The organism is Chitinophaga sp. ARDCPP14, from assembly GCF_051362515.1.
Classification (GTDB): domain Bacteria; phylum Bacteroidota; class Bacteroidia; order Chitinophagales; family Chitinophagaceae; genus Chitinophaga.
Map to the genome: position 1 here is coordinate 57,672 of NZ_JBKIXB010000009.1, position 57,671 is coordinate 115,342.

Here is a 57,671-nt window from a genome sequence, read left to right on the forward strand (position 1 = left end):
GGCGATCCAATTTTACGCAGACCTATGCGCAGCTGGCGGATCATGCCGACCTTGAAAAAGTATCCGCTAAAATAAAAGATGTAAAACTGCACAAAGTGCGCGCAGCAGACGCCGCTTTTAAACCCGAAGTTTTTCTTCATCCCATGAGCAAATGGCATTTGTACGCCGACTGGGATAACGGGAAGAATATAGGTGGCAGGATCCAGTTTGTATGGCTTTTCGGGATCATCGGTGTATTTGTGCTGTTGCTGGCCTGCATCAATTTTATGAACCTGAGCACTGCCCGTTCAGAGAAGCGGGCGAAAGAAGTGGGCATCCGCAAGGCGGTTGGTTCCTTCCGGGGTCAGCTGATCACGCAGTTTTTCAGTGAATCGCTTTTGCTGGCGGCTATCGGTTTTGTGGGCGCGTTGGTGCTGGTGCAGGTCGGACTGCCGGTATTTAACGAGGTAGCCGATAAGAAAGTAAGCATTCCGGTTGGCAGCCCGGTATTCTGGCTGGTTTGTTTCGGTATCACCTTATTCACGGGTTTAATAGCGGGCAGTTACCCGGCGTTATATCTTTCTTCTTTTGAGCCGGTAAAAGTACTGAAAGGTACTTTCCGGGCCGGACGTTATGCCGCTATTCCGCGGAAAGCACTTGTGGTGATGCAGTTTACGGTATCGGTGATCCTGATTATCGGAACGATTGTGGTGTTCAGGCAGATTCATTTCGCTAAGAACCGGCCTACGGCCTACACCCGTGAAGGATTGCTCCTTATCCCGGTGTCTACCGGCGCATTGAAAGACCATTTCGAGGTGATCAGGAATGAGTTGACATCATCAGGCGCCGTTACGGAGATGGCTTATTCTTCCGCGCCTACAACAGACGTGGATGCAATAAACAATGGTTATACCTGGAAAGGGATGGCGCCAGGTGCACAGGGCAATTTTGGCGCAGTAACGGTTACACATGATTTCGGGAAAACGATCAACTGGCAGATCATATCAGGACGTGATTTTTCGAGGGATTTTGCTTCGGATAGCACGGCGATGATCCTGAATGAATCGGCTGTTAAGTTTATGGGGCTGAAAAACCCGGTAGGAGAAATTGTAAAAAAAGATGGCCAGCCTTTTACCGTGATCGGTGTGATAAAGGATATGGTGATGCAGTCGCCATACGAGCCGGTTTTCCGGACTGTTTTCACACTGGACTACAATGCTGCCAATGTGATCAATGCGAGGATAAACCCGGCTAAACAAACCGCTGATGCGCTGGCCCGGATTGAGGGCGTCTTTAAAAAATACAACCCTGGTATTCCTTTCGTTTACAGGTTTGTGGATGATGAGTATGCCGCTAAATTTGATGCGGAACAACGCATTGGTAAACTGTCGAGTTTTTTCGCGGTGCTGGCGGTATTCATCAGTTGCCTGGGGCTTTTTGGCATGGCGTCTTTCATGGCGGAGCAACGGGTAAAGGAAATAGGGGTGCGGAAAGTTATGGGCGCTTCCGTTTTCAACTTATGGCGTTTGATGACAAAGGATTTTATTATGCTGGTTGTTATTGCTTTGGTGATAGCGGTGCCGGTGGCCTGTTATTTTATGAACAACTGGCTGCAGCGTTATGAATACCGTACGGAAATATCGTGGTGGATCATTGTGGCTTCTTCTGCAGGAGCGTTGTTAATCGCCTTGCTGACGGTGAGCTACCAGTCGATAAAGGCGGCATTGATGAACCCTGTTAAATCGCTGAGATCGGAATAGCTAAGCGCTATTTATCTTTCTATAAAAAAAGGAGAAAATGAAGTGGATTCATTTTCTCCTTTTTATGTTAATTTATTTTCCATTCGGGCCTTACAAAGTGGCAGGTATATCCATGCGGATGCTTTTGGAGATAGTCCTGGTGTTCTTCTTCGGCGTTCCAGAATGCTGTTGCCGGAACCACTTCTGTTACAATGGGCCCGGGCCATTTACCGGAGGCATTCAGTTCTGCGATTAAGGCTTTGGCTGTTTCCTGTTGCGCTTCGTTCTGGTAAAAGATAGCGGAGCGATAGGAGGTGCCTATATCATTGCCCTGCCTGTTGCGCGTGGTAGGGTCATGTATCTGGAAGAAAAATTCCAGGAGGGAGCGGTATGATAACACGGCTGAATTAAAGGTAACCTCAATACCTTCCGCATGGGTGCCATGGTTCCGGTAGGTGGCGTTTTGAACATCGCCACCGGTGTATCCTACCACTGTTGAGATCACGCCGGGTAGCTGGCGGATCAGTTCTTCCACGCCCCAGAAACAACCACCGGCAAGAATCGCTTTTTCAATATTCATATGTCTTTCCTCTTTTAATCATGTGAAGTTAAGTTATGCTGCGGAATCCTTGGTGAGAAGCGCCACATTTTTATGGGTAATGGCTTTCCGCTTATTCAGTATACGCTGCCGGAGCCGCAGGAACGGCGCCTCTACCGCCTTATTCAGGATGAATGCTCCTAAAACGGCAATAAGCAGGCATAGCACCAGCATGAGGCTTCCCTTTGGAGCGATGCCTGTTTGTGCCAGCAGGGGCTGCACCAGGTGTATCACTCCTTTGTGCGATAAATACAATGCAAAGGATAGTTTAGCTATTAAGGTAGTAACACGGCTGTTGTACTGGTACAATATACCCGTTGGACTCACCGCTGCTATCACCATCAATCCATATCCTGCCGCCACCAGCGGGTAACCGAATATGGAAGCGTAAAAACTTTCCTGTTCATTGCACAGGAACCAGGCGCCTGTAAGCACCAGCAGGGATAGTAATAAAATAATATTTCCCCGTTTGGTGATCCATGTTTTTGCAGCAGGTTTGAATGCAAACAGCGCAGCAATGGAAACGCCGGCAAGCAGGCCATCAAGGCGGGTATAAGTGGGGTAGTACATGTGCCGGTACCAGATCACCCAGAAATTGTCCTGTTCTGCGTGAGGGGCAATCAGGGCGTACCAGCAGTACAGCCGGATACCGATACCCAATATAAACAACGCCGGCAGCAGGAATCCCGCTTTTCTCCATACCTTGAAACGGAGCAGCGTAACCAGCACCAGCGGGAAAAGCAGGTAAAAGTGTTCTTCCACGCACAGCGACCATACATGAGAGAACGTGCCGTAGTTTTTAATGTCGAAATTGAAGTTCTGCGTAAAGGTCAGGAACTTCCAGAGCGGTGGCAGGGCTTCCCTTTCGTGGAATGCCGGAAAAAGGAAGTAGATGGTGAGTACCACCAGGTAAGCCGGAATGATCCGGAAGAAACGTTTGATAAAGAACTCCGGCAGGGAGATGTTTTTCCCTGACGCCATGTTTACAAAGAGGGGATAGGATATGAGATATCCGCTTAATACGAAGAACAGGTCTACGCCTGTCCAACCGAAGCCCATGATATTATCCAGCCATTGCGGATGTTGGAACATGCGGTAGTGATAGAACAACACCATGAGTATTGCCAGCGACCTTAAATGATCCAGTCCGGAGAGTTTTTTAACCGTTATGTCGGTGTTTGTCATGAAAAATGCCTGTCTGTTGATCCTTGTAAAATACAGTCTTTAAAAGAGATATGCAATGGATGGGGGAGCACATGCCCTGGAATGCCCTATGGCAGGGCTGGGAGTAGGGGAATGCCCGGACGGGAGGTGGACTTGATCAGGTGTTGAGTTGGTGATGACGCTCATGCGGTTAACTTTACCCGGAGCGTACCGTAGTACCTGTTTTACACCGGCCAGGCGGTTTCCTTTGCTGGATTTTTGTTTGTTGACCGGCAGTACGACTGCTATTATATCGGCGGCCATAAACCGGCGGTTTAGTGTAGGGGTGGCGCCGTTAAATATTCTCACCTGGAGCGTAACGAGCAAGATTCCTTTTCCAGGAACGTTGGCTTCCAGTGTGGCGCCATTAAATGGTTCCTCTATATTTGTGAACAGGGAGGAGCTGCGGCTGCCGGTTACCCGATGCGTAACCGGATTGATGCGAACGGCGATAACGCTGATCTCCAGCAGATCGCCGGCGGTTGATGGCGACCAGGTTTGTGCGGGGATCGCCAATGTGCCATCCGTAGACAGCATAGGGAGCCGGGAGAAGAATTTCTCCACGCCGGTGTGGCGGTTGAACCGGAAGCCTTCGAGTTGTTGCAGGCGGTCCTTGCCGCCCTGTATCAGGGCTTTATTGAGGCGGTTTACCAGCGTACCATCGCGGCCAATGCTTAATTGGGGCGTTATAGCCTGCCGGACCAGTTTACCTGTTCTGCTGGCGACGCCGAAATTCCGGGATGACTGCCGTGTAGCGGTGGTTTGTTTTACTTCTTCGGGCATGGAACGGACGAAGTAACTTCCGTTCCTTCGGTAACCGATGAGGTTACCCAATTTCCCTGTAAAAGGGAGTATTCCTGTTTGTTTTGCCATGGGTTAACTTTTTGATTAAAAATACGAAAAATTGTGGAGGTGGGAAGGGGGCCTAAATGCGATCCCCATGAAAATATTCTCCGTTGCCTTCGTATATTGCGGTTGCAAATAAGTGAATACAGGCTATGCAGGCTCCTTACCTAATAGGACAAACAAAACCATTAACCCCGGCTGAATTTCAGCAGATAACCGATACGGTACCATTTCTTTTGCCGGTGAGCTACCGGGATTTTCTTTATACTTACGGACTGGGAGCCATCAATGAACTGCTGATGATCCATCAACCCGATGAAGCGTATATCCGGTCTAATTTCGGGGAGTATATGGATTTATGGGAGCTGCCGGAGAGTGAAGAACCTGCAGTGCTGAATGGACTGACCATTGCGACTACGATTGATGGAGATATCATTGCTTTAATTGACGATAGCCAATATCCTTTTATTATCTTGCCGCGGCATTCAGATAAGATCCTGCGGTTTGCCGCCTTTGAGGAGGTGATTGATTATTACGATCACACGTATCATTTTTCAGGAGATGTATATTTCGACAGTTACTATCACTACGAGCAGGAGAACATTACTTTCGTTAATGGACCGGCCATTGATAAAGCATTGTTTGAAAAGGTTCACCAGGATTTTCTCGCGCATGTGCCATTCGATAAAGTTTATAACGCGGAAAGGCAGCCTAAATATGTTATCCAGGAGATGGGCGGCTGGGTGTATTTTGATAATATCTATCAGAGTTCAGTGCGGATTAAGTACCAGTCGCAATACCGGCCGGCAGCCGGTAAGGTCATACAATTTATCCGGGACCGGATGAAATGATGTTATTTATTTTTCAGCAGCCTGTTGTTGACGATCTTCTCCAGTAATTCTTCTTTCTGGTACTTACTGATAGGTACTTCATGATTGCCCATGTGTAATACGTTTCCTTCAATGGCGCTGATATGATTGATGTTAACGAGATAGGATTTGTGTGGTTGCAGGAACTGCCGCGCAGGTAAACTTTCCTGTACCGATTTCAGGGTTGTATGGGTGATTATTTTTTTGTCTGCGGTATAAATCGCCACATAATTGCCCAAGGCTTCTGCAAATAAAATATCGTTGAATATTACTTTCTCCAGCTTATTATCTGTTTTTATAAAGAAGTAAGGTTGTTCTTTGCTGATGTGCTGGGAGGAAAAATAATCAAATGCTTTATTGGAAGCTTTGAGGAAGCGGTCGAATGAAATTGGTTTTACGAGGTAATCCAGTACATCCAGCTCAAAACCCTGTATGGCATATTGCTCGTATGCGGTAGTGAAAATCACCTTGGGCGGATGGGGATAGCTTTTCAGGAATTCGATGCCGGTGATATAAGGCATTTCAATATCGAGAAACAACAGGTCCACAGGTTGTTGCTTCAGCAGGGTATTGAGCTGTATGGCATCTTCACAAACAGCTATTACCTGCAGGAAAGGCGTTTTCTGGGCATAACGTTGTAATCCTTCTCCGGCGAGCGGTTCATCGTCGGTGATAATGCAGTGTATCGTTAATTGGTCCATTATCGCGTAGTGAGTTTTAGTTCAGCCAAAAAGCTATCTTCTTTAATTTCCGCGGTAAACGTATGTTTACCGGGGTACAACAGTTCCAGTCTTCTTTTCAGGTTATCTAACCCGATGCCTTCTTTTTCCTGGAAGCTAATTTTATCGGGTATTGAATTCTCTACACAAAAAGATATTTCATGATCCTGTTTTTTTAGATCGATGTTGATATGAAAATTACCACCAACATATTTAAAGGCATTTTCCACCAGCGGCAAAAACAGCAGCGGATATACCTGTTCATCGTGCAGGGCTTCATCAAAAAATACGTTGAGCTGCAGCCTGCGTGACGACCTGATCTTCTGCAGGGCAATAAAGTTCCGCAGGTATTGTATTTCATTCATCACGCTTACCGTTTGCTGCTGATCGTACAATTGGTAGCGGAGCAGTTCTGAAAAACGTTCCACTGTTTTTTTAGCTGCCTCCACATCCATATCCATCTGGAAATATATTGTGTTTAGCGCATTAAACAAAAAATGGGGGTGGTATTGTGCCCGCAGGAATTTGAGTTCTGTTTGCAGCTGGTCGTTGGTGATTTTCTCCAGCTGCAGCCGGTTATTGATATATGCCTGTAAAAAGGAGTTGCTTCTGCGTACCCCATAGTAGATGAGGCAATATAACAACGGGATCACATTGATATCGATGAGGTCGAACGATTGCAGGCCGTTGTCAGTGAAGGCGGCCATGGGCGTAAAAATGGCGTTTTGTATAAGTTGATTGATGATAAAGACATATAATAATTCCTTCAGGATGATTTTATAAGAGAAGCCGGCCTGGCTTTTTTGATCGAAATAGCGGAACAGGAGGTTGAAGATCCACACAAAAAGGTAGCCCATCAGCATACTGGATCCTATTTCAATCATGTTAACCAGTAGTGGCCGGTACCAGAATTTCATTTCTGTTATGCTGTCCGTAAGCAGGCGGATGGTAAAGTATACCAGCAGGCCATATAACGGGGGAAAGAAATATTTCCAGAATATTTTCATGATAGCTGATTAATTATGCCACTTCAGGTTGTGCCGGTATTAACTTTGTTTCTTTGGATCTGCGATCTTTCCCTTCCCGTGCCGGTGGTTTCATGCCAAACAGGAAACGCATGATGGCAAAGGGTCTGATAAACAAATGGAAGATGAATATACTGATTAAAAAAGTAACCAGAACGGTAAAAGTGTATTTCAGTCCAACGCCATCAGGTACCTGCACCAGGTAATAAGTAAGTATTACAATAACCGTTTGATGCAGGATATAGAACGGGTATACGGCCTGGTTGGCATATGCCAGGATGGGCAGGGGTTTATTGAGATATTTTTTTGCGTAGCCAACAATCGCCAGTACCCACATCCAGGCAACAATGCCGCTTAAAGCCATATATACGTAGGTAAAGGGAGCATGTTTAGCATTGTCGTTGAAGAGCCAGGGTTCCATTTTATTCCAGCGCAGGTAGTTAATGATCATAAGGCCGGCGAAAGCGATGGCCAGTGAAAACCGGCGGTTCCGTTCCAGGCTGTCCATGAACAGGGGATTGGCAATGCAGATAAATCCTGCCAGTACATAAAACAACCAGTAGAAGAAATAGCCGTAGTCGTGTACCAGATCGCCGGTTTGCGGGAACCAGATGAGCAGAAAGGTGTGCACCAGTGTTCCCGGGATGATGAACAGGTAGATATACCGTTTGCTTCCCATCCAGTTTAATTTTTGAAGTAGATTTTTGCCTTTGCCGGAGATCAGCCATACGAAAACGGGCGCAAAAATGATATCATATACCAGCAGGTAAGCGATAAACCACAGGTGGTGCCAGCTCATGTTGCCGTGCGGATAGGCGCCGGTGGTAAACATACTGGTGTAGAAGTCGAAGAAGTTGCCTTTGAAGCCCTGGGTGAGGCGTTCCATGTATACCTGAGGTGGAACAATAATCAGTATGCCCATCAGCAACGGAATAAACAGCCGCCGGAAACGCAGGCCGATAAAGCTGCCGCCGGAATTACGCTGTAGCATAAGATAGCTTACTGTGCCGGAAACAAAGAACAGCAGGGGCATGCGGAATCGGTGGAGGAAGTCGTTCATTTCAAGCAGCACATTGCTGGTTTCTTTATTTTTTATATGCCATCCCCATTCAGACACATAGGGCATCGCGGAATGGAAGAACAGGACGCCCAGGATAGCGATGATGCGGAGCCAGTCTAAATACGCCAGCCGGGAAGAAGATATTGGTTGCATAGATAATTGTTTAGTGCAAACCTATCTGACCGGCGGTTTTCAGGAAAACATTTTTGACATGTGGACAGTTTCCGGTGTTGAAAAGATCATTTATGTTAAAATACAATAACTTTAAGGCTCGTTCCATCTCTGATATTATGGCTGCTACACCAATCGTCCGTCAATCCTACCGCCTTGAGAAAATCCCCGGGAAAGGTGGATGGACTTTCGCGCGTATCCCCGAAATTACGCCCGATAAAGTGAAAGCGTTCGGATTGGTAAGAGTAAAGGGGTTTATTGACGACCATGAAATAAAAAAATGCCACCTGATGCCTATGGGCAATGGGGTGTTATTTCTTCCTGTAAAAGCAGCTATCAGGAAGAAAATAAAAAAGAAAGAAGGCGATTGGGTGGAAATCACTTTGTTCCGGGATGATGATCCGCTGGAAATACCGGAGGAGCTGAAGGCTTGCCTGGAAGACGAGCCCTCTGCTAACCGTTTCTTTGCATCCCTGTCTGAAAGTGAGCAGAAATTTTATATCGACTGGATTTATTCCGCCAAAAGAACGGAAACGAGAGTAAGCCGTATGACTAAATCGATCATCCGGTTATCGAGAGGACTAAAGTTGTATGAAAGGGAGGAAATGTAAACTCAGTTAAGAAAACGAAATGGTTAAAGTATCTTTGATAACCGTTACGCCTAAAGGATACGGGCCCGTTTTATGAGTATTATCCTGTCGCCAGGTAATTATTTTGGCAAAGAACAACAGGTCAGCGAGAATGCGTCTTTCCGGCTGAACATCACGGCATACCAGCCGGATGTGCAGATCCGTGAGCACTATCATGAAAATGCGTACCTGAGTTTGCTGATCAGCGGCAGTTATGAAGAGAGAAGTAAAAAAACGGAGAGCGGGGTGGTTCCCGGCGAAGTGCTTTTCCGGCCGGCCGGATACAGCCATGCCAACCACTTCCAGGCAGTAGGCGGCAAGTGTTTGAATATAGAATTTAAACCAGGCGGATTGCAGGAACTGGAACTGGATCATTTGCTTCCCCGCACCGCGGCGATCTATAAAACCGGCACATTCGATTACCTGTACCGCTTGTTGTATGCTTTTGTACAGGATCCGGGCAGTTCATTACCGGAAGAACATATTATCAACTGGCTGTGTGAATATACCAATGACAAAATGCCTGAGCGCCTGCCCTGGCTTCCTAAAGCAAAGCAGATCCTGGAAAATGAATTTGATACTCATCATACTATTCAGTCGTTAGCCGCGCGGGTGTTTGTACACCCCGTTTACCTGGCCCGTGCCTTTAAAGAAAGGGAGGGGATTACGCCCGGCGAGTACCAGTTAAAGATGCGGGTGCGAAAAGCGATGACCTTGTTGTTCACCACTACGTTGCCGGTAACAGATATTGCCTTTACCGCCGGTTTTTCCGATGCTTCCCACCTGGTAAAGTGTTTCCGGTTGTTTTACCGTGCTACTCCCCATAAATTCCGGACATTGCTAAAAAGTTAATCCGGTACCATTTTATTTGTGGCGCCGGCCGTTACTTTGTAGAAAAAGAGTATGCGCCGATTGATCGTCTTTTTATATTTGTTAGCGCCGGCATTATTATCAGCACAGCGTAACCTGGATTACCAGTTGCAGGTAAAAGCGGACCTGGTAAAGAAGTCGTTTTTTGTACAGGGCGGATTTAGTTTTAAAACCGACACGGCTGCTGCCGACTCAGTGGATGTTGTCATCAGCCAGGGCGCAGGACCGGTAAGGCTGCAGTTACAGGGTGCTGCCGCCGTAATGGATACCAGCCGCAAGGCTTCCGGGGATATTATTTACCGCTGGCATTTCCGATCGCCGCTGCCGGCAGGAACGGCCCTGCACTTTACCTGTGCGTATGAGCGGGGTGGTGCGCCGGCGTTCCAGTATTATCTCGACAGTACCTTTTGCATGGCTGGCGGCTATGGCGCTGCGTGGTATCCACAGGTTACAGATGGCGCAGGTAATCATACCCGTGGTACCGGCACCATTGCTGTTACCACTTCCGTTAATTTGATGCCTGTAATGGCTGCAAGTAAGGTGACAGTGACCGGGCACACTTATACATTCCACTACGCACAACCGGATATTTTCTCACTTTATATCGGTAATTACACCCGGCAGGAATATAAAGGGCAGTGGTCTTTTTATACTTACAGTTTAAGTAAGGGTGTTGATGGCAACGATCTAAGCCGCAAGTCCGCTGCGGTGCTGGACTACCTGTCTTCACAATTTGGTCCGCTGGACATTCCCAACTTTTCCATTATTGAATACCCCGACTATGTGGCTGAAATCACAGGTATTGGCGGCGCCAGTATTCTAGGTGGTGTGGCCATGCCTACCGGGGCGCTGCGCGAATTTAACTATGCGCTTTTTGGTCACGAGATAGGTCACCAGTGGTGGGGCAATAAAGTGTTATCGGCCGGCAGTAAAGGGGAGGCCATGCTCTCGGAGGGACTGGCACAATATGGTTCTTTGCAGGTGGTGAGTCATTTCGACAGCGCCCATGCGATGGCCTACCGGAGAACCGGTTACCCCGGTTATATCAGCGATCAGTGTGGGTTGGGCTATCTTAAAAACGTAGCTGCCGGTAATGATGAAGCGTTAGTGTCGCTGTCAGGCAACAATGGTCATACTATTGGCGACAGTAAAGGTTTTCTTGCCCTGGAACTATTATCTAACACCGTTGGTAAGGCCGTATTTCATAAAGCGCTGCGCACGATCGGCGATAAATATAATCGAACCGGCGTTACGTGGGACGGCTTCCAGATGGAAGTGGAGAAAGCGCATGGCAGCAGTTTGCAATGGTTTTACCGCCAGTGGTTTGAGCAGTTGGGCGCACCTTCCTGGCAAAGCAGCTGGCAGCAACAGCAAAACAAACTGCAACTCAGCATTACGCAAAAAGACAGTATATATCATCTTCCGCTGGAAGTGCTGATCACGTATAGCAACGGAACCACTTCACTGCAGCAAGTCACTATCCGCGACCGCAGCAATCAGCTGCAACTGCCGGTTAATGGCGAAGTAAAGGAGGTACAGGTAGATCCTTATTTCAAAGTGCTTCACTGGGACGAAGCGCTAACACCGGAGGCGCTTGCCCAGGCAAAAGTGGTGCGGGTGATGAACCTGCGCCGCCAGCAAAAAAATGACGAAGCAATGCGGCTGGCGCAATCCTATATTAAGGAAGGTTTCCCGGATGACCAGTACGGTGTGGAGTTTACACTTTTTTACCACATGGGGCGTATTGCTGCGATGCAAAATAAACCGGCGGAAGCATTGGCCTATTATGAGCGTGCTTTGCAATGCGTATCACGCGCACCGGACCTGCTGGCTTATACTTATTACCGGATCGCTACGCTGGCTGCTCAAGGGAATGACAATGCGCTGATGCAATGGGCGGCCGCTAACGCTGTGAAAGCAGATGCTGCCCGCAACAAATCAGATGGGATGGAAGCAAAGGTGGCGGGGTTGTTGTCATCGGCAGTGGCGAAAACAAAATGATGAGAACCAATCAGATCAGCGTAACAGGATAGGGGGATACTTTATAGGAGGCGGGGGAAACGCCGGTGAAGGATTTAAATTCCCGGATGAAGTGGGATTGATCGAAATACCCGCATTCATAAGCAATGGCTGTGAGGGAAAGTTTGTGTTGCTGCACCAGTTCCAGGCTTTTCTGGAACCGGTGCAGTTTTGTATAAAATTTGGGCGGAACGCCGGTATACTGTAAGAAGAGTTTATGAAGATACCGGGAAGATATAAGATGTTGCCGCGCGATACTTTCAATTTTTGCATCGGCGTCCGGCTGCTTCATCTGGTGGATGATATTGCCCACCATAGCGATGTTCAGCGGTTTCCGGTTTACTTCCTGTAGCCTGTTTAACAGGAATTGTGCCACCAGTTTTATTTGCCGGTCCAGGTTTTCTTCTTCCAGCAGTTTCATATGCAACTGGTGTATGGACTTGCCTAACATATCTGCAGGGTCGTTCACCTGGTCATTCAGCAGCATGATATCTTCCTGCATAAAAAATGCGGCGGTATGGGGGTAAAATCTCACGCCCAGCATTTTATTATAGCTGCCTGCGGCTTTCACGGGAAGGGGACGGGTAATCTGGCCCCAGAGTTCAATTTTAGGGGTGTTTTGAAAGATATTATTGCTGGCTGTTTTCCAGGTGGCTGTTCCCAGATTGAAGATAATTTCCATGTGACCGCCGGGAAATACTACATCGTCGATAGCAGTGTCTGCCTCGGATTCAAAATGGTAGTAACATTTTACATATGGTTTTAACAGTTGTTCCGGAAGGATTTCCCTGTATATCATTTTGGTTGAAAATTGCGGTAACTGCAATTTAAGTAAAATACCGGTTTATAAAAAACGCTGTTGTATCAGTTCCATGAATGCGGGCCGGAATTTGTCGCTTAGCGGAATACGTTTGCCGGCGATGAACAGGTGATTATCCTGGATTTTATCGATCCGGCTGGTGTTTACAATGTAGGAGTTGTGTACCCTGATAAAAGGCGGCGGCAGCTGGCTGGCAATTTCTTTCAGGCGTTTGTAAACCAGTATTTCTTCCCGGAGGGTAACGATCCGCAGATATTCTTTTTCTCCTTCAACGTATAGTAGTTCAGAGAGTTTAATCTGCTGGAGAGTTTTACCGGTTTTTACAAAATAGTAATCGGCGGAAGGCGCCGGGGCGGCGGTTTCCGGCATACGGGGATGCATAAACGCTGATTCTATTTTTTGCCGGGCCGCCAGGAAACGTTTAAGGGTAATGGGTTTCAGGAGATAGTCGACCGTTTGGAAATTATAACTGGCGGCGGCATATTCCGTATAGGCGGTGGTGAACACAATTTTCATTTCCGGCGGCAGCAGTGCGGCCAGTTCCATGCCATCGAGCCGGGGCATGTTTATATCAAGGAAAATCAGGTCTGCCTTGTTGCTTTTGAGGAACGTCAGTGCTTCCAGCGCGTGATAGCATTTGGCGATGAGCTGCCAGTCGGTGGTTTGCTGAATATGCAGTTCCAGCAAATTTACCGCATTGGGTTCATCATCAACAATGATACATTTCAGGCTCATAACGGAATGGATAAAAAGGCGGTGAAATAATTTTCTGACCGGGCGGTTTGCAGGATAAAGCCGGCGCCATACAGCAGGGTAAGGCGTTTCCGGAGGTTGTCGATGCCGGACCCCAGCGGATGATTATGTACCGGCTGTTGCGGTAAGCTGTTGCGGGTGGTAAAGAGTAACCTGTTTTCCTGTTTCACGAGTGAAATATCAATGTGGTTTTGTAAACTGGTTTTATCGATCCCATGTTTGAAAATATTTTCTACAAAAGTCATTAGTAACATCGGTGGAATACTGCATCCGCCGGGTACCTCGCGGGTGAATTGCAGGTCGATATCATGCCGGATGCGGATGCGCTCCAAAGCTATATAATTTTCCAGGAAGTTTATTTCTGTGGAGATGTCTACCTGGTCCTTCGGACTTTCATCTACAAAATACCGCATGATATCCGACAGCCGCTCAATGAGGGCGGCGGTCCGTGGGGCTTCCAGGTAGGCTTCGTAATAGATGTTATTAAGCGTATTAAAAAGAAAATGCGGCTGCACCTGTGATTTCAGGAGGTTGAGTGCTGCTTTCGTGTTCTGTAAAACCAGTGCGGCGGCCTGTGCTTTCAGTTCAAAATAAACGATGGCCATCCGGAATACGAAGCTCAGTAAAAATAACATCGGGATGCCGGTCATATACCGGAGCATTATTTTTACGGTAACGGGTTCGGGATGCGAAGTGAACCAGGTGTTGTAGATCCAGCTGAGAAAGAAGCCCCTGGATAATCCTGCCACCAGTAAAAACAGCAGCACGGCTATAACGTATACCACTATACGGCCTTTTAAATAAAGCCGTGAATAGAGCCAGCTGATATTGCCATAAATGACCAGCGCATAAAAAAGGGTGTTGAACAATGAAAAAATGGCGGCCTGCCAGAAGCCATCTTCCGGCAGCATGGAGAAAAACATCATCAGGAAAACAACCAGCCAAAGCGCCCATTGCACTTTTGCGGCTGCCGGCATACGACTTATCAATTGCATGTCTCAATTTACGAAGCTTTTGCGCTCATTAGCCCCCGTCCTGTTCAGGATTCAATAAATACCGGTAACGGCTCAACGGGCAGGCCCGGAAATTCAACGAGGGCCGGTGATGTGTAAAACCGCCTGGTTATTAAAAATACAGGGGTTGTTATTGAAATCATTTTTTTGACAGACCGGAAACCGGGAATCTTTGAGCATAATTACACGTCCGTATGCCCTCCGGCGGCGGATATTGAAAACTTTAAATTCCCTGATAGATATGCAACCTAAACGTTTCCTGGTCCTTTCGGTACTGTTAGTCACCATTGCCATGCTCCCTGCTTTTGCACAAACCGATACAGTTGATCAGCAACATCACCGGCTGAATACAGCCTTCCTGAAGCCAGGAGTAAAACAATACCTCGTGTACTTCCAGATGCCTTCCCGCAGTAATTGGCTGGACCTGAGCCTGTGGGTGCGGGAGATTGAGAAAACGAGCCACAACAATGAGCCGGTATTCCGGATCACCCAGCACTGGTATGGGAGCGACACTGCCCGGTATCTCGAAAGCATTTCCTATAACAGCGTGGCCGATTTTTCACCATTATATCATGCACAAACCAGGGGCGGGGAGCAGCAGGCTTATCGCTGGACGGTTAATGGGATCAGCGGTGACACTGCCACCATGAACAATAAAGCGGCGGATTTCAAGCTGGCTTTTGACCGTCCCAATTATAACTGGAACCTCGACATTGAAACGTTTGAGATGCTGCCTTTAAAGGCCGGCAAAACCTTTGTTATCCGGTTTTACGATGCGGGGCTGGAACCTCCTGCGTATGTGACATATAAAGTAACCGGCAGTGAAGTGCTGCAGACATTGGATCAGCGGCCGGTGGACTGCTGGAAGTTGTTAACCGAAGGGGATTCGCCACGGGGGCATTACTCGCAAACTTTCTGGATCAGCAAAGCGGGGCATGAATTATTAAAAGAAGAAGATTCCTTTGGCGGCTTTTACCGGTACAAGGTAAAGCTGCCGGGTGCAGCGCCTTACCTGCAGCCACGTTTTGTAAAGTAACCCCTGTGAATAATTTGCGCCCCGGAAGTCCCGGGGCGTTTTACATCTCCCGAAAACAAACAAATAAGGGTAACTGGTGATAATACTGATTGTCGTAACTTGTATGCTTCATTCCGGACGCATGCAATTACCTCATTAAAAATAAACAGTCATGGATATCCAACAGTTTGAAGACAAGGGATTGGCGCAGTACTCTTATGCTATTTACAGTGAAAAGTCGGGGGAAGTGATTGTGATAGATCCGGCGAGGGATGTTGCGCCTTACCTGGCGTATGCAAAGACATTGAATGCAAAGATCACCGGTGTTATTGAAACCCATCCGCATGCGGATTTTGTGAGTGGTCACCTGGAGCTGCACCGCGTTACGGGAGCCACTATTTATTGTTCCAAGTATACCCATGCAGCTTACCCGCATGTAACTTTTGATGATGGTATGCGGATGATGCTGGGGGATATTGTGCTGAAAGCATTGAATACACCCGGTCATTCGCCGGACAGCATCAGTGTGGTGCTGGTGTATAAAGCAGAGCCCAGGGCTGTATTTACGGGCGATACTTTGTTTGTGGGCGATTGCGGGCGTCCGGATCTCCGGGAGAATACCGGCAATGTTATTGTGAGCCGCAATGAACTGGCCAAGCAAATGTATCATTCCCTTCATGAAAAGCTGATGGTGCTGGCGGATGATGTACTGGTATACCCGGGACATGGCGCCGGTACGTTATGTGGTAAGTCGCTCGGTGATGCTGACAGCAGCACGATTGCTGCCGAGAAAGTGAGCAACTGGAGCCTGCAGCCGCTTACGGAAGAAGAATTTGTGGTGGCTTTATTATCGGAGCAGCCTTTTATTCCAAAATACTTTCCCTATGATGTAGCTGTAAACCGGGAAGGAGCGCCGGTTTTGCAGGCTTCGCTGGATAAAGTGGAGGTCATAAAGGGCACACCAGCGTTTGAAGAAAATATTGTTATAATAGACAGCAGGCCACAGTCCGGTTTTAAGCAGGGGCATTTGCCTAATGCAATTAACCTGCAGAACGGTGGAAAATTTGAAACGTGGTTGGGTAGCATGGTGGCGCCGGAGGAGCCGTATTATTTGCTGGCAGAGAATGAAGCGGAGGTGCAGGAGGTGATCCGCAAGGCTGCTAAAATTGGTTACGAGCGTAATATCAGGGCTGCGGCGGTTTATACAAAAGGAGCCGAAATGATGGCGCCCATACCACTGGCGGATTTCCGGGAACATCCGGAGCAGTATACGATTGTGGATATACGCATGCCATCAGAAATAGAAGAGGAACCACTTTTTGAGCATGCGATGCTCATTCCATTGGATGAGCTACGGGAACGGGCATCCGAAATTCCGGCAGATAAGCCGGTGGTAGTGCATTGTGCCGGTGGCTATAGAAGTGCGGCGGGCAGCAGTATTGTAGCGGCCGCATTAAAGACGCAAACGCCGGTATATGATCTGGGAGAAGCAGTGAAAGAATTTATGTCGTAATACACCCGTTATTTGCCCTGTTTACCCCCTGTAACTGTGATATAATGGTGATATATTTATATCTGCATATGCAATGGAGCAGGCCGCTGTGCGGGGTTTCACTGCATTTATTCTTCACCTGAAAAAATCAGTTATTATGTTTGGGAAAACAAAAGCATTCAGCAGTTTTTCGGTTAATGATCTGCAGCAGGCAAAGAATTTTTACCAGGAAACGCTGGGAATAGAAGTAGTATCAGCCGGCAAAGAGCCGGTGATCACACTTAAAATTGCGGGGATACCATCGGTTTGGATCTATGAAAAACCGGATCATACACCTGCTACCTTTACGGTGCTTAACTTCCAGGTGAGTAATGTGGAAGAAGCCGTAGACCAGCTGACCGCAAAGGGTGTAAAGTTCCAGCAATATGAAGGGGAACTTAAAACAGATGAGAAAGGAATATTCCGTGGAGGCGGACCGGTGATAGCCTGGTTTGCTGATCCTGCCGGCAATATACTTTCGGTTGTGGAAGAAGGCTAACCCGGTGTTAACGTAATAGCCAATTGTTTTTCCTACTTTTGCCGCTCAAATAAGGAACATTTATGGCTACTAAGATTACTGTTAACAACAATGGTTCACTGAAGATAGAAGGTGAATTTGAGATCGTGGATAAAGACGGCAACAAATACGACCTGGGCGGCCGGGAAGCGGTAGGGATCTGCCGTTGCGGACGTTCTGCCAATAAGCCGTTTTGTGATGGTTCACACAAGGGACATTTTGAGCACGACGCCGTGGCTTTTGCGCTCCCGCCTAAAAAGTAGGGTCACAATGATAACATTCAGGGGCTCCATGCACGTGTTGCATGGAGCCTTTTTATATCTGATCTGGTCGAAATGAGCAGAATTGCATCTGTTTTCAGAAAATAAATCACCGCATTTTTGTGTTACAAATTGCAGTAACATATGGAAGTAAGATTTTTTCAGGTAGATGCCTTTACCAGGCAGCCTTTTAAAGGCAATCAGGCAGGCGTGTGCCTCCTGGAGCAGATGCCGGACGATGAAGTACTGAAAGCCATCGCCGCTGAGAACAATCTTGCGGAAACGGCCTTTTTATTACGGGCGGAGAATGGCTACCACCTGCGCTGGTTTTCGCCGCTGGTGGAAATGGCGCTTTGCGGGCATGCCACGCTGGCCAGTGCGCATGTATTATGGGAAACCGGGCTGGTAGCTCCGGATGAAACCATTTCCTTTACCACACTGAGCGGCCTGCTCACCGCCAGCCGGCAAAACGGTTGGATTACGCTCGATTTCCCCGCCAGGGACCATGAACCCGCTACGCTGCCGGAAGAGCTGCAGCCATTGTTTAAAGACGAGGTGACGAACGTGGTGTTCAGCGTAGATCGATATTTGGTGGAGCTGAAAACGGGGGCTGCTGTGGCCGGCTTTGTGCCCGACAGGAACCTGCTGGCGCCATACCGACTGGTGGTTACAGGAAAGGGTGATGAAGGATCGCCGTACGATTTTATTTCCCGGTATTTTGCTACGCCGGTGGGCGTTGATGAAGACCCGGTAACAGGTTCCGCACATTGCAGCCTGGCGCCATATTGGGCTGCACGTTTGCATAAAAGTGAATTCTTTGCTTACCAGGCATCGCAGCGGGGAGGTGAACTGAAAGTAGTGCTGCAAGGTAACCGGGTATTGCTGAAAGGAGAAGCGGTAACAGTGATAGACGGGGTGTTCCGTTTTTAGCGGAATAAAGAAACGCCCCAATAGCCCAGGGCCAGCCATAGCAGGCCTTTTATAAGGAAGAAAAGAAAGCCCCAGAAGCCGAGCTTTTTTATCCATTTGAGGATCTTTGCTTTCCTGTTATTTTCCGGTGTCATAGCCCTGCAAAATTAAGATTTTTGTGCAGATAAATGTATCTTGCCCGGGTGAATATATTTTGGCTGGCAATTACGTGTATGCGTCGGCGTAATCACCTAATCCCTGTATATGATTTTCAGAGAAGCAACTACTGCAGATATTCCCGGTTTGCAACGGGTACGTGGCGCTGTAAAGGAAAATGTACTGAATAACCCCGACCTGGTTACTACCTCAGATTACATACAATATCTCACTACCGATGGCAGGGGATGGCTATGTGAATCTGCCGGTGTTATTGTGGGGTTTGCCATTGTGGATACACACCGGCATAATATCTGGGCGCTGTTTGTAGACCCGCGTACAGAGGCAGTGGGAGTGGGCAGGGAGTTGCAGCGCCTGATGCTCGACTGGTACTTTGCGGTGTATCAGACATCGTTGTGGCTGGGAACCTCGCCGGGTACAAGGGCAGAACGGTTTTACACCCGCAGCGGCTGGAAAAATGCAGGGCTGATGAAAAACGGTGAGGTAAGGTTTGAGATGGACCGGGATACCTGGTTGCGCATCGCAGGTGCCGTTTCATGAGCCGGCAACGGCTTTCATGATTGAATAAATGATTTAATACGTACTTTTGCGCTCTTTTAGCAACGATTTTTAAAAGATGCGTGTAGCAGTACCGAACAATAAACTACTGATATCCCTGTTCCTGGGCCTCTGTGGCAGCGCCACTGCGCAGCAGCAGGCCGACTCTGTCCTTATTACCCATCACCTGGATGAGGTGATTGTGCAGGAAAACAGGCTGGCCGCGCCTGTAAAGGCAGTGAACCGTAATATTACCATCATTACCCGCCGGCAGATAGAAACCATGCCGGTGTCGTCTATCACGGAAGTACTGGCTTACGTGCCGGGACTGGATGTGCGGCAGCGCGGTCCGGGCGGTATCCAGGCGGATATTGGCATCGACGGCGGTACCTTTGACCAGACGCTGGTGCTGCTGAACGGGGTGAAAATAACCGATCCGCAAACGGGGCATAACATCATGAACCTGCCGGTGTCTCTCTCCGATGTGGACCATATTGAAGTACTGAGAGGCGCTGCCGCCCGTATTTACGGGATCAACGCACTGAATGGCGCTATCAATATCGTAACCCGCAAAGCCACCCAAAGCGGCGCTACCGTTAGCGGCAGCGGGGGCAGCAGCTTCAAAAAGAACGAAAACAATCACCTTTACGGCGCTTACAGCATTGGCGCTACCGGCGCACTGGTAAAGAATGGTGTGAGCCAGTCGCTTTCCGCCAGCCGCAACCAGGGCAACGGCTACCGCTACAACACAGCCTACAGCAACTACCGTGCGTTTTACCAGGCCGCCTTTAACCGCGATACCCTGCACCAGTACAACGTAATGGCGGGTTTTGTAAATAACGGTTACGGCGCCAACGGCTTTTATGCAGCCCCCGGTGATCTGAATGCAGAAGAAACCGTGAAAACCGTCTTCGCCGCCGTAAGCAATACTTCGCGGATCAATCCCAACTGGGTGATGACGCCCAGGGTGAGCTACCGGTACACCAAAGATGATTACATCTACATAAAACCGGATAAATACCGCAATCTTCATAATACCCACGTATTTGATGCAGAGCTGAATAATACGTTCACTACTGCTGTCGGTACCATTGGCGCCGGTGTGGAAGGACGTTACGAGCATATTAAGAGTTCTAATCTTGGTAACCACGACAGAACCAACCTCGGGCTGTATGGAGAGTATAAGTCGGTAGCCGATCGCCGCTTTAGTTTCACGATAGGCGGTTATCTCAATTACAACACCGTATACGGCTGGCAGTTTTTCCCGGGAGCAGATGTGGGCTTTAATATTACCCCCGATATAAAACTGTTTGCCAATGCCGGTACTGCCCAGCGTTTGCCTACTTATACCGATCTTTATTATAAAGGCGGTGGTATTATTGGCAACGAAAACCTGGGACCGGAAAAGGCATCCTTTGCAGAAGCGGGGATACGGAAGTTCAGTGGTAAATTTTCTTTTGCAGGGTCAGTGTTCTACAGACAGGTCAGCAACTTTATTGATTTTGTAAAAGATACCGCCGGTGGTGTGGATCCAACAAAGGTTCCGTGGCAGCCGCAGAATTTCCAGCGCGCAGATATGACTGGTTTTTCCCTTAACAGCGGCTATAATACTATTTTCAATAATGGTTCGCTGTTTAACAGCTTTGGTGTAAATGCCGGGTACAATTATCTTTCTCCATCCTTCAAAGGGGATGCGATCACAACGAAGATTTCACGGTATGTCATTGAAAGTTTGCGGCATCAGTTCACCGCCAATGTGCGTACGGATATCGGCCATTTCAGTGTTTCTGCTGCAGCGCGTTATTGTATGCGGGTAAATTATAAAGATTATACGCTGGCAGATGCGCGTATTGCGTATAGGCAACCACGTTACCAGATCTATGCAGATGCCAACAACCTGCTGGATGTAACCTATGTGGAAGCAGGTGCAGTGCCTATGCCTGGCCGCTGGATAACGGTGGGGGGCAAGGTGAGCTTCTGATAATAACGTATAGAAAAAAGCTGTCTCAAAAGGAATTTTGAGACAGCTTTTTTTGCAATATCATTTAGCGGACATATACTGTTGCCTGGATTGTTGAATGCCACTCATATTAGCGATGGCCCATTGTTCAAGACCTGTAATATGTGGTAAAAGGCTTTCGCCCATAGCCGTTAAGGCATATTCAACCCTCGGAGGAATTTCGGGGTACATTTTACGGGATACCAATCCATCTTCCTGCAGCTTTTTAAGCGTTACGGTCAACATCTTTTGCGAGATATCTCCAATCATCTCATGCAGTTGGTTAAAACGCATAGTTCCTTTCTCTCCCAGGGTACTGATAACGAGTACCGCCCATTTGTCGCCGATCCGGTCCATCAGTGTTCTGACCGGGCAAGGGATGGATTTATCAAATTTTTTATATTCTTCTATCATGTCAACAGATTGATTTTTAGTATTACTTACCCGGAGGTAATTGGCACACCTGTTAGTGCCTTATTGTTTGATAATCAATTGTTTAATAGCTTTGACTTACCAAAGGTAACTAACATACGATTAGTATGTAAAGGTAGTTACATACTGGTATTATTAAAAATTTAAAACTTAACATAATGATTCTTGTAACAGGCGCCACCGGCCATTTAGGAGCAGCGGTGATCGATTTTCTGCTGAAGAAAGTTCCCGCTAACCAGGTTGCGGCATTAGTAAGAGACGAAGCAAAAGCCAGTGGATTAAAAGAAAAAGGTATTAGCGTAAGGGTTGCCAACTATCACGATTATCCCTCTTTGGTACCGGCTTTTAAGGGCGTTGACAAAATATTACTGGTATCTTCCAGTGATTTTAATGATCGTGCCGGTCAGCAGATCAATGTGATCAATGCCGCTAAGGAAGCAGGTGTGAAACATGTTATTTATACCAGCGTTGCGACCAATGCTCCAACTACCACCGTTATTCCTATGGTGGTAGGCTCACACATCGCTACCGCTAACCACCTTAAAGCATCCGGGTTGACCTATACGCTGCTGAACAACAATCTGTATGCAGATGTATTACCCATGTTTCTTGGAGAAAAGGTAGTGGAAACCGGTGTTTTCATTCCGGGTGGAGAAGGCAGGGTGCCTTATGCATCCAGGTTGGATATGGCAGAAGCGGCGGCTAACGTGCTTGCCGGAACAGGACACGATGATAAAGTATATACCATTGCATCTGATGTTACTTATTCTTTTGCTGATATTGCACAATTACTATCTAAACTGGCTAATAAACAGGTGGCTTATGTTGACGCTCCGCATGATGCGTATACAGCCGCTTTAGCGAAAGCGGGCGTACCACCGGAGTATGTTGGTGTTATGTCGGGCTTTGCAGAAGCAATTAAAAAGAATGAGTTCAATCTGCCAGGTACTGAATTGGAAAATTTGTTGGGCAGAAAACCAGCTTCCCTGGAAAGTTATCTGCAAAAGACTTTTTTCTAAGCATTGGTTTACTTCAATAACAAAAAGCTGTCTCAAATTTATTTTGAGACAGCTTTTTTGTTGCAGGCTACAAACTTGTAGTGGAGAGTATGCCTGCACTCACCACGCCCTTTGTATCGGCCCGGATAAATACCGTATATATTTTCCCGGCTTCCAGGTGAATATTAGTGAGTGCCTGCTGGTCAATAGTAACAGGCGCCGCATTTTCACCAGCGCTAACGATCAGCGAAACCGTACCTGCGTTTACGTTAGTGAACGGCGCGCTGTCGTATGCAGCACCCTGCAGGTTGCTGCCGCCGGCGCTGCCGTAGGGGATTGTGGTGAACAGCGGGGTTTCCGTATTGTTTTGTTGTAACCGTACACTCACACCGGCAACGCCTTGCGCCAGGTGTACAAAGCGGAGCTTTGCTTTACCGGCGGTGGGAGCAGAGAGGTCGTCGTAAAAAAGGAGCAGGGTATCTTTGGCGGCATTATACTTTGCGGAGGCGGCAAATACCGTATGGTAGTATCCGGCAATAGGGCCGTTAGGTCCGCCGGTGGCAGAATACACGGCGCTGTTGCCAAACTGCCGGGAAGCTTTATAGGCAGCGCCGCCGCCTTCCGTGAAATTGATCTGTACATTTCCGAAAGTAGTAGCTACATAGGGAGATGCGGCGCCTGGGAGTACAGCATCCGTTGTTACCTTTTGTGTAAACGTCCAGAACTGGATTCCGGCAGCGGGAATGCGGGCATTTACAAAACGGATATTAGCGGAAAGGGGAGGCCGGTCGCCGGCATTTACGTCGAGGTAATCTGTTTTATTGCAGGCGCTGAAAGCCAGTATGGTGAAGCTGCCCAGCAAGAGGAGATTATTTTTCATGAGTACATTTTTTAAGTATTAGAAACGGGCGTACAATCTTACAAACGGCTGAATGCCTGCGCTGCCGTTCTGAATGCCTACTACGGATGGATTGCGTAATCCTGCTATTACTTTATCGGAGTAATCGCCCAGTACATTGAAGGCATTGTTTACGCCGGCGGTTACCTGTATGGCTTTGCTGATATGATATCCTACTGAGAAATCGGTGACCCAGATGGGTTTCAGCTCCTGGAAGTAGTAATCGGGCCGCGGGAAGTTAGCATTGAGCGCGGAAGCGGTGGTAACGGAGCCGAAGTAAATGGTACGCGCGAGGAAGGTGAAGCGGGGCGTATTCAGTATAGCCTGCAACGTTATTTTCTGTTGCGGAATATTGGTGGTTACCCTGGCTTTTTCTGATTCACTGAAGATAACATATTTGTATTGTTCCAGTCCTTTGGGCGTATTTACAGCCGTTACTTCATTTTTCACAAAGTTGCCGCCGGCCAGCAGTTGGAGGCTGTTCCTGTGCAGGGGAATTTTGTAGCTGCCGGTGAATTCAATTCCTTTGGTGCGGGTACTGAAAGCGTTGTAAAAAAACTTTGCCTGTGTGGTACCTGTTTGCAGGAGCAGTGCCCTTACATCTGTCGGGAGATTGGGATCGTTAGCGGAGAAGTTACCGGTATTGCCTACACGGTTTTTAATATCCACGAGATAGGCGTCTACGCTTAGTTCCACGTTCCTGGCGGGTTGTGAGGTGATGCCGGCGGTGTATCCTGTACTTTTTTCCGGCGTAAGGGAGGGGATGCCGAGCGCCCTGGTAGCAGCATTTTTATTGGAGGCGGTTACCTGGTCGATGGCGCGGCCCTGCTGGAAGCTGGTGGAGGTTTCGGTATAATAGAACTGTGCGAGGTCGGGTGCGCGGAAGCCGGTATTAGCAGATCCGCGGATGCCGAGCCAGGGCGCAAAGCTGTACCTGGTGGCTATTTTACCGGTGGTTACATTGCCAAAGTCGGAGAAGTTTTCCGCGCGGACGGCGGCGGACACCAGCCATTTTTCGGTGACGTTGAGCTCCACATCTGCATAGCCGGCTACGATAGCGCGACTTACATTCACTTCATTCGATGGGCGGAATCCTGCGTGGATCTGTGATCCGGGCGAAAGGCCGTTAAGCGCGAGAAGGCCGCCGTCGGTGAGGTAAGGGATGCCGTTAACAGAGGTATCTACCGAGTAAATGGGTCGAAGGTCGGCTTTACTGTAGGAGGCTTCTTCCCCGGCGATGATCTGGTAGGTTTCGGTGCGGTATTGTGCGCCGAATGCAACATTGAGGCCATGCAGTACCGAAGGGAAGTACCGGCTGATATCCAGGCTGGCGGTGTTCTGCGAGGCGTTGTATTTACCGGCATCGAAGGTGGTTGGGCTTTTCAGCCCCAGGCTGGCGTTGAGTGAATTGCTGATCACGTTGCCGAAGTCATTTTTGCCAAATACATTGGAGATATCGAGGTTCCATTCACCTGCTTTGGCTTTCAGCCCGATGGCGATGGATTTATCGGAGATACTGTTGTCCATGGCGGGTAAGAAGCCGTCTGGGTAAAGACCGGTGTTGTTGCGTTCCGTCCAGCCGGGTAGACGGTATACTGCGGTGAATTGGGAGTTGCGGTGACTGATACCGCCAAATGCGTACACTTCTGCATGGTCACCAACGGGAATGGCCGTATTAAAAAACAGCAGTGCGTCTTTTGCTTTGTTGGAACCTCCGCCGCGCTGGTCGAAGAAGTGGCGGTCGATGCCCCGGCTGGCGAGAATGGCATCGTCTATTTCTTTGGTATAAATATTATCGTATCCGCGGGTATTGGCGCCGCCGCCATAAATGGGACCGTTGTACAATCCGGCATCGTCGCGGCCGGGTTGGAGGGACACGGCTTGTGTGGCAAATTCGGCGGTGGCATTGAGGTAGCCACCACGATCGCCTATTTTGATGCCGTAGTTGATATTGGTGCGGGTGCTGGCCCCATCGCCGCGGCGGCGGATGCTGCCGGTGGTGCTTACGATTACATCGGCCGTTTGTTTTTTCAGTACGATATTAATAACGCCGGCAATGGCATCGGAGCCGTATTGTGCGGCGGCGCCGTCGCGCAGTATTTCAATGCGTTCGATAGCGCCGGCGGGGATGGAGTTGAGGTCGTAGCCGGTGGCGCCGTTGCCAAGGCCGCCCCAGTTGACATTGGAGCTTTTATGGCGGCGTTTACCATTTACCAGTACCAGCAGTTGATCCACGCCCAGGCCTTTCAGTTGCGCGAGGCTGAGGGCAGATCCTGCATCGCCGGCGTTGGAGCCGTTTACAGAATGGAAGGAGGGCGACACATATTGCAGCAGCTGCGTGATGCTGGTTTGCGGTGCTGCTTCCTGGAGTGATTTGATATCGATGATATCTACCGGTACCGGCGAGTTCAGTTTGGTACGGTTGGCGCTGCGGCTGCCTACAATTTGTACTTCACCCAGCTGGCTGGTGGTATCGGTGAGGTGTTTATCCTGTGCAGTAAGTGTTGCGGAAAACAGCAACAGGGGGGAGATGACCGGCAGTATAATTTTTTTCATGCCCTGGTTGATTTTTATGGTTAGTGATGTGTTGTTTTAAATCGGTCGTCGGTAAGTGCTACGAGAAAGGCTTCGAGATCTTCCATTTCTTCCTTGCTGAGATTAAGTGGTTTGTTGAGCGACAGATCGCGGTTGATGCCGTCGTGTACAATGTTGTTGGGGGTATTGTAATAGGCAATTACTTCTTTGAGTGTTTTGAACATACCGTTATGCATATATGGAGCGGTAACGGCTACGTTACGTAGTCCCGGCACTTTGAAGAAGCCGCGGTGGGAGCTGTCTTTCGTTGTTTCAAAGCGGCCGGCATCTGTAAGGGTAGTTCCGTTATAAAGACCGATATTTTTGAAGCGATCTGCCGTAAAATCTTCTCCCGAATGACAATTATTGCAATTGGCTTTACCAATAAAAAGAAGGCGCCCGCGTATAGCCGATGGCGTTAGTGCGTTGTTGTCGCCGGCGATGTACCGGTCGTACGGACTGTTGGCGGTTTCCAGGGTACGTTCAAAAGCGGCGATGGCCTGCAGGAGGTTTTTGCTGGTAGGCGGGCTGTTGAACAGCTCCTGGAAATAGCGGCGGTAGCTTTCATTGTCGTTGAGGCGTTGTACGGCTTCTTCGATGGGCAGGCCCATTTCATCCGGGTTGATGATAGGTTGCAGCGCCTGGTCTTCCAGGGAAGCGGCGCGACCATCCCAGAAGAAGTTGGGGCGGCCGGAGAGGTTGGTGATGCCTGGTGTATTTCTTTTGGTGGGCGTATGATGAATGCCCCTGCTGAAAGCGAGGGTATCGGCGAATCCAAATTGTGGGATATGGCAGGAGGCACAGCTGATGGTACGGTCTTTCGACAGCAGCGGATCAAAGAATAGTTTTTCTCCAAGTTGCGCTTTGGTAGGCGGATCAGTGGTGTTGAAACCCGCGCTGATGGCAATGGCGCATAGCATGCCCGGTAAAATGAGCATCATTTTTCTCAGCTTCATGGTGGTAAAAATTATGGATGGCATGAAATGCCTGGCAGCAACTTGGGCGTTGCTAAAAAGTAATTGGTCGATTAATAAAAAAGGTGTTGCTGTAAGGAGGCTGTAAAAAGAGAAATGGTTATTGGCATTCCCGGGAGCATGGGCGGGAGTGCCCGTGCTCCCCAGGAATTATATAATGGGGTAGTATAAACAAGAACGAATTATTTGGCAGCGGCTACCAGGGTTACATCCAGGTCAAAGTCGTCGTAAATGGCTTTGTCGCCGATGCCTTCAAAGAAGCTTTTGGAACCGTATTTAATATTGTATTTGGTACGATCCACTTTGATAGCAGCTTTGGCGGTGAGTTTGTTGCCTGCCACCGTTACCGTTGCGGGGAAGGTAACCGGGTTGGTGATTCCTTTGATGGTTAGGTTGCCGGTTACTTCGTAGTTACCGCCGCCTTTGGAAGTGACGCTGGTAGTAGCAAAAGTGGCTGCCGGGAATTTTTCCACGGCGAAGAAATCTTCGCTTTTCAGGTGACCCAGTAATTTAGCGTTGCCGCCGGCATCTTTGATATCGGTTACCGCGATGCTGCGGGTATCCAGTGAGAAGCTGCCACCTTTCAGTACATTGCTTTCTACTTCCAGTTTGCCGTCGGCAATATTGATGGTACCCTCATGTTGCCCGGTTACTTTTTTACCTGTCCAGCTTAACTTGCTTTCTTTAATGTCTACCTGGAAAACCGTTGCTTTCCTGGCGGCAGCAGCTTTGGTTGGTTTTTCTCCTTTGTTGACAGTAGCAGGTGTGGTGAAAGACATCAGGAAGACAGCTCCTCCAATAAAGAATAATGATGCTAATCGTTGCATATGTGTTGTGTGTTTAAATTAGGTGCAATTTAAGGGTGACGGGCGGATTAGCGTTTACGAGATCCGGAAATTAATGTTAAAATTACTTTTCAGCGATTAAAGCATCCAGGTCCTGGTTCCATTTTGCCACGTAGTCCTTGTAATACTGACCTGTAACCTCGCCGGTATAGCCGGTATGTATTTGCCGTACTTCGCCCTTGCGGTCTATTATAATAGTGGTGGGGAAGGCCATCATGCGGTTGAGCGCTGGCAGCTTCTCTGATGCCACTTTCTTATCAGCAATGCCACCAAAAAGAATATCATATTGTATGTTGTATTTTTCTTTTAATTTCCCCAGGGTATACTTTGCATACTCCAGGTCATCTTTTTGTTCAAAGCCGATGGCGATTGCTTCCACGCCGCGGTCTTTGTTTTTATTGTACCACGGTGAAAGGAAGGAGGTCTGATCGGTGCAGTTAGGGCACCAGGTACCGATGATTTCCACGATCACTACTTTTCCTTTGTATTTGTCGTCGCTCAGGGAAACGTTGTTGCCATTGAGGTCTGGCAGGGTGAAGTCCAGTTTTTTATAACCTTCTTTCAGGAAAGTAAGTTTGTAAGGGTCTGGTAATTCGGCGGCGGCATTTTTTTCTCCATCGAATTTGATGTTATTGTAGATGCCTAAGCTGATTTCCCCGGTAAGGGATTTATCATCGTTCACTTTTCCTTTGATGTAGATGGGACTGGGGCCGGTGAAGCCGGACAGTTCAAATTCATCGCCATGAACGGTGCCTTCGAGTTCGCGGCTGTCGCCCACTACAGACATCACAACACCGGTGAGTTTGTTGCCGTTTTGTTTCAGTAAGCCGATGCGGTTAGGGGTGGGTTCCTTACTGTAAATTTTAAGGTCCCATTTACCGCTGATATCGTAGGTAGGAGCGGCTTCCGTACCAGGTTCCGCGAAGCGGTAGGTTTGTCCGTGTTCCGCGGTGAACGGCAGGGCATTGCCACGGAAGTTAGGCACCAGGCTGCGGTATTCACCGGTGATCTTACCATCTGATTCAATCTTCGCTACGAGTGCGGCGTCATAGGTATTCATCTTTATAAATAAAGAGTCGTTGCCAATGCGCTGCACGTGGAAGTCGTCGCGGCGGGAACCGTTGATCAGCGTGAAAACGGCGTGCTCGGGGTCTTTCCCTTTCAGTTCAAAGTTAAAGGGTACCTGTGATTCGCTGAGGGTGAACACGCCTCTCCAGATGCCTTGTTTTACGAATGGTTTTTTAGGGGCAGCGAACGAGCTGTTGCCGAATAATCCTGCCACCATCAGGCCGGTTAGAAATAGGTGCTTATGCGTTTTCATGTTTGTATATTATTGGTTGAACAATGCAAGACGTTGCCGGTCCTGGTGGGGCGACGAGGTATGCTACAAATAAAACTGGTGGTGGAGTACTGATGGAGTGGTGGCTTTATCAGTGGTGGTGAAACAAAGATAAAGGGGTCTTTTATTATTTCCAAATAAAAGTCTATAAATTTTGTAGACTATTAGCGCGGATTTTGTCTTGACTCAGGATTACGCTGATTTTACTGATTAATTTGATTTTGTTTTTTGGGATTTTACAAGGGATTTTGGGAGATTGAAGCGAGTTTTGTCTTTCTCAGGATTACGCTGATTTTACTGATTATAAGGATTTTGTTTTTTGGGATTTTATAAAGGATTTTAGAAGATATAAATTGGCTTCATTGATCTGATCCTTTTAATTTAAAAAATCCAAAAGACATAAACGAAAATATCCGCTTTTATCTCCCAAAATCCTTTATAAATCCTAAAAGTAAAATCAAATTAATCAGTAAAATCAGCGTAATCCTGAGAAAGACAAAGTCCGCGCAAAAAGAGCTAGATTTGCGGTTTAAATAACCGGACTTGAGGAATACTGTTTTTTTAATAACACCACCATTTACCCAGCTGAACACGCCTTACCCGGCCACTGCTTATCTGAAAGGGTTTCTGAATACAAAGAATATTACTTCCTTCCAGTCGGATCTGGGTATTGAGGTAACGCTCCGTTTATTTTCAAAACAGGGTTTGGAGCAGTTGTTTGCGCATATTGCTGCAGCCCCGCCGGTGGCGGCCTCAGAGAATATTGCGCGGATGCTGGTGCTGCAGGACGATTATATACAGACCATCGACGCCGTTATTTTATTTTTACAGGGAAAGAATCCTACGCTGGCACATCTTATCTGTAAGCGGGATTACCTGCCGGAAGCGTCGCGGTTTGCGCAGCTGGATGACCTTAACTGGGCTTTCGGCTCTATGGGTACACAGGATAAAGCGAAACACCTGGCCACTATGTACCTGGAAGATCTCTCGGATCTGATCATGGAATGTGTGGATCCGCATTTTGGTTTCAGTCGCTATGCCGAACGCCTGAGCCGCTCTGCCAACAGCTTTGATGAACTATACGCCGCTTTGCAGGCGGAATATACTTATATAGACAGTATCCTGACCGATCTCCTGGCGTTGCATATGCAACAGGTACAACCCGCGATGGTAGCGATTTCTGTACCTTTTCCAGGTAACCTGTATGCCGCATTACGCTGCGGACAGTGGATCAAACAACATTACCCGGCGGTAAAAATAGCGATGGGAGGAGGGTTTCCTAACACCGAGCTGCGCTCGCTGGCAGACGCCCGTGTATTTGAATTCGTGGACTTTATTACGCTCGACGATGGCGAAGCACCGATAGAAAATTTGCTGCTGTTCCTGGAAGGAAAGAAAACGGCAGAAGAGCTGAAGCGTACTTTCCTGCTTACGGAAGAGAAAGTAACTTATGTGAACAGCAAGGCTACACACGATTATAAACAAGCCCAGCTGGGTACGCCGGACTACAGCAACCTGTTGCTGGATAAATACATTTCCGCTATTGAAGTGGTAAACCCGATGCACAGCCTCTGGAGCGACGGGCGCTGGAATAAGCTCACCATGGCGCATGGCTGCTATTGGGGTAAATGTACGTTCTGTGATATTTCTCTTGATTATATAAAGATATACGAACCCATTACCGCTTCGCTGCTATGCGACCGGATGGAAGCTATCATTGCGCAAACCGGGCAAAATGGGTTTCATTTTGTGGATGAAGCCGCACCTCCCGCGCTGATGCGCGCGCTGGCGCTGGAAATCATCCGGCGCAAGCTCACTGTTAGCTGGTGGACGAACATCCGTTTTGAGAAGAGCTTTACCCGTGATCTCTGCCTGTTGCTTAAAGCATCTGGATGTATTGCCGTTTCCGGCGGATTGGAAGTAGCTTCCGACCGTTTGCTGGGGCTGATCCAGAAAGGGATTACCGTGGCCCAGGTGGCGCGTGTAAACCGGCATTTCACAGAAGCGGGCATTATGGTGCATGCGTACCTGATGTACGGGTTCCCTACGCAAACAGCGCAGGAAACCATTGACGCGCTGGAAATGGTACGGCAGATGTTCCAGGCAGGGATACTGCAATCGGCCTTCTGGCACCAGTTTACAATGACGGCTCACAGCCCGGTAGGACTGGAGCCTGCAAAGTTCGGCGTACAAAAAGAAACAGAAGAGATTGGCCCCTTTGCCAATAATGATATCCTGCATATTGATCCTACCGGTACGGACCATGAGACATTCAGCTATGGATTGAAAAAGTCGCTGCTGAACTTTATGCACGGCGCCTGCCTGGATTACCCGTTGTCCAAATGGTTCGACTTCAAAGTGCCGAAAACCACGGTGCATCCCGATTTCATCACTACCGCGCTGATGGAGGAGGAAGCGGGCACGGTTAAACCTACTTCTAAAGTAGTATACCTGGGCAAACAGCCGGCGATGGAAATAATTACCAAGTCAAAGAAAGGGAGTACCTGGGAAATGTCTTCCTTAACTTTCCAGGGCAAAAAAGAGAAGGTAAATATCAGCGTGCAACCTCCCCAGGGGGCATGGCTCACGGAAATGCTGCAACAGCTGGCCGTGACTAACGCTAAAACATATACGCTGCAGGAGGTGAAAGACAGCTATGAAGCGGCAGGGCTGGATGATTTTGAATTGTTTTGGGATAATAAGCCGGTGAATACCCTTCACAAGCTGGGTTTGCTGAGGTTGTAAATAAGGACCGCTGCAGGTGGAAAGCAGTATTTTACATTACCGGGGATTTTCCCGGTATCAGTCATGAGCAAAAAGTCAAATATTTGTTTCCACTAAACTGACCTAACATGAGTGATCAAATGTCCCTTGCAGGCTATGGCTGTAATGACCAGGGCTACCTGAATCCTATCACCGAACAGCTGGACTACCGGATGCCCTTTACAGAGGACCAGGCCGTGACCTATGGAATGCCTATTACTGTTGCGGCATATTTTGGTATGCTGAATAACTTCTACAAATTTCTGATTGCTAACCCGGGGCTGATTCCTTTATTCCAGGGATCTTACTCTGTGGATTTCAGTAAAGCCTCTCTTTTACGCATCCTCAGTCAGGAAGGTTGCGAATACGTACGTTTTCATTTTGCCATCCCCGAGCCTAACGAGAAGCTGAGCCTGGTAGCCGAGGGATTAATTTTCGACAGAAGCCAGGTAGGCTATGCGCAGTTGTTGCAGAAAGCAACGGACAACAACATGGTGCATGCCGGCGGTGATCCGAAAATAGAGGAAAGGGGCAATGGAACACCGGTTCCTTTCCCGCCGTTAAAACATTTATTTGAATTACTGAAAGGACATGGATCACCGTTAGCTACGGCAGACCTGGACCAGATATTTGGTTAACCCGATTAAAACTTTTTGTGCCGATGAACGGTTGGGTGTACGCATATTATGCTTTATTGATAGCCTGTTTTATTATCAGCTTATTTCACCTGGAACACAGGGAAGTAAAGTTACTGTGCGTATTGCTCGCAGTATCTATTGTTACGGAGATAATAGTAGAATTGATCGGCACAGAAGGTTTAGGTTTTTTTATAGTGTATCATTTTTTTGTGGTGCTGGAATATAGTCTGATTACAATTATTCTCCGATCGGGGATCAGGGATTACCGCTGGCGCTTACTGATGGGTATTTCCATTTTTGTGTTTTGCATGGTGTCCCTTTTCTACAGCTTTGTATTGGGCGGGTGGCGTGCCTTTCCGGGTATCAACATCACCATAGAAAGCTTCCTGGTTATTTGCTGGTGCCTTTTATCCTTTTTTTCAATAACCCCGGATAGTGAAGCGTCTATATTCCGGCACCCTGTTTTTTGGTTAACCCTTGCTTTCTTTATTTATTTCGCGGCTTCCGTGAGTGTAAATGCCTTTTATAACCTGTTGCTGGAAAACGATACTACCAGGGCCAGGCATTTTTTCGCGGTGTTGAACTCATTATCCAATTACCTGTTGTATATTATGCTGATAAAAGGCGTCGTATGCTTCCGGTCAAACAGGATCTCTTTGTAGCTGTGATTTTTATTTCGTTGCTGGTTACCATCATGGGACTGGTGGTAGTGGCAGCGGTAATAAGTTATAAGAAGAAGCAGGATGCATATTTACATCAGCTTAAGTTAATGAAAGAAGATTACGACAAACAATTAATGTGGTCCCAGATTGAAATGCAGGAAGAAGCCTTTGCCCACCTCGGGCAGGAACTGCATGACGATATCGGCCAGCTGCTGAGCAGTACCAAGCTCCTGATCAATGTAACCCAACGGAGCATGAAGGAAATCCCGGATACCCTGCAAATTGCGGAAGATACCCTGAGTACCGCCATTCAGCATCTGCGGGCGCTTTCCAAATCCTTTAGCCGTCAGTGGCTCGACCAGTTCAGCCTGATAGAAAACCTGAAAGCAGAAGTGGACAGGATCAATTCCAGCAGGGCTATCACCATAAAGTTTACCCATGAACTAACGGTGCTGCCATTACAGGCAGAACCCCAGATCATCCTGTTCAGGATCATCCAGGAAGCGATCCAGAACTGTATAAAACATGCCCGTCCGCAGGTAATTGATATCAGTATCAGAACCGCGGGCCAGCAATTGATCCTCATTATCGCAGATGATGGTTCCGGCTTTGATAAAGCAGGGATGTCGTCTATCGGGATGGGCATCCGGAATATGCAGCACCGCACCAGTTTACTTGGAGGCGAAATCCGCTGGGAGGTAACCACCGCCGGCGGTACCGCCGTATTGATAACATTACCCCTTGAATAATTTTTGTTTATGAAGATCAACATAGGTATTGCAGATGACCACCAGCTGTTCCTGAAATCACTTAGTTTACTGGTGAGTGGTTTCACCGGCTTTCATATTGTAGCGGAAGCCATGAATGGCCGGGAGATGCTGGATAAGCTGGCGCAACTGCCTGTACTGCCGGATATCCTGCTGCTGGATGTAAATATGCCGGTGATGGATGGCGCCAGGGCTACCGAGGCGGTGCTGAAATTGTATCCCACGGTAAAAGTAGTAGCGTTGTCGATGAAAGACAATGACGCCACGATCATAGAAATGCTGAAGGCTGGTTGCTGTGCCTATCTCCTGAAAGATATCCATCCCACAGAACTGGAAAAAGCACTAACGGAAATTTATACCACTGGTCAGTATAACAACGATGCTTCCAATGTTAACTACCGCCGGTTGCTGTTGCAGTCCGAACAAAAGCAAACGCTTACAGAGCGGGAACGGGAGTTCCTTCACCTGGCGTGCAGTGATCTTACCTATAAAGCTATTGCCGTTAAAATGAACGTTACAGAAAGAACCGTGGATGGTTACCGCGAAATCCTGTTTAATAAGTTGAACGTGCAAAGCCGTACCGGTATGGTATTGGAAGCTTTGCGCAGGCAACTGGTTTCTTTGTAGGGCTTAGTTTTCCCGCAGGTTTTTTACGGGATTAGACAGGGCCGCTTTCAGCGCTTTGTAACCTACGGTGATCCATGCCATCATCAGCGACAGTATAATGGCGGCCGCAAATACGCCCACGCCAATGGCGGTATGATAATAGAACCCGGATAGCCAGCCTTGCATAAAGAAATATCCCAGCGGTGCAGCAATTACAAAGGCGATACCTATCAGCAGCATAAATTCTTTAGAGAAAAGGAAGAGGATATTGTTAACCGATGCGCCCAGCACTTTACGGATGCCCACTTCCCTTGTACGGTTGGTGACCATGAAAGAAACCAGTCCGTATAAACCCAGGCAGGAAATAAATATCGCAATGCCTGCAAATAACTGGAACAGCTTTGACGTAATAACATCTGCCGCATAAAAATCCCTGATCCGCTCATCTAAAAAGAAAAGGTCATACAGGTAAGTAGGGTAGATGCCGGTAAAGGTTTGCTGCACCGATTTCAGCGTGGCGCTTACCTTTCCGGGATCCATCCGCACAGCTACATATTCATAAGCTGCTGCCTGGGAGCCAATGAACATGGGCACAATGGCTTCATGCAGGGATTTGCTGTTGAAGTCGTTCACCACACCTACCACGGGATAACTTTTATGATCAATGGTGATCGTCTTCCCGAGAATATTTTCGGGAGAGGATAAACCCAGTTTTTTTACGGTGGTTTCGTTCACAGTAATTTCATGCAGCGTATCGCTGGGGTAGGGAAGCCGGCCTGCTTTCAGTTTGATGTCGAAGGTCTTGTAGAAGTCGGCGTCTGCTGCTTTGGCGCCTATTTTAAAGGGTTGTCCTTCGGGATTAGTATCAAAGTGGAAATTCTGCATAAATATCCAGTAAGTGGTGGGAGCATCTGCACAGAAGCTAACATTTGTAACGCCCGGCAGTGCAGCCAGACTGGCTTTCAGATAATTGTATTTTAATTTTAAAGTACTGTCGCTGGGCAGGTTGATCATTACAACAGCATCTTTGTTAAAGCCCATCGACTGGTGTCTTACATAATCCATTTGCTTCAGTACCACCAGTGTTCCTATGACCAGCAGCTGGGCAACTACAAACTGGAATACGACCAGGCCGCGGCGAAGCGACACGCCCCCGGTTGATTTAATACTGATTTTGCTTTTAAGCGCTGTTACCGGGTTAAAACCGGAAACGATCATGCCCGGGTAGAAACCAGATAAAAGTGTTACCACAATGCCGCAGGCCAGGATGGCGGCCCATACACGTGGCGTTGCAAGTAACGACAATGGCAGCTGCCGGTCGATCAGGTTGCCCGCATAAGGCAGTGCCACGATGGTAATAACGATGGCTACAGCGATGGAAAGCAACGTAATGACACCTGTTTCCGACAGGAATTGTGAAAACAGCTGCAGGCGGTTACTGCCAAGTACCTTTCTCACGCCTATTTCCTTCGCCCTGTTTACAGACAAGGCAGTGGCCAGGTTAATAAAGTTGATACAGGCTACTATCAGGAGGAAAATGCCGATGAGCGTAAGCGCCCACAATTCCCTGGTACTCAGCGTTGCATTGGTGAAATTGGGATAGCGCTTATCCAGGTGCATGGCAGTCAGCGGCTGCAATTTTAGCTGGGGCAACCGCGTATTATGAGGCTTGTAATACCGTTTGGCAAAGGCGGGCAGGCCCGCTGTGATGGCCGCGGCATTATCCGGTTTTTTCAGCAGCACAAAACATTGCCCATAGCCACCGGGTACAGCGTCCCATTGTGCACCCGCAGTAAAATCTTCCGGCACCAGTTTTTTCAGGGTGCTGTAAGATACACCCACTTGTACGGGGAGATCTGTATTTGCAGGAAGGTCTTTGAATACGCCGGTTACCTGCAATGGCACCCTGAAGGACCACATCTGGATAGTGCGCCCGATGGCGGCATGGATGTCCCCGAAATAGGCCCTTGCCACTTTTTCTGAAATGACCGCTGTATTCGGGGCTGATAAGCCATCCGCGTTACCGGCCAGCCAGGAATAATCAAAGATGCTGTAGAAACCAGGAGAGGTATAGAAGATGCCATTTTGTTTGAAACGCTTTTCATCAGTGGTGCCGGGGGCAGGAACGTACATCTGCGCTCCCCCCTGGAAAGAAATGAGCCCGGCTTTTTCCACGCCGGAAAAATCGGTTTTTATTTTTTCCGGGAGCTCCCAGTTCACCGTACTCAGTTGCTCTATCACTTCTCCGTTACTGCGGTTCATCACGTCGGTGGTAACACGATAAATCCTGTTGGTGTTGGTATGATAGGTGTCGAAGCTGCGTTCATAACTGATGACCAGGAAAATGATCAATGCAGCGGCGATGCCGGCAGACAGGCCTGCTATATTCAGGATGGTGAAAGTTTTCTTCCGGGTGATGCTGCGAAAGGCTGTTTTCAGGTAGCTGTTTATCATAGTGGTTATGCCACTGCAAAAAGCAGGTCAGAAATGTAAGGTACTCAGATTCAATGTTTTTAATCATGCTTTATTGTCCGGTTCTGAACAACTGATTTCAATTCCGGACAATTGGCTTTCACCGTTTTATCTCCACTGTTTACCGCCTTTCCGGTGGCATTCACCGGTTTAGCCGCGGTGATCAATCTGGTTGTTGTATTTTCGGCTGTACGTTTAAACTAAATGTGATCAGATGATCAATCAACAACAGGCCGCTGCTCCCGTTTTGGCTGTGAACCAGCTGAACGTGCAGTATGGCGCTTTCCAGGCAGTGAAGGATGTTTCCTTTGAGGTGCATGCCGGTGAAATTTTCGGTTTGCTGGGCCCCAATGGCGCCGGCAAAACCAGTACGCTCAGCGCTATTGAGGGCCTGCTGCATCCTGCTTCCGGCAGCGTTACCGTAGCAGGTTTTGATATCAGGGAGAAGCCACTGCATGCCCGTGCCAATATGGGCGTACAATTACAGGCTACCAGTTTTCAGCCCGAGCTGACCATCTCTGAAATCATCCGGTTGTTTGCCAGTATTTACGGGGTAAACTTAAAGGATGATGCCGTGAAGCAAAAGCTGGCGGAGATCAATCTTGAAACCTCAGCAGGAAAGAAGATATCGCAGCTTTCGGGCGGACAGCAGCAACGCGTATCGCTGGTCATTTCCACTATTCATAACCCGCAGCTGGTATTGCTGGATGAACCCACTACGGGGCTGGATCCGCAGTCGCGGCGCCAGTTATGGGAAAGGATGGAGTACTTCCGTGACAACGGTCATGCGGTATTACTCACCACCCATTCCATGGAAGAAGCGGAAGCGGTATGCGACCGTATTGCGATCATTGACCATGGCCGCATTATCGCCATAGATACGCCGGAGGCGCTGATCGCGCAGCACCGGGATGATCCGGCAGTGCTGGGCGTAGTGAGGAAGGGGAAAGTTACTTTGGAAGATGTGTTTATTGGTTTAACCGGAACGGCTGTCCGTTCCTGATCAAATTACTACGGATGGAAACAAGTGTACCAAAAAATAGGACGGTAATGACTGCTTTGTTGCGGGCCGATTTTACAACGCTGTGGCGCAACCGCCGGTCGTTCGGACTGGTGTTGCTGGTGTCGCTCGTTATTTTAGTGTCCTGGAAGGGGCTGGTGGATAAACTGGGCGGTGTGTTTGTGCTGTCGTCCTGTATTACGATCGGGCTGACCAGTATCGGGTTAATGGGGTATTCCAATAGCATTGCCCGCGACCGCGACAGGGGCGTGTTTCAGCGTTTGAGAGTAGGCCCTGTATCGGCATGGACGATTATGATGAGCCGCCTGATTGTACAAATAGCGATGATTTTGCTGATGACGATCCTTGTTTTTGTGGTGGGTTATTTTGTGGATCATATTTATGTTTCGCCGGTGGGTTACATCGCCGGTTTGCTGATGGCGATGGTAGGAGGTTTAGTGTACCTGGGGATGGGGCAGGCCATTGTGGGACTCATCAAAAATCCCGATACGGTTAACTCTACTACCCGTCTTGTTTACTTTATATTTATTATGATCGGCATGTTCGGCGAGTTTGGCGTGCTGGGTAAGAAGATAGCATTACTGGTGATCTGGTCGCCGTATGGTGTGGTAAGGAAAGTACTGGCGGCGAGCCTTGATCCTGCCAGCTGGAGTATAGATACCACCTGGGCATTACTGGCGTCTGCAGCTTATACTATTGTATTTGTGGTGTTGGGGGTGAAGTGGTTTAAGTGGGAAAACAAGTAGTGAATCGCCGGTATGTTCAACCAAGTTGAACATACCGGTGGTGTTTTTTATTTCGTTTTGTTTGTTTTTGGGTTGATGAATTCCCATTCATTGATATGTGCGTTTCGGTGTTCTTTTTTTACGATGTCGTTGAATACCGGCAGCATGGCAGTATGTGCTGCCGCCACATCGTGCGCTTCTGCTTTATCGGTACTGAGGTCGTACAGTTCCCAGGGTGCGGCGGGATTTTTCTTCAGGCCGTTTTTAATGGCTTTCCATTTTCCCATGCGGATAGCGATGGCGCCGCCTTTTTCGGGATATTCAAAATAGAGATATTTTCTTTCTGCTTGTTGGGCATGTTTGCCCGTCATTTCCGGCAGCAGTGAAATGCCATCGTTTGGTGGGGCGGGAATGCGGGCAATGGCGGCTAAGGTGGCCATCAGGTCGTACTGAACGGCCGGCAGCTCCGATGTTTTCCCTGCCGGTATTTTCCCTGGCCAGCGGGCTATGAAAGGTTCGCGGATACCACCTTCGTAAAGGTCCATTTTAAGCCCTTTCAGCCCCCCGGTGCTATTAAAGAAGGCTGCGTCCACGCCGCCGTTAAAAGTGGTGCCATTATCGCTGGAAAACATGATGATGGTATTATCGTCCAACCCAAGACTGGCAATTAAGTTCATAATAATGCCCACCTGTGAATCCAGGTAAGTGATCATGGCCGCGTAGGCCGACAGCGGGTATTTCTGCGGGCTGTAGCCCTGCTGGCCGTAGTAGGGCTTTTCATTGAACTGCCCGAGGTATGGCTGTAGGGCGCTGTCGGGCACCTGTAATGACACATGTGGTATCGTGTAGGGGAGATAGAGAAAGAAGGGACGCTGTTGATTTTTCCTGATAAACTGCGTGGCCTTTTTTGTCATTTCATCTATGGCATAATCTTTCCCTTTATAATATTCAAAATCGGCATCGGTAGCAGTGGCGGGCGACAGTGACTTGTGCACATCAATGAAAGTATTCCTGAGACTGTCGGCTTTGCCGTTTTCCCAGAGGTGAGTAGGATAGAAGCTGTGGGATTGTTTCTGGTCGAGGTACCCATAGAAGTAATCGAATCCCTGGCGGTTAGGATCGCCGGTGCTGTATTGCATGCCCAGTCCCCATTTACCAACAGCGCCGGTAGTGTAGCCGGCTTTCTGAAGCATGGTACCGATGGTAACGGTACCTTCCGGCAGCGGCATTTGTCCGCCTTCCAGTGAATCGGCGAAGCCGCCCATTTCATAATTCCCGCGGATATACGAGTGCCCGCCATGGCGGCCGGTAAGCAGCATACAGCGTGCAGGCGCGCACACGGGTGTGCTGGTATAAAACTGGTTAAAGTGGATGCCTTCTGCGGAGAGGCGGTCGAGGTGTGGTGTTTTTATTTTCTGTTGCCCGTAAGGGCCTGTTTCTGCATAACCAAGGTCATCTGCATAAATAAAAATAATATTTGGCTTTCGTGTTTGCGCAGTGGAAATAAGGCCCTGCAAGACCAGTAGTCCAAGCAGGCATGTTTTTCTTACCATACCATCAGATTGTTTGTGTCAAGATAGACATGTTATGGTAGATAAACTATAGTAAAAGCATTATTGCGCAAGCGTTTGCGTACGGATGATCACTTCATCGATGCGGTGGTGATCCATTTTTTTTATTTCGAAGGTCACCTGGTTGAGCATTACTTTTTCGCCCGGAGCGGGGATATGTTTTAGTTTATCGATGAGCAGGCCGGCGATGGTAATATCTTCTTTTTCATATTCCCGCAGCCATTCAAAGTTCAGTGTTTCGCGGATATAGTTTAAACGTGTATAGCCGTAGGTAAGCCAGCTTTTGTCGTCCTGCTGTACGAGGTAGCGCTCTGTGGCGTTGAATCCCGGCAGGCTGCCGCCGAGTAAGCCTGAAACGATATCATGATACGAGATTATTCCTTCGCAGGCGCCGTACTCGTTGATCACTACGCCCACATTCGTGTTTTCGCGGCGCAGCTGCTGGAAGATATCGTATACGGCCTGGTTTACCGACAGGAAAGAAACGGAGGAGAGCAGTGCTTCCAGCGGCTTATCGGGATACAGCAGGAATTCCTTCGCCCCTAATGCGCCCAGCACTTCCTTTTTATCGCTGACTACGGGGAAGGTGCGGTGTATACTGCGTTTAATCGTGTCCGTTATTACCTCCCTGTTCATTTGATTATTGATGTAGGTGATCATGCTGGCCGGTGTCATGATGTTTTCCGCTGTGAGGTCGTATGCGGAGAACAGGTTTTTGTGCAGGGTGAATTCCCCTTTATCTATCAGTCCCTGTTTGTATGCGGCAGTGAGCATGCTTCGCAGGTCGTTTTCCGTTAATTTTTCTTCGCGGATGGTGTTTACGGAAAAGAGACCGAGAATGAACTTGGTGCTGGCGGTAAGGAGTTTAATAAAGGGATAGGTAATTTTTGAAAAGATGATCATGGATGGAGTGATCAGGTAAGATACTTTTTCAGGGTTCAGCAGGGCGAGGGTTTTGGGGATGAGCTCACCAATAACGATGGTGAGGTAGGTGATGCTGCCTACGCCAACGATCAGCGCTACGAGGTGTGCCATGCTTTCATGCAGGCCCCAGGAAACAAATACCGGTTCCAGCCACGCAGCCATGAGATCGCCTCCGTATAACCCTTCCAGTATGCCTACCAGCGTGATGCCTACCTGCACTGCGCTGAGGAATTCATCCGGATCTTTAATGAGGTTTAGTACGTTGAGGGCTTTTTTATTGCCGTTGTCCGCCTGTTGCTGGAGGAGGGGTTTGTCGACAGAAATTAAACCAATCTCCGCAATGGAGAAGTAAAAGTTGAGCGCAATAAGTACGAGTATGATGATGATAGAAGTCATAGTTAGTTAAACAACGGGGGGGAGTTATTTGTTTACCGGGCTGGTTTTCAGGGGAGTTGTGGCGGTTGACTGAAAAAAAATCCCAGTGAAATTTTGGAAAAATAAAATGGCTGCTTATATTTGCAGCCCTGACACAATATCAGTTGCCCAGATGGCGAAATTGGTAGACGCACTGTGTTCAGGTCGCAGCGCCTGCAAGGGTGTGCTGGTTCGAATCCAGTTCTGGGCACTAAAAGTGGACAAATCGAGATTGATCTTGGTTTGTCCACTTTTTATTTTCGGGAAGGTCTGCGTCCAGCGCGTATATTATTCCTGCGCTAATTTAAATTATCGTCATTATTATTTGAGTTCGGGCAGCTTATATTTACCATCTAATATAGATTTTCCAGGCATATAAATACGTGTACATGTCCAGAATGGCTCTGTAGGAATAATGAGTTCATTGCTATGTTTTCCTTTACCAAATTCCTCCTTTGGTACAAAGTACAGATCAAAGGTTTTGCCATCGGCGTTTAATTTTATTTCACTGTTACTGATCGTTGATCCTTCGTCTGTCTTCAGGTATTGATCATCACCGTATATGGTGACCGAGTAAAATCCCAATTTGGGGTCTGCGAGTTCCGGTACATTAAAGGTAGCTTTGTATGTTTTACCTTTTTGCGCTTCATGTTTCGCCGTAAGATAAACAGCATCTTTGTCAGGTAATAGTCCAGTGGCTATGGCTACACCTCTGTTTCTCGCTTCCAGGGAAACCGGATTGTCTGTTGTGCCCATAGTACCCTTTACACCTTCCTTCTGTGCCAGTTCCACGTAATGATTACGGACTTTATTAAACTCGTCCATATTCCAATTGGTTACCTTGAAGCTCCTTGGTTTATAATTATTCAGGAATTCTATTTTTAACTGGTCCTGGTAATCATTTACCTTCTTTATATCTGCAGGGTCTTTTGGATTAACCTGCATTCTTACATTTGCATAGAAAAAGTCACTGCTTTTGGAAGCTGGTATAACATATCTGCCGGGTCCATAAAGCACTTTATAAGTTGTATGGTCATGATTCATGACATGAAGCGACATATATCTGCCGTCATTCTGCGGAAGTGTAATTGCTACATCGCCTTTACCATCAAGAATAGCAAATGAATACTCCGTATCCCGGTTCATAAGTGGAGCCGGTTGTTCATCCAGTGGCATTGGTTTACGGTGATGGTTCCAGGCATTATTGGCTCCTTGTTCAAATTCTTTCTGCATTGCCAGGTCTGTCATGGCAAAAGCAAAATTATCTTTAGTAACGCTCACTGTGCTATCACTGTTTGCTACCGCCGCCCCAGTGCTATCAGTATTTGTGTTTTTTGTCGATGAGTTGCAACCCACCAGCATAATGGCTGCCCCGCTTATAAAAGCAAAGGTGAACTTTTTCAGTATAGTTATTTTTTGTTGACTAACGCTGCTCATGGTTAAAGATTTTATTTTGGAAAGTGTATTATTAAAGGATGTCATTTTACTTTCAAAACCCGGTGATTTTTTACAAAGTCCTCTTTGTAAGCAATCATAGAAGGTACTGATGTTGGAAGATAACACCTGAACAGTGCGTTCCAGTTTTTAGGTACCTTGATATTGTTAATATCGGAATCGGAACCATTAAAGTTGAGTGTAATAGTTCCATCCGGATTAGGCTTTGCTTTTGCACTGTTTGTGTTGAATGGGTCCGTTACCACCCAGCCTTGTTCATCATATATGGTGATTGACCAATATCCAGCACGACCATATTGCAGATCAGGTTTCTTAAATGTCACGCTACTATGTTCAGCGTTCTTTGCTCCTTCATCTCCAGGTACTACCACAAAATAGTAGGCATGCTTAGCGGGAAGTCCGCCCCAGCCTGCCAGATTTATCATCTGATACTGAGGTGTGAGTGTATCCTTGATATTGTCTACGAATCCTTTTTCAATAACGCCCTCACTAATGGCTCTATGAATAAGTTCATTCCGGAGTTTATTAAAAGAACTTACATCATATTTAACAGCCGACACGTAAGGATTGGAAGCTCCGGCTGTAACGACAATGGCATCCTGTCGCTTTCTCATTTCTTCCATTCCTTTTTCATCATAGGAACGTGGTTGCGTTCTCATAAATAAATAGACATGATCACCGTATGACAGGTCTTTTTTCCCAATAGTGAGCGTTTGCCCAGGATAGCATACACCAACCGTTACATGGTTTTCATCAATCACCTGAACAATCTGGTAAAGGTCGTATTGGGGGTTTGTAATGGTAATTCCACCACTGGCGTCGTAAACTGCGTATGAATAGATAAGGTCAAAATTGGAACGGATGATGGTCTGATTTTTCAGATCAATACCGTTTCTTTCATGTCTGAATTTATTCGGGCCGGCTTCTATGGTTTCCGCGGCTAAATATTTTGCAGTTTCTGCCCGGACCATGTTATCCATAGTAACTATCTCACCACCATTATCGGTAAACGCCGGATTCTCTGCCGATGCTTCCCCATTTTTACCAACGCCTGTACTCACTTTTGTAGACTGTGCGACACCGACAGCATCAGCATTTTCATTTTTGGTTTTTTGGGTTTCCGCACATGAATAGAAGAGAATTATGGATGAGCAGATCAGGAAGATGTTTATTTTTTTCATCTTTTTAAAATTTTAAGTATAAACCTGAAAATGTTTATTTAAGGTTGTTACCACTATTTGCCAGCCATGAATTGTAAGTTAATTCCTGTAAACACCTGAAACTGTGGCTGCACGCCATATACCAGCATCGAATATTGTGGTTCTACAAATAAATTAAATACCGTCCCTCCGAGCTTTACAACTTTTCCGATGCCCAATGCCAACGGTACAGAATATGCTTCATTCTTAAAATCAAAAGCCCATATAGGCGCACCACGTAAATAAGTACCTTTTCCCAATTGCCAGAAGTAAAATGGTTGCAATGCCGCCAGGCTTGTTGATGTTCTGTCGGCCTGTCCGGCAAAGGAAGCCTGCCAGGTAATAAGTCCTCCAAACTGAAAAATAGGTGATTTGGCAATAAAGGCGACAAGTGCAAAGCCACCTTGCCATTTGCCAGCGCCCAATGGTTGCGTTGTAGCACTGGGGGTAGTCACCATTGGCCCGATGCCAACGGTGGCAGTAGGTTTAGAAATAAAATTGTAAGAAACGAAAGCATTTTACATCTCCTAATCCATTTGAAGTGGTATTGGTCACTGTGCCATTATACGTTTGCTGTATGGACATGGTGCTCAGTGGAGCGGAGGCACGTAGCAATAATTTCCCCTTTGCAAATGGTTTGGCGAACCTGATCCAACCGGTGTTCATGTAGGAGCCGCTTTCTGCATTACTCAGTTTAGCAACATAGTAGTCATGGAAGTTTAAAGCCGTCATGTTCGCAAGCGGGTTATTGGCTTGTGCGGCAGACTGCTCGTTGTCCTGTGCATTGCTTTTATTCACCGACAGTGCAACTGCAATAATAGTCGTTAACAGAATTGCCAGAATCTTCATTATAGGTGTGTTTGTTATCATTCGCCGCCAGGTTGTTTGAAACTCATAAAGTGTGTATGATATAATCACACCCCAGAGACTGATAACAGATATCTTGAGCATAAATAATAAGGTTTGGTTATAGCAATACTTATCCCTATTTATGTGTTTGGATTACACAGAAATCACATCTGAAAATCAGTACCAGTATATTCGATATTAGTTTATTATACATATATCCGATATTACATATAAATACAAACTAAAATTCAATACCGATAACCCAGTTTTGATTTTTGCTAATTACAGTTTGGGAGAATCTCCCGATAGTGAGAGTAAATGATATAACAGTATATAAAGCGGTATTGTTCTGGAAAGAGGTTTTTAAAATATAATTTACTCGTTTCTAAACCTCATCCGGCGAGAAAAACATAATGCTTATTTCACATGAATTGTGGATGCCTATTTACTTTAATCGACTCGTTTCTTAATGACGCATTCCTCTATTTTTTGGATCGCTTCTTCTTTTGCATTTGTTTAAATCCCTCCGCGGTTAGCTCATAAGGTAAATAATTAGGAGTATATTCTGATTGTAAAAGCAGCTCTAATAAGCTACTCAATTCCTGTATTGCGGGGACAATCGGCGAATGTGCTATTCGTGTTGTTTGCTGGGTTAGCTGAAGCATTTTCCACGTAGGCGTAAGCTTTCAGTGGTCTCTTACATTTTCCAGGATGTTATTTTTTGCTCTGCCTGTTTTGCTGTCAATTCCGGTCTTATATTTAAAATCCTTTCTATTTTCGCTAATGAAAACCCAACCTCACTGCCTTTTATTTTTACTTTTTTATCATCAATAAAAGCTATTCCCCGACCTTTAATTACCTTATACTTCAACACCTGCATTTTTTGCTCAAACTCTGAATTCTATTGGGGTGACAGAAAGGCTCGGGGCTTAAACTTCCTTTAATTTGTATTGTTTTTCCAGTCTCCGGCAGAGAGTAGCCATTCTCTTAAAGCTGTTGCTATCGTTGGCTGTTTTTCCATTATAGCCTACCTGGTTGGCGACAATATGTATGTGTTGTTCGTTTGTATCCTTGTGCAATACACAAATGTATTGGTTGTCTGCTACCCCGAATTCATTGGCACATTCCCTACCTACCTCTGCTAATTGATTTCTGGAAAGAGTTTCACCGGGAGCCAGGCGAAGTGATAAGTGTAACACGGGGATCTCTACCCGTTTGCTCAATTTAGCAACATCTTTAAAGTCTTTTGTCAGTTCATACTTGTTCCCAAAGCACTTATTATAAAACAATACTTCTGCCCGATCCTTATGCCGAAGGCTGTCTTTTTGGGAAAGTTGCCGCTTCTGTTCTTCGGATAATTTGCTTAAACCGGTACGTTCAATCAGGTTTAATTCTTCCCTGCTGTTACGTTTTCTGGCGATCTGGTTGAGGTTTGCTGCCATGTGGTTTAGCATGGCAGTGAAGTTTAAAACCTCCCATATCTTTATCCAGGAAAAGATGCACTTGTTTATATTGCTCCATCCACAATAACAATTTTGCTTCGGGTTGTATCTTTTTTTTCATCAGCGATGAAAGCCGGGTGCTGGTTATTGGTAGGGGAAGGCGGGTGAAAAGAAAGAATCAGGTCAGATGGTTGGTTGGATAGGCGGCATAGCAGATCTGCAATACTGCACTTAAAGTACAGAGTCCCGAAATCCACCAGATTGCCACCTTTAGCGATTCCGTGGTCATACCATACATTTATTTGCCTGTTGACTTTGAAGGATGGCGTTTTTTCTTCCCGCAGCGGGGACAGATACCAATAATCTTGGTTTCTTATTATTTGGGGCAAGTGGCCCAATAAAGCCAGATAGTCAACGAGATCAATCTGTTTTGCTTCTGCCGTCCGGCATTGGATGCAGAATTACTGAACAATATGCGAGTTCTCGTGTTATCTATTAAATACCCTTCGCATCAAATAGCATTCATCAGGTTTTAATATTGGCCGCCATGTTTATGCATCCAAGGCATGTACTGGCGCCAAATTATATAATGCAAAAAGCACCCTCATGAAAATGTTATTTAGCGGCAGGCTGTTTCTACTAGCACTTGTAACTTATAGCCTCCATCCCCACCCGGCGTAAAGGTCTCTAATTCCTATTAGCTAAATACTACTTCTTTTTCCCACCAAGTGCAGCAACTGCCGAAAAGTTCTGGCGCAATAGAAGCTGGCTATCTGAGGCATTCTTACTATTAACAATGACAGGATGTTCGTCGTATAAGAAAGGCAACCGGAAGATTAATGAGCGGTTCATGATTAGGCGTTGCCCAACAAACGACGTAAAATCTGTTAAATACATTCTATGATGAAAAAAATATCCGGAATAAAAATGAAACTCTACGGTAAAATGGCCGTCACAGGAGTTTGGTTAGCTGTAGGTGTGGTCATTCCGCCGACGGCTAAAGCGCAAACCGTTAACAAACCAAACATTCTGGTGATTTTTGGAGATGATATCGGGCAAACCAATATTAGCGCATACACGCACGGTTTAGTGGGATATGAAACTCCTAATATCGACCGGGTAGCTAAAGAAGGAATTATGTTTAACGACTATTATGCCGAAAACAGTTGTACGGCCGGGCGCTCTACCTTCATTACGGGGCAAAGCTGCTATCGTACCGGACTGTCTAAGGTAGGCATGCCTGGTGTAGATATAGGCTTGCAAGCCCGTGACATCACCATTGCACAGGCGCTCAAGCCGCTCGGGTACGCTACCGGACAATTCGGTAAGAACCACTTGGGTGACTTGAATAAGTATCTGCCAACGGTACATGGCTTCGACGAATTCTTTGGCAATTTGTATCACCTGAATGCAGAAGAAGAACCTGAGGATCCCACTTATCCTTACCAGGATAGCGCATTTGCAAGATCGTATATGGTAAGGGGAGTGTTAAAATGTAAAGCAACAAACGTAGATGACCCGACAGTCGACCCGCGCTTTGGAAAAGTTGGCAAACAAAAAATTGAAGACTCGGGACCTCTGACTAAAAAGCGGATGGAAACGATAGATGACGAGACTTTTGCAGCAGCCATCGATTTTATCAAGCGGCAAAATGCGGCCGGAAAACCCTTCTTCTGCTGGATGAATGCAACGCGTATGCACGCCTTTACGCATGTTCGTGCGTCGATGATCGGACAGAGCGGTATGCCTGGCAATGAATATGCTGATGGCATGTTGGAGCATGACGCTGATGTAGGTTTGATATTGAAAGCACTGGATGATCTGGGTATCACGGACAATACAATTGTTATCTATACTACTGATAATGGCCCCAATATGTTCAGTTGGCCGGATGCTGCAATGTCTCCATTCAGAAGTGAAAAAGATGCTAACTGGGAAGGTGCTTTCCGGGTGCCTGCATTTATCCGTTGGCCCGGCCACATTGCCGCCGGTAAAATATCTAATGAAATTATGTCAGGTTTGGATTGGTTCCCAACTATATTAGCCGCTGCAGGAGACACTACCATAAAAGAAAAATTGTTAACCGGATATCAATCACAGGGCACCAATTTCAAAGTGCATTTGGATGGCTTCAACCAGTTGCCATACCTGACAGGAAAACAAAAAAAATCGGCAAGAACCGAATTCTATTATTTTAATGATGACGCAGTTCTTGTATCGATGAGAATGAACGATTGGAAAATTGTCTTTCAGGAACAAAGAATGCCAGGTGGTTTTGCTATTTGGGCAAATCCATTCACACCGCTCCGCGTTCCCAAATTATTCCATTTACGAATGGACCCCTACGAGAGAGCCGATATTACTTCTTTTGTGTACGAAAAATGGTGGGCGACGAAAATGTTCATTGTGGCAGAAGGCATTCAAAAAGGAGCCATATTTTTGCAATCATTCGTCACTTATCCGCCAAGTCAAGATCCGGCGAGTTTCTCGATTGATGCCATAAGTGGAAGAGTAAAAGATCAAATTAAAATGCTTCGCGCACAACAAAACGCAATAAGGAAATGATTTTTTTGAGACTATAACGTATTATGTCAAATGTCGTTTTTATACGCTTTTACCCGTTTTTTCACACTATTAGCGACACGTACTTGACATGCGAAAATTATCTTCTTTTTCCTCAGCCGCCAGCCAGTCCTGCGTTTTGGCAGAATGGCAATAAGGCTGTTGTGTACGAAAGAAAAATCCTTTTCCTATTTTCACCAGCATCAAATTACATATGTTTCTTGTGACGGAAGGGGGGGCAATACGGACGAATCTGGCGGGGATGAGGATAGTTGCACGATCGATAAACATTTAACCCTGGTTTTTGTTGTTAATGATATCACTTTCTTTTCCTTGCATAAACAAATTAAGTTGAATGATTTTAATAATTCATAACTAATTATGTTTATGCGATTTATTTTTCCTCTCAGATCGGCTTATATTTTTCTGTTGCTAATTCTGTCAATACTCCGGAGCATAGCGAAAAAAGCCCTCTATCCGTTTTTTACAGCGCTGCTTTTTGCAAATTGCACACAAAATAAGCACACAGAAACCAATCATACTCCAGCCGATAGCAGTGCAGTTGAAACAGCAACTTTTACACCGGCTAATGTAGATGAACGGGCATTATACAGTCGCGGTTTTAATGCAGTTGTGTGGGGCATGCCGGCGGTAAATTTTGAATTGTTTATAGAAGCGCTTAATAAAGCAAAAGGTGATTATAACCAGGTGGTTTATTGGTCGGGGCTTGCGACTTCAAAAAACCAGACACTCACTCCTAACCCGGATGTGATTTATGTGAACCCATTTTATGACACGCGAAAGGGGCCGGTAGTATTGGAAATTCCCGCGGCGGCAGGGGTATCTTCTATAACAGGTAGTTTAGATGATTCTGGCAAACAGCTATTGAAGACGTAGGGCCGGCGGGTGTTGATAAAGGGAAAGGTGGTAAATATCTCATTCTGCCGCCGGATTATAAAGACAAAATTCCGGCAGGATATATTCCAATGCCTTCATCCACTTACGTTGGCTATGCGATACTTCGCTCTAATCTTGCAACCGGAAACAAAGAAGATCTCGCAAGGGCAATTGAATATGGTAAAAGCGTAAAAATCTATCCTTACGCACAAGCTGCCAATCCGCCGCAAACAACATTTGTCGACTTACTGAATGTTGATTTTAACACTACCATACCTTACGATACTCATTTCTTTGAATTGCTTAATCAGTTTGTACAACGGGAACCCTGGTTAACGCGCGACAAAGCAATGATTGATCCCCTCAAATCCATTGGTATTGAAAAAGGAAAAACATTTAACCCGGATACACGTACCAAAGAAATTCTTACAGCTGCCATAACAGATGCGAAACAATGGATCAATAAAAAATACCAGGGAGTATTTACACCGCCTTTTTATGAAGGTACGCACTGGGCACTCCCTGCTTCTCCTACAGTTGTAAAAGAAATAATGAGCAACTATGCGGATGCCAATGAATATCCGATAGATAGTCGTGCTACAGTCTTTTCAATGGCATATTTCAGTGCAAAACATTTAGGTACGGGGCAATATTATTTAATGACAATCAGCGACAATAAAGGCCAGCCCTTGGATGGCTCCAGATTGTATCGTTTGCATTTGCCTGCCAAAGTTCCGGTAAAACTGTATTGGTCGGTAACAGCCTATGATGGCAATACACATGCATTAATTCCCGGCATGGCATATTCCAGTCGCGCATCCACTACGCCGGGGCTTCAGAAAAACAGTGATGGTTCGGTTGATGTTTACTTCGGGGCAAAAGCGCCTGCCGGCAAAGAAAGTAATTGGGTACCGACACAACAAGGAAAACCATTTGAATTATTAGCACGTTTTTATGGCCCTGAAAAAGCATTCTTTGATAAAGTGTGGAAGATGGGAGATGTGGAAGAAGTGGAATAGGCAGCGCCCATTCGTAGCAAAGCCTCCTTCCGGGAATATTGGAAGGAGGCTTTCTGATTAGTATCGATAAATTTTCACCGGCCCCAATAACCCCGATGGCTGCAAAGGTGAACCGGCGCTGTAAAAAGGCAGGGTTGTATAAGTAATCTTATTTGTAACACCGGGTTGTGCATCACCGATCAAACGGTTCACCCAAAGATTGGTGACCTTTATTTCCAGTTTGTTATCTCCTGCTTTGAAAGCACTGGTTGCATCTACCCGGAAGGGCTTCTTCCATAGTATACCCAGCGGTTTTCCATTGACCACAACTTCTGCCAGGTTCTTTACATCGCCTAAGTCTAGCCATAATCGTTCGCCTTTCATGATAGCGTTTGAAGGGAGATTGATATGCTTTGTATAGGTGGCTGTACCGGAAAAGTACTTGATACCTGCATTGCTGTTTTCCGTATAAGAGGTCAGCCTATCAAAAGTGGCACTATCCGGCGCACCTCGATTGGGTTGGAACATCACCTGCCAGGAACCATCTGTCGTTGTTATCTCCTTTTCAGTTTTGGCGGGGAGGGTAACGGCATTTTTTTTGGCATCTGACAGGAATACCACAAACACAGCGTCATTTGGCGTCAGCTTCAAGGACACGGTGGTGCGGTTGTTTGCTATTTTGTAAGATGCCGGTTCCATGCTTCCTGTCTCCGGATGCCAGATCTGTGGCACTTTTCCACTGATCCGGAATATCGCTTCTACTGCTTCATCCCGGTCGTTCCGGTTGTTTACCCAATAGATATCACCACCTGGTAATTTGCGATGCACATATAGCAGGTGTGAATTATTTTTCGGTTTGGTATACTCAAAATCAGGGGGGATATTTAAAGAAGAAAGGACTTCTCTCAAAGGTTTATTTACTGTAACGTTTGGATTTGATGAGGCCCATATTTCATGTACCAGTGTATTGAATTCATTTGGGTCATCAGCCAGACTTGGTGTGGCTATTGGTTTTACACCGGTAATCGTGGCGCCGGATCTTACGAGATCCCTTAGTTTACGCAATGCCGGCAATGTCATTTTAACAGCGCTGCTATCCAGTGCCAGCACGCGGTAGCTCATGCCGGCCGGCGTAATTAATTTACCATCTTTTACCGACAAAAGATGAATGAGTGCATCTGTATTGATGAAGTCATAATCATATCCTTCCGGAATGACCGGCGGTTTTCTCCCAAAGAGGTTGGTGATATTATCATCTTCTCCATAGTAATAAGCAATATCGGCTGTAAACCTGCCCTGCTGCAATAAATAGCTGCTGCGGGCCAGATAGTCGTTCCATACTTTTGCCTGTTCAGCCCATGTTTCATGGCGGGTATACCACTGGCCGAATGGTCCAAGGCCAAGCCCGGGAATTTTGGTATCCGACGGCTGGTGGGGCGAACAATGAATCACAAAACGGTTTACGCCACTGGCCAGTTCCAGGTCTGCACTTGATTTTAAATTCCCGGGGTAATACGCCCACGCAGATCCGCCCACACCCAAGGCGGTTAAGGATTCCGCAGCTACTAAATTTTGCCCGTACAAATGCGCTACCGATGCGGATTCCCTGATATCAATCGTATATTTTGTCTGATCGTTTTGATTGATGACGGGGTTAGGTGTCCATAACGCAGACATAGGGATAGCTGCGGTTCTTTTTACCTCCATGCCATCGCCGATAAATGCGCGGCCATCTTCATGCGATTCGGAATAGCGCTTCAAGCCGTATGCTGCGAGAATATCGGTGAGCGCATCGTAATGATATGCGGCCACCATTTCCCCCAATGTTTTCCTGAAATCAAACAGAAACGCCTCGCTGGCGTCAGCGCTTTTCACGATGGCGCCTGTTAGTACAGGTAGCCAGGGAATAATGCTGTAACCACGGCGTTTCTGAAATTCCGCTGGAAGATCAGCAGTCCAGTTTTGTGCGCCGGCTTCCCAGCTGTCTGTTACAAGGTATTGCAGCGCGCCTTTACCGCCCATCAGGCTACCGGTTGCATTTTTATACTGATCCAGGTAAGTGGTGAAGTATTTTTTTATGGCGACCGGGTCCAGCTTATCCACTTCTAATCCTGTTGCGGGGTAGGAGGCCGGGTGATTTATTGTGCCAAGCAATGAATACCCGAAGCGGATAATTCTCCATTCGCCTCCCTGAGGGGCTGTCCAGTTCAGTGTTCCATCTGCACGCAGCTTATCCGTAATATTAATCACCTCATCTACTGTATCGCTGGTTTCAGCAGTTTTTTTGAGATCCAATAAATTGCCTGCCGGTGCAAACGCCGATTTTTCTTCAAACCGGTTTATCCGGTCGGCAGTATATAGAACGATTTCTGCAATTTCGGTGCCGCCTGCATTTTTTTTGCTCTTGTCGGCGAGTCCCATAGTGGCCGCCCTGTTAAAGGGAGGCGGTGGGTTCTTCACGGTAATGCGAAAATATTTTGCCGTTGTTGCAGGCACAGGGATGGTTTGCTGTAAAATGGCGCCAGGTGGAATATAGGTGATCAACCGGTAATTCACGCCGTCGTCGCTTGCTTCCAATGCGCGGCTGTCTGCCGGGTCTGCGCCCTGACCGTACATGCCGGGGTTGCCACCGCCAACCATGCTGACCGCTTTAATCGTTTGTGGTTGCGGAAAGGCAAATTGTATCCAGGCATATCCCTTCACCGTGTCTTTCGGTAAAAGAATGCTTGTATTTAAATCGCCATCGGTAAGTTGAGATAAGGTAAAGTTGTTACTACCAGATGTTACAACCGCGCCCAAGCCACGTAATGATTTGTCGGCTTGCGGCACTTTGCAGGCAAGTACTGCTACATCTTTATAAAATATTATATTTTTAGAGATATCAGTTTTTCGTTCACCAAAAGGCTGAACAGGCATATTTTGAAAAGGGCCGGTAATACCGGGTACAGGCGCTATTTTAATACCAGTGGCTCCGCCTTTTACACGGACTTCTGTCCACACTATTTTTTTCATCCCGTCTTCCGGCTTTACCCAGGGACCGCCGGTTTCACTGAACCCCGGCGAAGCGGCGATTGCCATTTCTAATTTCAGGGAATCCGCAAGTCTGGTGGCGAATTTGAAAGCGTCGATCCACTCAGGCGTCATATAAACGAGCGGCTTATCAACTATCTGCGACTGCTCCGAGCGGCCAAGTTCCACTTCAAAATTATGAAAGCCGCCGATACCCACCCGATGCATCCATTCCAGGTCTTTCCGGATACCATCTTTGGTGATGTTGCCATTCATCCAGTGCCACCACACACGGGGCTTTGCATCATTTGGCGGGGTAATAAAATTTTTACGGAGGATATCGTTGTTTACCTGCTGCGCATTTCCCTTAACAAAGAAGAAAAGAAGCACAAAAAATACGCTTGTCCTTTGCACGAAATGGAGTTTAAAATTAACGGATATTACAAATGCACGAATAGGCAGCCATCACTTATTCCTATGGCCTCATTCGTGCATTTGTAATTATTTAAACTAGAATTTAAATGCCGCTGTCATGAAATATGCTCTTGGCGCAATAGCAACGGTTGAGTAAGGGCGGTTACTCTTCACGGCATCTTCATACATCTGTTTTGTAAATCCTTGCCTGTCGAGCGCTTCGTTGAATGAACCCGGGCGGCTCCAGCTCATTACACCATAAGTATTGAAGATATTGTTGACAATAAAACTTAACCGGAAGCTTTTAGAGATATCATAGCCGGCGCTGAAATTGAACTGGCTGAATGACGGCAGCAGAAAAGCATTGGCCACATTTGCCTGGCGTTTTCCCATATATGACCAGGTGAACTGCGCGTAGAATTTATCCAGGTTGTAGGAAGGAGTAATATTGATCATACTCCTCGCGATGTTATCCGTTTCGTTTCCGGAGAAGGTAGTGACCAGTGAATCATCCTGCGGGCCTGGGTTGTTTGCCAGCCATGTTTTGAAGTCCAGGGCTTTTGACCTTTGCAGGGTAATTACACCATGAATATTGAAATGCTTTGCAAAGCCATAATCTGCTTCCACTTCTACGCCATAAGTTCTGTATTTATTGTATACCGGTAATGGATTGTAGTTAGTCTGATCCGCATTTTGAAATGTTTGCAGGTTGGGCACGTGGCTCAGCACACTGTAAAAGGGGGTTACAAATAAACTCAGGTTGCCTGTTTTTGCTTTTATGCCGAGTTCAAACTGGCTTACCTTCTGCGCCTGCGGATCTAATGTTTTTACAAGAAAATCACTGGTGGCATTGATATACAGATCAAGGTCGGGCGCTTTGTTACCCTGCGAATAACGTCCGTAAACGGAGAAGTGGTTATTAATCTTATAATTCAGGCCCGCTGAATAAGAAAAAGTATTTAAGCTGTTGTTGAAGTTGAAGGTCGATGGAGTAGTGGCGTAAGCATTATCATACAAGGTGAGCTTGTTTTTATCTACGCCACCGGCCGTATCCTGGTTAGCAACGGATGGGCTGTTGTAGCCTTTCACGCGCACTGTTTCGTAACGCACACCCCAATCGAGATTTAATGCCGGCGTTATTTGCCAGTTGTGACCGAAGAATAGTGCCAGTTGGTTTTGGGTAACATGGTTGATTGTCTGGCCAACCCTGTTTACAGTCATAACGCCATTTGAATTTGTAACCAGGGCTGTGGTGCCGTCAGGATTGGTACGTGTAATACCCACCACCTGTGGTTGAGCCTCTACTGTGCCCAGCGCAAAGCCCAGCCGTCCGTTAAGCCTGTCCAGTTTCGTAGAACCAAAGAATCCGCCGAGCGTGAAGCTCATGTTCTTCATTTTTTTGGTTAAAGAAAACTGGTCAAGATATTCTTTTGCTTTATTGCTCACAAACAGGAGCGGTTCATAAAACAAAGAGTTAGGAACTACCTCACCACCTGGCAGATTACTCTGGGTTACCGTAAATTTACGGCCGTCCAAAGTTTCAACCGTTGCCAGGTCCCGGCCGTTTTTCAGATCACGGATGTGATAAGTGCCCGGTTGCCCGATTGTATTCATGCGGGTATAGATCGCCTGATCAGTCAGTTGTATTGGATAAACAGAGCCATTGGTATTCCAGATGGTGCTTTTATCGGAGTAACGCATGGCATTACTAAATGTCCAGCCATCGCCAAACCGCTGTTCCCAGTTAAATCCTGCAGATTTATCTGTTGAGTGAATCAGGTCCTTATTGTTGTAAATGGCGTTTTGACCGGTTTGATTGATACTGAAATTTTGCTGAATGGAGGGCATCAGCACATTTGAAGTTTCTGAGAAGCCCGGCGCCGGTTTGGGATTCGTAAAACCAAGCGTTGGTGTAAATTCAAACCATCCGTTGTGATCGTTTAAATATTTCGCGTAGAATTTCAGCGACCCGGATGAATATTTTTTTACGAGGTTGCCACGGAATTGTCCTCCGTTGTTCATCGGGTACCCGGGGTATCTTGCACCTTCTGCGTACCGGTAAAACCCGCCGGCATTCCAGAACCAGTTTTTGCCCAGGGGGCCGCCCACATTAAGGTCTGTACGATAGAAGCTATTCTTGCCATTTCCTTCCAGGCCGTATTTGGCGACAACTTCTCCCTGTGTTTTGTCGCCGCCTTCTTTTGTGATGTAGTTGAAGATACCGCCCGGCGCATTGGCGCCCAGAATGGATGCGGTGCCGCCCCGAACCGCTTCTAACCGGCCTACAGTGGCATCGGCACGAAGGAAGTAGTCGGGCCCGAAATTACTGCATGTTATATTGGATACGGGCAAACCATCTTCCTGCATACTCACATAATAATACCCAGAAGCACCATCATTGGAACCCACTGATACCCCACGGGAATAAACGGTGTTACGGACCTCTCCAAGGGAGGAGTTGACATAAACACCCGGAACATTTTTAAGGATGTCGGATGCGCTTACCAGTGCCAGTTTGGATGCCTGGGCAGCAGATATAGTACTGATTGCTACTGATGCTTCCATCTTTTTCCGCTTATCAAACACGCCGGTAACGACCACTTCTCCCAGGCCCGTAGCAGATGGCTTCATGTCGACAACCAAAGAAAAAGTGGCGCCTCCTTTTAGTGTATAACCAGATAATTTTTGTGACTCATAGCCAATCATGGTAACAGAAAAACTGTATGGTCCACCGGCAGGCACACCGGAAAAGGTGAAAACGCCGGCGGTATCACTTTTGGTGCCGGATGTAAAGTTTGTTTTGTTGTTGCGGATAATAACTGACACGCCTGCAAGAGGTTCGTTATCTGCGCCATGCACAATACCTTTCACTAAATTGGTACCTTCCTGTGCTTTTGCATAGAATGACGGAAGGATTTGTATGAGCAATAGAAGAGCTACCAGAACAGCCCTGAATTTAAGCAGT

General features: G+C 47.1%; 50 protein-coding genes, 1 tRNA gene and 1 pseudogene (2 of these 52 cut by a window edge). 24 read left to right on the forward strand and 28 right to left on the reverse strand.

All coding sequences use genetic code 11. The features are described from left to right. Window positions 1-1,739, forward strand: partial view of an ABC transporter permease gene (locus tag ACLHR0_RS22990; protein WP_436489834.1) — the 3' portion only. The gene continues 646 nt to the left of window position 1, outside the view; 1,739 of the gene's 2,385 nt are visible here — the last part of the coding sequence; its start codon lies off the left edge, out of view; it ends in the stop codon at window positions 1,737-1,739. Between the two features lie 67 nt (window positions 1,740-1,806). On the opposite strand, the gene msrA is transcribed toward ACLHR0_RS22990, so the two are convergent. Genes msrA through ACLHR0_RS23005 form a run of 3 tightly spaced genes read right to left on the reverse strand, consistent with a single transcriptional unit; the run spans window position 1,807 to window position 4,392 of the window. After that, window positions 1,807-2,298 (reverse strand): peptide-methionine (S)-S-oxide reductase MsrA, encoded by a 492-nt coding sequence (gene msrA / locus ACLHR0_RS22995; RefSeq protein ID WP_436489836.1) that lies wholly within the window; start codon window positions 2,296-2,298, stop codon window positions 1,807-1,809. 33 nt (window positions 2,299-2,331) lie between these two features. Beyond that, window positions 2,332-3,501, reverse strand: a complete 1,170-nt coding sequence (locus ACLHR0_RS23000; protein ID WP_436489838.1) for an acyltransferase family protein — start codon at window positions 3,499-3,501, stop codon at window positions 2,332-2,334. A gap of 39 nt (window positions 3,502-3,540) precedes the next feature. Then, window positions 3,541-4,392, reverse strand: coding sequence for a hypothetical protein (locus tag ACLHR0_RS23005; protein ID WP_436489840.1), 852 nt, complete (start codon window positions 4,390-4,392; stop codon window positions 3,541-3,543). Window positions 4,393-4,517: 125 nt separating this feature from the next. Here ACLHR0_RS23005 and ACLHR0_RS23010 point away from each other — a divergent pair, with 125 nt between their 5' ends. After that, window positions 4,518-5,216, forward strand: coding sequence for a hypothetical protein (locus tag ACLHR0_RS23010; protein WP_436489842.1), 699 nt, complete (start codon window positions 4,518-4,520; stop codon window positions 5,214-5,216). A gap of 2 nt (window positions 5,217-5,218) precedes the next feature. On the opposite strand, the gene ACLHR0_RS23015 is transcribed toward ACLHR0_RS23010, so the two are convergent. The 3 genes from ACLHR0_RS23015 to ACLHR0_RS23025 are packed head-to-tail and all read right to left on the reverse strand — an operon-like array spanning window position 5,219 to window position 8,191. Further along, window positions 5,219-5,935, reverse strand: a complete 717-nt coding sequence (locus tag ACLHR0_RS23015) for a LytR/AlgR family response regulator transcription factor (protein ID WP_436489844.1) — start codon at window positions 5,933-5,935, stop codon at window positions 5,219-5,221. Beyond that, window positions 5,935-6,960, reverse strand: coding sequence for a sensor histidine kinase (locus ACLHR0_RS23020; RefSeq protein WP_436489846.1), 1,026 nt, complete (start codon window positions 6,958-6,960; stop codon window positions 5,935-5,937). Before ACLHR0_RS23020 ends, ACLHR0_RS23015 begins: the two co-directional genes overlap by 1 nt. 13 nt (window positions 6,961-6,973) lie before the next feature. Then, a complete protein-coding gene (locus ACLHR0_RS23025) occupies window positions 6,974-8,191 on the reverse strand; it encodes an acyltransferase family protein (protein WP_436489848.1) in 1,218 nt (405 codons plus the stop codon). Window positions 8,192-8,283: 92 nt separating this feature from the next. On the opposite strand from ACLHR0_RS23025, the gene ACLHR0_RS23030 reads away from it, so the two are divergent. The 3 genes from ACLHR0_RS23030 to ACLHR0_RS23040 all read left to right on the forward strand — a co-directional run bounded on the left by ACLHR0_RS23030 (window position 8,284) and on the right by ACLHR0_RS23040 (window position 11,709). Beyond that, window positions 8,284-8,820, forward strand: coding sequence for a DUF1905 domain-containing protein (locus ACLHR0_RS23030; protein WP_436489849.1), 537 nt, complete (start codon window positions 8,284-8,286; stop codon window positions 8,818-8,820). A gap of 72 nt (window positions 8,821-8,892) precedes the next feature. After that, entirely contained in the window at window positions 8,893-9,690 is a 798-nt protein-coding gene (locus ACLHR0_RS23035; RefSeq protein WP_436489851.1) for a helix-turn-helix transcriptional regulator, read from the forward strand. A gap of 51 nt (window positions 9,691-9,741) precedes the next feature. Then, on the forward strand, window positions 9,742-11,709 hold the full coding sequence (locus tag ACLHR0_RS23040; protein WP_436489853.1) for a M1 family aminopeptidase: 1,968 nt from the start codon (window positions 9,742-9,744) through the stop codon (window positions 11,707-11,709). Window positions 11,710-11,719: 10 nt separating this feature from the next. Here ACLHR0_RS23040 and ACLHR0_RS23045 read toward each other — a convergent pair whose 3' ends face one another. The 3 genes from ACLHR0_RS23045 to ACLHR0_RS23055 are packed head-to-tail and all read right to left on the reverse strand — an operon-like array spanning window position 11,720 to window position 14,295. Next, window positions 11,720-12,526: a DUF6597 domain-containing transcriptional factor gene (locus ACLHR0_RS23045; RefSeq protein ID WP_370910229.1), complete on the reverse strand. Its 807-nt coding sequence runs from the start codon at window positions 12,524-12,526 to the stop codon at window positions 11,720-11,722. 45 nt (window positions 12,527-12,571) lie between these two features. Further along, window positions 12,572-13,282, reverse strand: a complete 711-nt coding sequence (locus ACLHR0_RS23050; protein WP_436489856.1) for a LytR/AlgR family response regulator transcription factor — start codon at window positions 13,280-13,282, stop codon at window positions 12,572-12,574. After that, a complete protein-coding gene (locus ACLHR0_RS23055) occupies window positions 13,279-14,295 on the reverse strand; it encodes a sensor histidine kinase (protein ID WP_436489858.1) in 1,017 nt (338 codons plus the stop codon). The genes ACLHR0_RS23050 and ACLHR0_RS23055 overlap by 4 nt, the downstream gene beginning before the upstream one ends. Window positions 14,296-14,554: 259 nt before the next feature. On the opposite strand from ACLHR0_RS23055, the gene ACLHR0_RS23060 reads away from it, so the two are divergent. The 5 genes from ACLHR0_RS23060 to ACLHR0_RS23080 all read left to right on the forward strand — a co-directional run bounded on the left by ACLHR0_RS23060 (window position 14,555) and on the right by ACLHR0_RS23080 (window position 18,566). Continuing rightward, a complete protein-coding gene (locus ACLHR0_RS23060) occupies window positions 14,555-15,349 on the forward strand; it encodes a DUF3108 domain-containing protein (RefSeq protein WP_436489859.1) in 795 nt (264 codons plus the stop codon). Between the two features lie 151 nt (window positions 15,350-15,500). Further along, entirely contained in the window at window positions 15,501-16,841 is a 1,341-nt protein-coding gene (locus tag ACLHR0_RS23065) for an MBL fold metallo-hydrolase (RefSeq protein ID WP_436489861.1), read from the forward strand. 73 nt (window positions 16,842-16,914) lie between these two features. Further along, on the forward strand, window positions 16,915-17,358 hold the full coding sequence (locus ACLHR0_RS23070; protein WP_436489862.1) for a VOC family protein: 444 nt from the start codon (window positions 16,915-16,917) through the stop codon (window positions 17,356-17,358). Window positions 17,359-17,420: 62 nt separating this feature from the next. Continuing rightward, window positions 17,421-17,639 (forward strand): CDGSH iron-sulfur domain-containing protein, encoded by a 219-nt coding sequence (locus ACLHR0_RS23075; protein WP_370910235.1) that lies wholly within the window; start codon window positions 17,421-17,423, stop codon window positions 17,637-17,639. 141 nt (window positions 17,640-17,780) lie between these two features. Then, window positions 17,781-18,566, forward strand: coding sequence for a PhzF family phenazine biosynthesis protein (locus tag ACLHR0_RS23080; protein WP_436489865.1), 786 nt, complete (start codon window positions 17,781-17,783; stop codon window positions 18,564-18,566). Here the strand turns inward: ACLHR0_RS23080 and ACLHR0_RS23085 are convergent. After that, a complete protein-coding gene (locus ACLHR0_RS23085; RefSeq protein WP_370910237.1) occupies window positions 18,563-18,700 on the reverse strand; it encodes an alanyl-tRNA synthetase in 138 nt (45 codons plus the stop codon). The two genes, ACLHR0_RS23080 and ACLHR0_RS23085, sit on opposite strands and share 4 nt — an antisense overlap. A gap of 109 nt (window positions 18,701-18,809) precedes the next feature. Here ACLHR0_RS23085 and ACLHR0_RS23090 point away from each other — a divergent pair, with 109 nt between their 5' ends. Beyond that, window positions 18,810-19,262, forward strand: coding sequence for a GNAT family N-acetyltransferase (locus ACLHR0_RS23090; RefSeq protein WP_429047511.1), 453 nt, complete (start codon window positions 18,810-18,812; stop codon window positions 19,260-19,262). Between the two features lie 76 nt (window positions 19,263-19,338). Continuing rightward, entirely contained in the window at window positions 19,339-21,240 is a 1,902-nt protein-coding gene (locus ACLHR0_RS23095) for a TonB-dependent receptor plug domain-containing protein (RefSeq protein ID WP_436489867.1), read from the forward strand. Window positions 21,241-21,300: 60 nt separating this feature from the next. Here ACLHR0_RS23095 and ACLHR0_RS23100 read toward each other — a convergent pair whose 3' ends face one another. Further along, window positions 21,301-21,672, reverse strand: a complete 372-nt coding sequence (locus tag ACLHR0_RS23100) for a winged helix-turn-helix transcriptional regulator (protein WP_429047514.1) — start codon at window positions 21,670-21,672, stop codon at window positions 21,301-21,303. A gap of 176 nt (window positions 21,673-21,848) precedes the next feature. Between ACLHR0_RS23100 and ACLHR0_RS23105 the strand changes: the two genes are divergently transcribed. Continuing rightward, window positions 21,849-22,709, forward strand: coding sequence for an SDR family oxidoreductase (locus ACLHR0_RS23105; protein WP_436489869.1), 861 nt, complete (start codon window positions 21,849-21,851; stop codon window positions 22,707-22,709). A gap of 67 nt (window positions 22,710-22,776) precedes the next feature. On the opposite strand, the gene ACLHR0_RS23110 is transcribed toward ACLHR0_RS23105, so the two are convergent. From ACLHR0_RS23110 to ACLHR0_RS23130, 5 genes are all read right to left on the reverse strand, one after another. Beyond that, window positions 22,777-23,568, reverse strand: a complete 792-nt coding sequence (locus ACLHR0_RS23110) for a DUF4397 domain-containing protein (protein WP_436489871.1) — start codon at window positions 23,566-23,568, stop codon at window positions 22,777-22,779. An 18-nt stretch (window positions 23,569-23,586) separates the two neighbouring features. Further along, complete coding sequence (locus ACLHR0_RS23115; RefSeq protein WP_436489873.1) at window positions 23,587-26,142, reverse strand: TonB-dependent receptor plug domain-containing protein; 2,556 nt, start codon at window positions 26,140-26,142, stop codon at window positions 23,587-23,589. Window positions 26,143-26,162: 20 nt separating this feature from the next. Next, complete coding sequence (locus tag ACLHR0_RS23120; protein ID WP_436489875.1) at window positions 26,163-27,116, reverse strand: cytochrome-c peroxidase; 954 nt, start codon at window positions 27,114-27,116, stop codon at window positions 26,163-26,165. 200 nt (window positions 27,117-27,316) lie between these two features. Then, on the reverse strand, window positions 27,317-27,961 hold the full coding sequence (locus ACLHR0_RS23125; protein ID WP_436489877.1) for a YceI family protein: 645 nt from the start codon (window positions 27,959-27,961) through the stop codon (window positions 27,317-27,319). An 82-nt stretch (window positions 27,962-28,043) separates the two neighbouring features. Beyond that, window positions 28,044-29,300, reverse strand: coding sequence for a peroxiredoxin family protein (locus tag ACLHR0_RS23130; RefSeq protein WP_079467529.1), 1,257 nt, complete (start codon window positions 29,298-29,300; stop codon window positions 28,044-28,046). A gap of 561 nt (window positions 29,301-29,861) precedes the next feature. Here ACLHR0_RS23130 and ACLHR0_RS23135 point away from each other — a divergent pair. The 5 genes from ACLHR0_RS23135 (at window position 29,862) to ACLHR0_RS23155 (ending at window position 34,775) form a co-directional block, all read left to right on the forward strand. After that, the gene (locus ACLHR0_RS23135) at window positions 29,862-32,063 is read left to right on the forward strand and encodes a B12-binding domain-containing radical SAM protein (protein ID WP_436489879.1); all 2,202 of its coding nucleotides are present in this window, start codon (window positions 29,862-29,864) and stop codon (window positions 32,061-32,063) included. A gap of 107 nt (window positions 32,064-32,170) precedes the next feature. Further along, on the forward strand, window positions 32,171-32,719 hold the full coding sequence (locus tag ACLHR0_RS23140) for a hypothetical protein (RefSeq protein ID WP_429047528.1): 549 nt from the start codon (window positions 32,171-32,173) through the stop codon (window positions 32,717-32,719). A gap of 23 nt (window positions 32,720-32,742) precedes the next feature. Next, the gene (locus tag ACLHR0_RS23145) at window positions 32,743-33,381 is read left to right on the forward strand and encodes a hypothetical protein (protein WP_429047530.1); all 639 of its coding nucleotides are present in this window, start codon (window positions 32,743-32,745) and stop codon (window positions 33,379-33,381) included. Then, window positions 33,351-34,130 carry a sensor histidine kinase gene (locus ACLHR0_RS23150; RefSeq protein ID WP_370910250.1) on the forward strand — a complete coding sequence of 260 codons (780 nt, stop codon included), beginning with the start codon at window positions 33,351-33,353 and terminating at the stop codon, window positions 34,128-34,130. Before ACLHR0_RS23145 ends, ACLHR0_RS23150 begins: the two co-directional genes overlap by 31 nt. Window positions 34,131-34,139: 9 nt before the next feature. Next, window positions 34,140-34,775 carry a response regulator gene (locus ACLHR0_RS23155; RefSeq protein ID WP_429047531.1) on the forward strand — a complete coding sequence of 212 codons (636 nt, stop codon included), beginning with the start codon at window positions 34,140-34,142 and terminating at the stop codon, window positions 34,773-34,775. A gap of 3 nt (window positions 34,776-34,778) precedes the next feature. Here the strand turns inward: ACLHR0_RS23155 and ACLHR0_RS23160 are convergent, their stop codons facing one another. After that, on the reverse strand, window positions 34,779-37,208 hold the full coding sequence (locus ACLHR0_RS23160) for an ABC transporter permease (protein WP_436489882.1): 2,430 nt from the start codon (window positions 37,206-37,208) through the stop codon (window positions 34,779-34,781). Between the two features lie 232 nt (window positions 37,209-37,440). Here ACLHR0_RS23160 and ACLHR0_RS23165 point away from each other — a divergent pair, with 232 nt between their 5' ends. Next, window positions 37,441-38,229, forward strand: a complete 789-nt coding sequence (locus ACLHR0_RS23165) for an ABC transporter ATP-binding protein (protein WP_429047536.1) — start codon at window positions 37,441-37,443, stop codon at window positions 38,227-38,229. A gap of 47 nt (window positions 38,230-38,276) precedes the next feature. Next, window positions 38,277-38,993: an ABC transporter permease gene (locus tag ACLHR0_RS23170; RefSeq protein ID WP_429047537.1), complete on the forward strand. Its 717-nt coding sequence runs from the start codon at window positions 38,277-38,279 to the stop codon at window positions 38,991-38,993. A gap of 47 nt (window positions 38,994-39,040) precedes the next feature. On the opposite strand, the gene ACLHR0_RS23175 is transcribed toward ACLHR0_RS23170, so the two are convergent. Both ACLHR0_RS23175 and ACLHR0_RS23180 read right to left on the reverse strand, forming a co-directional pair. Continuing rightward, the gene (locus ACLHR0_RS23175) at window positions 39,041-40,525 is read right to left on the reverse strand and encodes an arylsulfatase (protein WP_436489885.1); all 1,485 of its coding nucleotides are present in this window, start codon (window positions 40,523-40,525) and stop codon (window positions 39,041-39,043) included. A 60-nt stretch (window positions 40,526-40,585) separates the two neighbouring features. Then, window positions 40,586-41,863 (reverse strand): hemolysin family protein, encoded by a 1,278-nt coding sequence (locus ACLHR0_RS23180; protein ID WP_436489886.1) that lies wholly within the window; start codon window positions 41,861-41,863, stop codon window positions 40,586-40,588. 145 nt (window positions 41,864-42,008) lie between these two features. Here ACLHR0_RS23180 and ACLHR0_RS23185 point away from each other — a divergent pair. Continuing rightward, window positions 42,009-42,092 (forward strand) — tRNA-Leu (locus tag ACLHR0_RS23185). 110 nt (window positions 42,093-42,202) lie between these two features. On the opposite strand, the gene ACLHR0_RS23190 is transcribed toward ACLHR0_RS23185, so the two are convergent. From ACLHR0_RS23190 to ACLHR0_RS23220, 7 genes are all read right to left on the reverse strand, one after another. Beyond that, entirely contained in the window at window positions 42,203-43,318 is a 1,116-nt protein-coding gene (locus ACLHR0_RS23190) for a DUF1254 domain-containing protein (protein WP_436489888.1), read from the reverse strand. Window positions 43,319-43,359: 41 nt separating this feature from the next. Beyond that, window positions 43,360-44,517, reverse strand: coding sequence for a DUF1214 domain-containing protein (locus tag ACLHR0_RS23195; protein WP_436489890.1), 1,158 nt, complete (start codon window positions 44,515-44,517; stop codon window positions 43,360-43,362). Between the two features lie 53 nt (window positions 44,518-44,570). Continuing rightward, window positions 44,571-44,993, reverse strand: a complete 423-nt coding sequence (locus tag ACLHR0_RS23200) for a hypothetical protein (RefSeq protein ID WP_436489892.1) — start codon at window positions 44,991-44,993, stop codon at window positions 44,571-44,573. Window positions 44,994-45,021: 28 nt separating this feature from the next. Continuing rightward, window positions 45,022-45,384, reverse strand: coding sequence for a hypothetical protein (locus ACLHR0_RS23205; protein WP_436489894.1), 363 nt, complete (start codon window positions 45,382-45,384; stop codon window positions 45,022-45,024). Between the two features lie 697 nt (window positions 45,385-46,081). After that, window positions 46,082-46,255, reverse strand: coding sequence for a hypothetical protein (locus tag ACLHR0_RS23210; protein WP_436489896.1), 174 nt, complete (start codon window positions 46,253-46,255; stop codon window positions 46,082-46,084). A gap of 58 nt (window positions 46,256-46,313) precedes the next feature. Then, entirely contained in the window at window positions 46,314-46,838 is a 525-nt protein-coding gene (locus ACLHR0_RS23215) for a relaxase/mobilization nuclease domain-containing protein (protein WP_436489898.1), read from the reverse strand. 53 nt (window positions 46,839-46,891) lie between these two features. Then, window positions 46,892-47,224, reverse strand: a complete 333-nt coding sequence (locus ACLHR0_RS23220) for a CHC2 zinc finger domain-containing protein (RefSeq protein ID WP_436489900.1) — start codon at window positions 47,222-47,224, stop codon at window positions 46,892-46,894. Between the two features lie 502 nt (window positions 47,225-47,726). On the opposite strand from ACLHR0_RS23220, the gene ACLHR0_RS23225 reads away from it, so the two are divergent. The 3 genes and pseudogenes from ACLHR0_RS23225 (at window position 47,727) to ACLHR0_RS23235 (ending at window position 51,304) form a co-directional block, all read left to right on the forward strand. Then, a complete protein-coding gene (locus ACLHR0_RS23225; RefSeq protein ID WP_436489902.1) occupies window positions 47,727-49,391 on the forward strand; it encodes an arylsulfatase in 1,665 nt (554 codons plus the stop codon). A gap of 639 nt (window positions 49,392-50,030) precedes the next feature. Then, a pseudogene (locus ACLHR0_RS23230) lies at window positions 50,031-50,428 on the forward strand (DUF1254 domain-containing protein); the annotation flags it as partial. Between the two features lie 516 nt (window positions 50,429-50,944). After that, a complete protein-coding gene (locus tag ACLHR0_RS23235) occupies window positions 50,945-51,304 on the forward strand; it encodes a DUF1214 domain-containing protein (RefSeq protein ID WP_436490072.1) in 360 nt (119 codons plus the stop codon). A gap of 57 nt (window positions 51,305-51,361) precedes the next feature. Here ACLHR0_RS23235 and ACLHR0_RS23240 read toward each other — a convergent pair whose 3' ends face one another. Next, window positions 51,362-54,706, reverse strand: a complete 3,345-nt coding sequence (locus ACLHR0_RS23240; RefSeq protein ID WP_436489903.1) for a glycosyl hydrolase — start codon at window positions 54,704-54,706, stop codon at window positions 51,362-51,364. Window positions 54,707-54,802: 96 nt separating this feature from the next. Further along, a protein-coding gene (locus ACLHR0_RS23245; RefSeq protein ID WP_436489905.1) for a TonB-dependent receptor crosses the window boundary here: on the reverse strand, window positions 54,803-57,671 show its 3' portion. The gene runs 11 nt beyond the window's last position; only the last 2,869 of its 2,880 coding nucleotides appear in the window; its start codon lies beyond the right edge, outside the window — the gene reads right to left on this strand; its stop codon occupies window positions 54,803-54,805.

Coding starts and splice junctions, on each gene's coding strand:
- ACLHR0_RS23005 (WP_436489840.1), bottom strand. CDS start 4,392: ATGGCAAAACAAACAGGAATACTCCCTTTTACAGGGAAATTGGGTAAC.
- ACLHR0_RS23095 (WP_436489867.1), top strand. CDS start 19,339: ATGCGTGTAGCAGTACCGAACAATAAACTACTGATATCCCTGTTCCTG.
- ACLHR0_RS23205 (WP_436489894.1), bottom strand. CDS start 45,384: ATGAAGATTCTGGCAATTCTGTTAACGACTATTATTGCAGTTGCACTG.
- ACLHR0_RS23065 (WP_436489861.1), top strand. CDS start 15,501: ATGGATATCCAACAGTTTGAAGACAAGGGATTGGCGCAGTACTCTTAT.
- ACLHR0_RS23105 (WP_436489869.1), top strand. CDS start 21,849: ATGATTCTTGTAACAGGCGCCACCGGCCATTTAGGAGCAGCGGTGATC.
- ACLHR0_RS23030 (WP_436489849.1), top strand. CDS start 8,284: ATGTTAAAATACAATAACTTTAAGGCTCGTTCCATCTCTGATATTATG.
- ACLHR0_RS23160 (WP_436489882.1), bottom strand. CDS start 37,208: ATGATAAACAGCTACCTGAAAACAGCCTTTCGCAGCATCACCCGGAAG.
- ACLHR0_RS23225 (WP_436489902.1), top strand. CDS start 47,727: ATGATGAAAAAAATATCCGGAATAAAAATGAAACTCTACGGTAAAATG.
- ACLHR0_RS23180 (WP_436489886.1), bottom strand. CDS start 41,863: ATGACTTCTATCATCATCATACTCGTACTTATTGCGCTCAACTTTTAC.
- ACLHR0_RS23085 (WP_370910237.1), bottom strand. CDS start 18,700: ATGACACCGGAAAATAACAGGAAAGCAAAGATCCTCAAATGGATAAAA.
- msrA (WP_436489836.1), bottom strand. CDS start 2,298: ATGAATATTGAAAAAGCGATTCTTGCCGGTGGTTGTTTCTGGGGCGTG.
- ACLHR0_RS23110 (WP_436489871.1), bottom strand. CDS start 23,568: ATGAAAAATAATCTCCTCTTGCTGGGCAGCTTCACCATACTGGCTTTC.
- ACLHR0_RS23010 (WP_436489842.1), top strand. CDS start 4,518: ATGCAGGCTCCTTACCTAATAGGACAAACAAAACCATTAACCCCGGCT.
- ACLHR0_RS23080 (WP_436489865.1), top strand. CDS start 17,781: ATGGAAGTAAGATTTTTTCAGGTAGATGCCTTTACCAGGCAGCCTTTT.
- ACLHR0_RS23200 (WP_436489892.1), bottom strand. CDS start 44,993: ATGGTGACTACCCCCAGTGCTACAACGCAACCATTGGGCGCTGGCAAA.
- ACLHR0_RS23020 (WP_436489846.1), bottom strand. CDS start 6,960: ATGAAAATATTCTGGAAATATTTCTTTCCCCCGTTATATGGCCTGCTG.
- ACLHR0_RS23025 (WP_436489848.1), bottom strand. CDS start 8,191: ATGCAACCAATATCTTCTTCCCGGCTGGCGTATTTAGACTGGCTCCGC.
- ACLHR0_RS23195 (WP_436489890.1), bottom strand. CDS start 44,517: ATGAAAAAAATAAACATCTTCCTGATCTGCTCATCCATAATTCTCTTC.
- ACLHR0_RS23075 (WP_370910235.1), top strand. CDS start 17,421: ATGGCTACTAAGATTACTGTTAACAACAATGGTTCACTGAAGATAGAA.
- ACLHR0_RS23000 (WP_436489838.1), bottom strand. CDS start 3,501: ATGACAAACACCGACATAACGGTTAAAAAACTCTCCGGACTGGATCAT.
- ACLHR0_RS23040 (WP_436489853.1), top strand. CDS start 9,742: ATGCGCCGATTGATCGTCTTTTTATATTTGTTAGCGCCGGCATTATTA.
- ACLHR0_RS23175 (WP_436489885.1), bottom strand. CDS start 40,525: ATGGTAAGAAAAACATGCCTGCTTGGACTACTGGTCTTGCAGGGCCTT.
- ACLHR0_RS23145 (WP_429047530.1), top strand. CDS start 32,743: ATGAACGGTTGGGTGTACGCATATTATGCTTTATTGATAGCCTGTTTT.
- ACLHR0_RS23055 (WP_436489858.1), bottom strand. CDS start 14,295: ATGCAATTGATAAGTCGTATGCCGGCAGCCGCAAAAGTGCAATGGGCG.
- ACLHR0_RS23070 (WP_436489862.1), top strand. CDS start 16,915: ATGGAGCAGGCCGCTGTGCGGGGTTTCACTGCATTTATTCTTCACCTG.
- ACLHR0_RS23125 (WP_436489877.1), bottom strand. CDS start 27,961: ATGCAACGATTAGCATCATTATTCTTTATTGGAGGAGCTGTCTTCCTG.
- ACLHR0_RS23215 (WP_436489898.1), bottom strand. CDS start 46,838: ATGCTAAACCACATGGCAGCAAACCTCAACCAGATCGCCAGAAAACGT.
- ACLHR0_RS23235 (WP_436490072.1), top strand. CDS start 50,945: ATGACAATCAGCGACAATAAAGGCCAGCCCTTGGATGGCTCCAGATTG.
- ACLHR0_RS23150 (WP_370910250.1), top strand. CDS start 33,351: ATGCTTCCGGTCAAACAGGATCTCTTTGTAGCTGTGATTTTTATTTCG.
- ACLHR0_RS23015 (WP_436489844.1), bottom strand. CDS start 5,935: ATGGACCAATTAACGATACACTGCATTATCACCGACGATGAACCGCTC.
- ACLHR0_RS23100 (WP_429047514.1), bottom strand. CDS start 21,672: ATGATAGAAGAATATAAAAAATTTGATAAATCCATCCCTTGCCCGGTC.
- ACLHR0_RS23090 (WP_429047511.1), top strand. CDS start 18,810: ATGATTTTCAGAGAAGCAACTACTGCAGATATTCCCGGTTTGCAACGG.
- ACLHR0_RS23155 (WP_429047531.1), top strand. CDS start 34,140: ATGAAGATCAACATAGGTATTGCAGATGACCACCAGCTGTTCCTGAAA.
- ACLHR0_RS23120 (WP_436489875.1), bottom strand. CDS start 27,116: ATGAAGCTGAGAAAAATGATGCTCATTTTACCGGGCATGCTATGCGCC.
- ACLHR0_RS23170 (WP_429047537.1), top strand. CDS start 38,277: ATGACTGCTTTGTTGCGGGCCGATTTTACAACGCTGTGGCGCAACCGC.
- ACLHR0_RS23060 (WP_436489859.1), top strand. CDS start 14,555: ATGCAACCTAAACGTTTCCTGGTCCTTTCGGTACTGTTAGTCACCATT.
- ACLHR0_RS23140 (WP_429047528.1), top strand. CDS start 32,171: ATGAGTGATCAAATGTCCCTTGCAGGCTATGGCTGTAATGACCAGGGC.
- ACLHR0_RS23035 (WP_436489851.1), top strand. CDS start 8,893: ATGAGTATTATCCTGTCGCCAGGTAATTATTTTGGCAAAGAACAACAG.
- ACLHR0_RS23050 (WP_436489856.1), bottom strand. CDS start 13,282: ATGAGCCTGAAATGTATCATTGTTGATGATGAACCCAATGCGGTAAAT.
- ACLHR0_RS23165 (WP_429047536.1), top strand. CDS start 37,441: ATGATCAATCAACAACAGGCCGCTGCTCCCGTTTTGGCTGTGAACCAG.
- ACLHR0_RS23115 (WP_436489873.1), bottom strand. CDS start 26,142: ATGAAAAAAATTATACTGCCGGTCATCTCCCCCCTGTTGCTGTTTTCC.
- ACLHR0_RS23190 (WP_436489888.1), bottom strand. CDS start 43,318: ATGAGCAGCGTTAGTCAACAAAAAATAACTATACTGAAAAAGTTCACC.
- ACLHR0_RS23130 (WP_079467529.1), bottom strand. CDS start 29,300: ATGAAAACGCATAAGCACCTATTTCTAACCGGCCTGATGGTGGCAGGA.
- ACLHR0_RS23045 (WP_370910229.1), bottom strand. CDS start 12,526: ATGATATACAGGGAAATCCTTCCGGAACAACTGTTAAAACCATATGTA.